Source organism: Catelliglobosispora koreensis DSM 44566 (assembly GCF_000379685.1).
Lineage (GTDB): Bacteria > Actinomycetota > Actinomycetes > Mycobacteriales > Micromonosporaceae > Catelliglobosispora > Catelliglobosispora koreensis.
On sequence record NZ_KB903257.1, the window covers coordinates 1 to 56812 of the forward strand.

The following is a 56812-nucleotide window of genomic DNA, read 5'->3' on the forward strand; positions in this document are numbered from 1 at the left end:
CGCCGGTATCCAGCGTCGCGTCCTGAACTTTCTGTGCGGTGACGTCGTAGGGTGCGGTGATGACGATTTGTGTTTTGGTTCCGCTGTTGGCGGGTAGGTCGTCTGTTTTGAGCGCGAGGTCTATCAGTTCTAGCAGGGCGTCGTGGCGGCGTTGTGCTGGTGTGTGTGGGTCGCGGAATGCTTGTGGTAGCGGCTGCCCGGCCATATCACGCACTGTGCTGTCAACGTCGTCGCTTTCGCTGCACCGGTTGCTGCATGCCCGGCCGCTGGCGCCGGTGGTGCATTGGCATGCGGGGGGCGCGGGACTGGTGTTGCAGGTGTCTAAAGGCGACGGTTTGGACCGGGCTGGGTTGCATAGGGGGTTCGAGGGCGGCTTTCAATATGGCGGCGCCTTCGCCGGTGGTGTAGCCGGATAGCTGGTAGCGGCCGGTGCCATCGGCGCTGACGGTGAANGCGCGTGCTTCCCACGCNNGNCGGTCTTCGCGTTCTATCTGTTTACGTTCGTGTTCTTCAGCCTTGTCNGGGTCGACGTGACGCAGGATCCGCCGGCCTGCGATACGCAGCTCTTCCGGTTTCAACGATGCCGCCTGGCCGAGCAGGACGGCTGCTGCTTCTTCGCGCACACATGCGGGAACGGTGTCGGCCGCCTGTGCGATCTCGGCCGCCTGCGCCTCAGAAAACGAACCGGCGGCGAAGGCTTCAGCCACAGCGGGAACAGTGGGCAGGAGTTTGATCAGTTTGGCCATCTTCGCCGCGGCGTTGACCCCGACGCGGTGGGTGGCGTTCAGCCACGCCGGAACTGACGCATAGCCCTGCTGGTAGGGAATGTTACGCCCAGCCTGCTCGGCGGCCACCGTGATCAGTTCGGCTTGCAGGACCCGGATGCTGTCACGGATATCGACTGCCGCGGANGCGAGTTCNNTGTCGGACAAGGCAAATACTGCCCGTCCCGCTAGAACACCCCGCTGCCTCACAAACCCAACCCTACGAGCCGGGTCTGACAGAAACAGGCCGCCCCAGATTGCGGATATCAGCAACACCAAACCCTTGCCCCACAACAGATCTTGCCGCTTAACGAGCCTCAGGTTTCGCCGCAGAAAACAATCCAAACAGGATGGTAGGTGCGACGCAGCCTGGTGCTCCTCTGACCAACGCGGTACTCGCGAGGGCAACGGCGGCGGTCGGCACACACGGCGAACTCGGCCGAAGGGATTACGGCGGACGGGATTTACCGTTCGAGGGAACTAGGGCGCAGCGACGGCGACCTGGCCGGGCAACGATGCGGTGGAGCAGGCGACTAGAGGTGTAGCACCGTCGGTCAGGAATGGGTACCGGGCGATTGTCGGGGGGATCGTGCCGGGACAGAGGTGGCTGCGGCGGCGAGCAAGCGCGGACAATCGCGTCTATCACTCCGGCAGGGATGGGAAATGACCATCAGGTTTACCGATCACGGGCCAGGTTCAAAGCGCCTCCAGCCGCTAACGCGGTTGCTGACACGGACAGCCGGCGTTGGGCTGATGTTAGTAGCCGTCGTAACGTCGATTCCCGCGGTGTGGCTGGGGTTTGCGGGGCTCGTTGAGCTTGTGTACCAGGTGTTTGGCGGTGAGCCGGTGCCAGGTGATCCCTATTCCGGCGATCCGTTTGACTTCATTCCCGTTAGCTGGTGGCCGTTCATTGCGGGGGCGTGGATTGTCAGTGTCGTGGCGTTCTTCGCTTCGCGAACATTTGGGCTCAAGCTGCTGCGGGCCAACCGGCATCAAGTGCTGTTTCTGCGCAGGTTTGGCTATGCTCCAGCCACTCACGTGGTCACCACGGCGGTAACGCAAGTCGGCACGGAGTGGCGACTGGTCACTTTGGACGATCACCGGATTGCTGCTGTCGGCGTCGGTGAAGGGCCGAAACTGGCCGCGCGGGGCTGGCAGTTGTTCTCCAAGCTGGGTGATCTGTCGATCCTGGGCAAGATGGCCGCCGCGACCGTGGTGTCCGTCCTCATTGGAATCGCGGCTTGGTGGTCGGGCGTGGAGTTCCTCGCGCAGCTGAGTAATCCCATCGCGGTGATGGTGGGAACGCTTCTCGTCGGGCCGGGCCTTGTCGTCATCGGGTCGGCGATGACCTCGATCAGCGAAGCGGACAAGGGCAGGACGATCACGATCGAGCGGGAGGAGGAGCTGAAGTACGCACCGTGGACGGTCCGCAAAGCGGTCCGCGGCACTTATGCGGCCAGGCTTCTGGTGGTGCGGGTGGTCCTGGACGCGCTTTGGCAGCGTGCCGTCACCCGGTTCGCCGTGGACGCGAGTGTCGCGCTAATTGACATATCCGAACCAACGGAGAACGTGCTTTGGGAGATTGAGCTTTTGGCGCTGCGAGTGCCGCGTCCTTGTGTGTATGTCGCCGAGCGAACGTGGGCGGGGAAGTTCGCCAGAAACGAGGCGCCCGATGACATCGAGCGTCGCCTGCACGGTCTGCTAAACGGACAGCAAGTTCTAACGTATGGCACCGACACCGAGGCGGTGAAGCAATTCACCCGCGCGCTGCGAGCGTGCTTGGAACACGAGACCGGCAAGCCAAGGCGGCCGTTCAGCCCGCCGTTTGAGCAGGTGCTTACCGCTCCGGCGAAGGGCGATCCGCCGTCGTTGACCCACATCGTGCGGCGAGGAGAACATGCCGAGCCAACCGATTGGAACATTCCGTGGATTGATGCCGACGGCAATCCCGAACTCGCTCCCGGGGAGGTGATCCTGCACAGCTTCAACACCAATCTAATTGTGGAGGAACTCAGAGTCGATCCGGTGTGGCACATCAGGTCTGGGTTCCGGGTGTTCGTCACGAGCCAGCGGGTCATGTGGGTTGCTGAAGACAGAGAACGCCAGCCGCTCCTCGTCGCGGGGCAAGTTCGGCATATCTGGATCTCGTCGATGGTGTGCCGTCGCCCCAAGCGGTTCCGCGACCGGGACAGCTCGATGGGCCTGCTGGCGCTGTCAATGGCCCGGCCGCGCCACATAGGGCATTGCATCCGGATCGACATTCCGCCTCGCCAGCTCAAAGCCCAGGCCAAGAAAATACTTTCCATGGTGTACTCGGCGGCCTCGGCCGAGCGCGCCCGCGTCTTGCCCAACGGGCACGCCTACGCGATCCGCCGCTCCGATGAGGGAAAGGTGCGCTGGAAAGGCGTCATCGGGTCTGGAAAGACTGGCCTGCCAGCGTTTATCGGCAGGCACATGGAACCGCTGGAGGAGGGCGCTCCCGACCGGCTGCGCGAGCAGTACATGACGTTGGGCTCTCCCGCTGGCTATCGGTCCGGCTAAGGCGTGCGGGTGTGGATGAACGTCGCGATGTCCAATTCAGACGGTGTGCCGTCGGGAGCCCGGCGAACCCGGAGAACTTCGCCGTCGTTGGCGCCTGTGTGACAGCGCCAGACGTCAGCGCCCTCTTGGGCGAAACGCCAAGGCGTGGCGGCGATGCGGGGCACGAAGACCAGTTCGTCGCCGTCGGTGTGGACGACGACTTCGCGGCCCATCCACCACCATGAACCGGCGAGTTCGTGTGGTGAGCGGTCCGTGGGGGGAGTCCACGCCGGGGGAGCGGGTGGGTCGAGATCGAGCACCATGGACAGCAGTTCGGTGTTCAGGTCGGTGATGCGCTCGTCGTGCAGGGTGTAGGCACTGGCGAACATGAGGGTGGCCGTGCGCGACGGGCGGTGCACGAGCACATGAGCCAGGTAACCGGGCATCGAGCCGCCGTGTCCAATGTAGATTCGCTCGCCCGAGCGGATGAGTTCGAGACCGAGTCCGTGGCCGGACGTCCACGCGTCCAGATCGGAAATGACGACCGGGGCGCACATCTCGGTGAGCGTCTCGGGTTTGAGCACCGCTGGATCGGGGTCGGCGAGGAACGCCGCCCACTTGGCCAAGTCCTCCGCCGTGGACCACAGCTGCCCCGCGGGGGCCATCGCTTTGGTGTCCGGGCGCGGTTCTTCGTTCAGCGTACCGTACCAAGGATGCACGACGTAGCCGCGCGCGAACGGCTCGGCTTCCAGATGCGTGGTGCGCCGCATGCCGAGCGGGCCGAGCAGCCGCTTGCTCAGCAGGTCGGTCCAGTCCGTGCCGGTGACCTTGTTGAGCACGGCGCCCAGGAGCCCGTACGCCAGATTGGAATAGTGGTAAGCCCGATGTGGCGGATAGGCCATCTTGTCCGGGGTGAGGGCGTTGAGGAAGGTCTCCAAGTCGGTGCCTTCGGCGCGTTCCCACCACGGGCCGTCAGGCTCGCGTTGCAGTCCGCTCACGTGACCGAGGAGCTGCCGGAGATTAATTGCCGACCCCACGGGTGTACCGGGCAAGTGCCGGTAAAGCAGATCGTCTAACGCGAGCAGACCCTCGTCGCGCAGCTGCATGAGCATCACGGCGGTCATGGTTTTGGTGATGGAGCCGATGCGAAACTGCGTGTCAGGCGTCGGGGTGACACTGGTCGCCGGGTCGCGCCCTGCGGAGGCGAAGTGTGCCATCGTGCCGTTGCGCACCACGGCGGCGACCACCGCGGGTGCCTTGCCGTGCGCTTGCGCCCGCGCGACGAGGTCGTTGACCCCTAGCGCCGCGTGTGCCGAAAGTGTCATCACAGCTCCTCGAAAGATCTCACCAGGGGAACGGCTGGCCACAGGGCTTGGTTATCCGCGCAGTCTAAGTGGCCAGCCGGGACTGTCCGTTCGGCCCACCCATGGTGATCGGAATCAGGGGGAGTGAAGCGCGCGAATGTGGCGCGGACGTGACACGATCAGAGCGTGGAGGAATGGATCGGATGGCTGATTGCCGCAGCGGCACTTATCATCCTTGAGCTTTTCACTGGGACGTTCGTCCTGCTGATGATCGGTGCGGGTGCCCTTGCGGGTGCGCTCGTCGCCATCGCCGGCGGAGAGCTCTGGCTGCAGGTGCTGGTCTTCGGCATCGTTTCGGCACTCGCCCTTTGGCTGGTGCGGCCTTGGATCAACCGTCGCCTGGAGCGCGGGAGGACCGAGCTCGGTCTCGCCGTGACCGAAGGAGCGGATGCCGTCGTGGTTGAGCGAATTGACCGCGATCACGGTATGGTCAAGATCGAGGGTGAACTCTGGCGGGCCCGCCCCTATGATGCCGAGAAAATTTACGAGCCTGGGGACCGGGTTCGCGTAGTCAAAGTGGACGGCGCAACCGCGCTGGTGTGGAGGGATTGATGGGCCAGTTCGCGCTGATTATCGCTGGGGCTATCGCTCTGGTTCTGATAATCACTCTGGTCAAGATGGTGAAAATTGTGCCGCAGCAACGCAATGACGTTGTTGAACGGCTCGGAAAGTACAACCGGACGCTGACTCCGGGCCTCAACATTCTGGTCCCGTTCATCGATCAGGTTCGCACCAAAGTGGACCTTCGGGAACAGGTGCAGAGCTTCCCGCCGCAACCCGTTATCACGTCTGACAACCTTGTCGTGTCCATCGACACAGTCCTCTACTACAAGGTTGTCGAGCCAGTACGGGCCACGTATGAAATCGCCAACTTCATTCAGGCGATCGAGCAGCTGACCGTTACCACTTTGCGTAACGTCATCGGTTCGATGGACCTGGAGCGGTCTCTCACGAGCCGTGATGTCGTTAACAGCCAGCTGGCCTCGGTGCTCGATGAGAACACCGGCCGCTGGGGCATCAAGGTGACCCGTGTGGAGATCAAGGCGATTGAGCCACCGCCGAGCATTCGCGACGCGATGGAAAAGCAGATGCGTGCCGAGCGTGACCGGCGTGCCGCGATTCTAAACGCCGAAGGCGTGAAGCAGTCGCAGATTCTCACCGCTGAAGGTGAGAAGCAGGCGGCGGTGCTGCGCGCTGACGGCGACCGGCAGGCCCGCATTCTGCAGGCTGAGGGTCAGGCCAAGGCGATCAAGCTGGTCGTCGACGCCATTCACGTGGCGGAGCCCGACAACAAGGTGATGGCCTGGCAATACTTGCAGGCCCTGCCACAGATCGCCGCTGGTGCGTCGAACAAACTGTGGATCATCCCGGCCGAGGTCACGAAGCTGCTCGAAGGCATCTCAAGCCGGTTCGGCGATCTCGTTGAGTCGCCGGGTGCGGCCGAAGCGGCGAAGACCGCGGGCGACGAAGCCGAGCGCGAGGTCGCGCGCATGTCGGCTGAGGCCGAGGCAGCGGTGCGGCAAATCGAGAACGACACGCGCCCCTAACCGTCTACAAACGATGGTCAAGCGCAACACGTGCCCGGCATCTAGGTGCCGGGCACGTCGCTGTCTAACGGCAAACGGCCCGAAGCGCCGAACCGAAGCGCGGCATCGGAGCGCGGCACCGGAGCGCGGCACCGAAGCGCCGAACCGAAGCACAGCACCGAAAGCGCCGAACCGAAGCGCGGCACCGAAAGCGCCGAACCGAAGCGCGGCACCGAAGCACAGCACCGAAAGCGCCGAACCGAAGTACAGCACCGAAAGCGTGCGAGTGGCGGCGGTCCTAGACAGAGGCAGGAACGCGCGAAGGCGCGGTGCCAAAGGGTGCGGGAGCGAAGGAGGTCAGCTCGTCGGTGGAACGCGGCGCGGGCGATTCGTCGAGATAGAACCACGTGACTTTGATGCGGCCCTCGCCCAGCAGGCCTAAGCGGGCGAACGCCTCGCGGCTCAGGTCGATGCTGCCGTGCCGGCATCCCGCGCAACGGTCTGTGACGGTGACGATGACGGAACGGTCACCACGCCAGACAGCCGCTTGCTTGCCGCAGTGGTGCCGGGCGAACATCGGCGCTGGGATCGCCGCCACGAGGTCGGTGGGCTCGCTGGTGATGCCGCACGCGCTGCCTCCCGGGACATACCAGGTCGCGTCGCCTTCGTATACAGCACTGGTCAGGGTCATTGCCGCGCTCATCACAGCGGCGCCTAAGGTCACGGTGTCCACACTTCGATCAACGCTTAGGCTGGGAAAATGGAGCTGATCACCGATCCTTCGGATGAACGGATCGCCGATTACCGCGCGCTGACCGATGTGGAGCTGCGCACTCGGTGGGAACCGCCGCACGGGCTGTTCATCGCCGAAGGCGAACTGGTTCTGCGGCGGGCGCTGCGGGCTGGGTACCAACCCCGCTCCTTTTTGATTGAGGAGAAACGAGCCGCACAGATCGCGGATCTGGACCAGGCGCCCACCTATGCGGCTTCGCCCCAGGTGCTTGAGGCGATCACCGGGTTTCACGTCCACCGCGGTGTGCTCGCGAGTTTTCACCGGCTAGCGCTGCCAACGATTTCCGAGGTGCTGATGTCGGCGCGCCGGGTGGTGATCCTCGAAGACATCAATAACCACACCAATATTGGGGCCATCTTCCGCGTGGTGGCCGGGCTCGGCGTGGACGCCGTGCTGCTGTCGCCGACGTGTGCCGATCCGCTTTACCGTCGTAGCGTGCGGGTCTCGATGGGCGAGGTTTTCGCCATTCCTTACGCCACTTTCCCTTCGTGGCCTTCAGGCCTGCAGCTGGTACGCGATGCGGGTTATCAGATTTTGGCGATGACGCCGGATGAGGCGGCGGTGTCACTACAGTCCCTTTCGGACAGTCAAAGGCTGCGGCCGGCTCTGCTGATGGGCGCGGAAGGACCCGGTCTTTCGCAGGAAGCGCTCAATGCCAGTGACGTGAGGGTACGCATTCCGATGCGCCGTGGCGTCGATTCGTTAAACGTCGCTGCCGCGACGGCGGTGGCGTGCTGGGAACTCACGCGCGCGGAAGCCTAGCGAGCACCCCGGCCAATGCGCTGACTGTTCCCAGCGACGGAAAGCGGGTGCTGAGCATCGCTTGCCGAAGCTCCGTGGCCTCTTCGCCGGCATCCCCGCCGGGCAGCAGATCGCGCGAGAGTGGCCCGGCAAGCAGGCTCAGAGCCACGCCACTGCCCGCGAAGCCGGCGACGTAGACGATCCGCGGGCTGGCGGCGCTAGCGCGGATCACGGGCGTCTCCGTGCCGGTGGTGTGGATCGGCCCGCCCCAGCGGTAGCCGGCGGTCAGTGGTTGCGGCACTCGCCGTCGCAGCTCGCGGTCCAGCTTGTCCTGTGCGTGAGGGTCGTCTTTGGAGCTGCCGAGCGCACCGAAGAGGAGCCGTCCCTCGTGGAGTCTGCGGTAGGACATGCCAAGGCTGGGCGTGGCCACGTAACTGTCTGAGCCACCGAGGTTGTGCTGAACGTCAAGCGGCAGTGGCGTTGTCGCGAGCATGTACGTGTGCTGCACCTTGGCCGCGGGCGGATCGGGCAGGGCGACGGAACCGGTGTAGGCGTTAGTGCACACGACGGCATAAGCAGCCGTGACAATGCGTCCGTCGGTGAGCGTCAGCGTCACGTGATCGCGGCTCGGCGACACAGCACGCACGGGGGAGCGCTCGTGAATCGAGCCGCCAGCGGCACGGACCGCGCGAGCGAGCGACAGCGCTAGCTTGGCGGGATGCATTGTCCAGCCTTGCAGGGCCATGCTGCGACGTGACGCCGTCACGGGAACGCCGGTGGAAGCCAAGGCATCGGCGACCCAGGACAGCCCAGCGGAGACAATGCGGTTGGGTGCTCGCAAGTGGACGGTCACTGGACGCATCTGCGCCGACGGGTGCCGCCCGGCGAGCGATGAAGCCTGAGCGCAAGCCCGGTCGTGCAACCGTTTCAAAGCCTGCCGTGCGCTGGATCGGCCGGCAGCGCCTGGAATGAGCCAGGGAAGCACGGCAACGGGAAGCAGCAGTCCCGAGTTGCGCCCGCTGGCACCGAAGCCGACGTGTTCTGCCTCGAAGACATCTACCCGGTGACGGGGGAGCAGGTCCAGGGCGACGGACAGTCCGGCGTATCCGGCGCCGATCACGGCGACATCGGTGTGCGACACGGGTTCTGGCGCCGTGGCAGGAACAGAGAGACCCGCCCACCAATAGTTCATGTCCCGATCCCGTTACGCAGCACCGAAGCCGCTAACGCGGGCGCTTCTTTCGCGCCCACTTCGCCGGCCGCCTGAGCTTCCCAAGCGGTGGTGATCGCGGCCAGAATGAGGCGGACCTGATAGGACGCGGGAAGGTCGAGGCGCAGGCTGCCGTCGGACCGTCCTTTCGCGACAAGTTTCGCCAGCGTCCCCTCGATCTCGGTCAGCTGCCGCGCGACCGCTGGCACGTCGTCGAGCCAGGCGCCTTCGCGGAGTACGAAAGCGAATGTCGCCCCGATGGGGACGAGAGCGTGCACCACCCGGTCGAGCGCGACCCCGGCGTTGCCTTGCGTGGGTTTGGCGGCGCGAAGGGCGGCGCCAGCGGTGGAAACGGCCTCCTGGGCGAGCTCCGACAGGAGGTCCGCCCGCGACGGGAACCGCCGGTGCAGTGTTGCCCGGCTGATTCCCGCCACGGCGGCCACTTCCGCCATCGTGGCCCCTGGCCGCGCGTTGAGTGCCGCGGCCAGCTTGCCAAGGTCGACTGTCATGAGACATTCTTGTCTCATGTGACACGCCTATGTCAAGTGGGCTACTTGAAGTTGAATAGCGGAGGGAAGACCAGCACGACAGCCCAGGCCCAAGCGGCATAGACAACTACGTATCTGGTCTGCCACCGTTCGAGAGCGGCGAACGGCAGCTGGCGACGGATGAATCCCAGGAGGAGCCAAGCCGACCAAGCCAAGTTTGTTAGCAGGACGACGTTCTCACCGAGAGCGGCGACCTTGTTAGGCGTCGATCCCCACTCCGCGATTCGCCCGGTGATCGCGATGAGCACGAGCACATCGATCGCCAGCGCGCTGACGACAAGAGCTAGCTGAAGCTTGTCGAAAAGCCCGGGCGGGCTTAGCGGATCGCGAGCTGAGATGGAGTAGAGCAACAGCCCTAGTACCACGACGAGCAGCAGATCGAACAAGATGAGCACATCGCGCTGTACGTCGATTCCGGTGCTGCTGATCCCGATCCCGGCTAGCAAAGCCAGCAGGACGGCGGTGAATAGCGGCGTGAAAACGCGAGTCAGCACCGGCGCGATGTTCTCGATGACGCTCTGCTTGGCTTCGACAAGCCAGGCCGCGACGACCACGGCGGCTACCGCGCCGCACGGTATAAGCCAGAGCTGGACGAAGTCTTCCGCGTTCAGGCCGATCGCCTCAAACGTGCCAACGGTGAAGCCAGTGAGGACTCCGCCGCCGAGCGCTATGAGCACGAAGTAGACGAACCATTCGCCGGTGAAGCGGATGAAGTCCATTCGCTTGCGATCTGAGCGCCAATCGCCGCCGGTGTACGCGACGCCGGCCGCGAGCCAAAGGGCGAGCGGCAAGTGTATGGCTGTCAGGATGACCGACTGAGAGTTCTGGCTGAGCTGATAAACGTTGGCGCCGATGGCACCCGCCGCGAAAAGCAACGCCACGATGCCCAGGTAAAGCGGGCTGAGTTTGCGGCGGATCGCGAAGTAGGCGGCTAAGGGCACGAACGCGAACAGCGAGATGTTACGCGCGTAGAACTCGCCATCGTTGTCGAAGTCCACCCCGAAAAGTGCCGGGAGCTTGATGGCGATCGCTGCCCCGGCCGCGCAGCCAATCATGGTCCATAGATCGGGCCGGTTGGTGGCCGCTTGGGCTTCTGGTGTGCCAGCGAGCACAAGCTGTTTCCACAACCGTCCCGAGTGCTCCCGGGCGAACTCGCGTGACACGTCGTCGACGCTGCCCATGCGCTTCACCGCGACCAGGAACGCCTCGTCGGGCTGGAGCCCGCCCTCGGTGAGATCGGTGATGGTGCTGCGCAGATGGTCTTCCAGCTCCTCGGCGTCGGTGCCGACCGCTTGGCGGCGCTGCATGTAAGTGCGCCACTCGCCGATCTGACGTTCGAGGTCGTATTCACTATCCGTCGCCACGGTCACCCCTCCACGAGTCGTGCGGGAGTCATATTCCAGATCCCTTTGAGAGCGTCGACAACAGCCGTCCACTGCCGGTGGTGCTCGGCTAGCTCGGTGCGGCCCTGGTCGGTGATGCGGTAATACTTCCGGCGGCGGCCGCCCTCGGGGGTCTGCCAGAACGATTCGATGTGCCCGACCCGCTCCAACCGGTGCAGCAGCGGATAGAGCAGCCCATCGGTCCACTCGAGCTGCCCACCGGACAGCTCACTGATCTGCTTGATGATCGCGTAGCCATAGCTGTCTTGCTGGGACAGGATGCCCAGCACCAGCGGCGTCGCTGAGGCTGCGACCAGGTCTTTAGGGATGTGCATAGGCGCCACCGTCCATTTTCATACCTAGAACTGCTAGGGATAGTAGTTCTAGGTATGGCCGGTTCGCTAGAGGGTAGTCGCCCAATAGTCCCGGCTGGGCAAACGCGCCCAAAGACCGGGCTCATAGGCGAAGGGCCGGTTGTCCTGCGGGGCCAAGCCGGCCGCGGCACAGCAATAGGCGAGCGCATGACCGCGATAGAGATACATGCGCAGGATCTCGCTGGCGTCATCGCCTTCGCGAGACCAGCCACCGCCCGGGTGCAGATCCCAGCCCACGATGGCGCCGTCGCGCACGAGACTGCCCTGGTTTCCGCTCTTCGGGTTGGCATACATGGCATAGCAATGCGTGCCGGCGGACAGCAGCAACGACACGACAGGCCTCGAAGCCCCGAAAGCCCAGGGCTGGCAAACGAGCGTGCCGCCAGGAACCGTGGTAATTCCTAAGACCTCCAACGATCCGTCGTCGATGTCATATCCGTACTCGTCGTCGATCTCACCTTCCTCGGGTACGAAAACGGTCGCCTGGAGGCGGCGCACCGCCTCTTGCGCATCGATTCCGCTGACACAGCACACACTCAGGCCCTCGCCGTAGATGTCACTGACCGCCTCGATCAGGCGGGGCGCTTCGGTGACGGCGGCGCGCTCCTCGGCGGTCAGCAAAGACGCGGGCGCGTCGAATAGATCCGGTGTTTTGGTGACAAGGCTCAGCCGGGCGGGAGACCAGCCGTCCATCATGGACAGCCACGGATCGGCTCCCGCGCGCAGCAGCACGCGAGCGTTGTCGGCACGGTCAGCCTGAACCGCGTTCCATAAAGCGGTCCGGCCATCGTAGAAAGCATCCACATTAGACGTTAGCCGCGCGAGTTCGGCCACGACTTCTGGAGTTCCACGCTCGGCGGCATCGTGCAGGGGAGTCCACTCGCCTGGCTCACCATTCGGGTTGGCGCCGGCGTCAAGGCGGGCGCGAACGGCTGATAGGTCGGTCCAGGAGTGCCAGCCCATGTTGGCCCAGCCACTAGCAATCGACATGCCAGGAGGATAGGTCAGCTCGTGAGAATCAGCGGTCCCTCGCTGGTGATCGCGACCGTGTGCTCGAAGTGCGCCGCGCGCTTTCCGTCAGCGGTCAGGATCGTCCAGCCGTCCATCGCGGTGCGGTTGCGATCGCTTCCGCCTTCGGTGAGCATGGGCTCCAGGGCCAGGACAAGTCCTTCGCGCAGAACGAATCCGCGGTTGGGGCGGCCTGTGTTGGGTACATCCGGGTCTTGATGCATTTGAGTGCCGATGCCATGGCCGCCCATCCCGAAGGCCAAGCCATAACCTGCTTGCCGGGCAACGGTTTCGATCGCGAAGGAGATATCACCGATCCGGTTGCCGGGTCGGGCCTGGGCTATCCCGGCAGCCAACGCCAGACGGGTCGTCTCCATGAGCCTTTCGCCGGAGGCATCGGTCTGTCCAATCGCGACGGTGATGGCCGCGTCGCCGTGGTAGCCGTCGACGCTGGCGCCGCAATCGATCGAGAGCACGTCACCGTGCCGCAGCTTCGTGCCGTCGGGGATGCCGTGCACGATCGCGTTGTTCACCGACAGGCACACCACGCCAGGAAACGGCGTTGGTGCCCAGCTGGGGTGGTAGCCAAGGAACGATGGCTTGGCACCATGGCTCGCGATGACTTGCGCGGCCAGCTCGTCCAATGCGGACAGGGTGACGCCTTCGTGCGCGGCCGCGGCGGTGGCGGCCAGCGCCGCGGCCACCACCCGGCCAGCCTCGCGCATGATCTCAATTTCGGACGGGGACTTCAGCTCAACCATGGGTGGTATTTTAATACCAGTATTATCATCGTGGGTATGGTCCGGACCCCGTTAACGGAAGAAGAGCGCCTTCGAGGCTTCGCCCTAGGCCGCACCCTTCAGCGTGCCCGCCAAAACCGCAGCGCGGCTGAGGTGGCGCAGGAAGCCGGCATCTCGCTGGACACCCTTCGCAAGATCGAGCAGGGCGTCATCGCGACCCCCGCTTTCTTCACCGTCGCCGCCCTGGCCCGGGTGCTCGGCCTGGACCTCAACGCCCTCGCTGCCCAACTCGAGCCGGTCCCTTAGGCTCAGATCATGTTCCCGACCGTGCGCGAGGTGCTGGCTCTGGACTCCATGCGCGCTGGTGAGCCCCGGCTCGTGGCCGGGGAAGCGGGACTCGACCGGCGCGTGCGGTGGGTGCATTCGGCTGACGTGCATGACATCGCGAGCCTGCTGCGCGGTGGGGAACTGATGCTGACCACCGGGATCGGCCTTCCCGCTGACGATGAAGGGATTCGCGGTTACCTGCGCGAGCTGTCCGAGGCCGGAGTCGTGGGACTCGTGGTGGAGCTCGGCCGGCGTTACACCGGATCGGTGCCCAAGGTCATGGCCGCGGCCGCGCAGAAGCTGAACCTGCCGCTGGTCGAGCTAAGAAGGCCGACCCCGTTCGTGCCCATCACGCAAGCCGTGCACTCGATGATCGTGGACGCTCAGCTCAGTGAACTGCGGGCGGCAGAAGAAGTGCACCAGCGCTTCACGGACTTGAGTGTCGAGGGGGCCGACCCGGCCGAGGTCGTGCACCAGGCGGCCGAGCTGAGTGGCTGCCCGGTGGTGCTGGAGAACCTGGCCCGCCAGGTGCTGGCCTTTGACACCGCGGGCGAACGGGCGTCGCTCGTGCTCGATGGCTGGGAGCAACACTCCCGCCGGGTGCAAACCACGGGCAGGACGGGCTATGACGCCGACTCGGGCTGGCTCGTCACCATGGTGGGCGCGCGTGGGCAGGACTGGGGACGGCTGCTGCTGCGTTTTGACGCCCACGAGGGCGAACCGCCCACGAGACTCATCATCGTCCTGGAACGGGCCGCCACGACCCTCGCGTTAGGACGGCTCATCGAGCGCGACGCTGAAGGCCTGGCCCGCCAGCTACACGGCACGCTCCTGTCAGCACTGCTCGAACACAGTCTTCCCGTTGACGAGGTCGCTCTGCGCGCACGTGCCCTGGGCGTGACTCTGGAACGCAGAAAGCTTGCGGGCGTGGCGATCCGGACCCGCTCCGACGAACTGCCCGCCCCGGAACAGATGCGCGAGTTGACGGAGTCTGTCGGGCAAGCGATCCGTGAGTCCGCCTTGGACGGTCTGGTGAGCCCGGTCGACGACATGGCGGTGGGCGCCCTGATCGCCCTGCGCCAAGGGTCCGATCCGCATGCGGCCCTTGAGGGTTTCGCCTCCGCTTTGCGCCGGCACACGAAAGAGAAGCTGATCGTCGCCGCTGGGTCCGATGTGGACAATCTGCGGCAGGCCCGCCGCTCCTTGATTGAGGCCAGGCAGGTCGCCGACGCCGCGAGGCACGACCCGGACTCGGCCATCACCGTGCACCGGTTGCCGCACGTGGGGCTCGCTGGACTGCTTTTCCTCCTGCGTGACGAACCGCGGCTGCAAACGTTCGTGGAGCGGCAATTGGGCGCGCTGCTGACCTATGACGCGGAGCACGCCAAGGAACCATTGCTGCCAGCGTTGCGCGCCTATCTTGACCACGGCCGCAACAAGTCGGCGGCAGCCGCCGCGGCGCATCTGTCCCGGCCCGCGTTCTACGAACGGCTCGCCCGCATCGGCAAGGTGCTCAACGCCGACCTCGAATCAGTGCCGGTTTGCCTGTCCCTGCACGTGGCTTTGCTCGCGCTGGACGCGCTTCGGCATCAATAGGCGGCGTGGGGCTGTGTGCCAGCGCCAAGAACCGAACGGCGGCCACCCGGTTGCAGGTAGAAAAGGTTGCCACCGTTGGAAACCACAAGCCTGCCGTCCCCGAGCGGTGCCGGGCACGAGTCACCGTCTATGCCGACCTGACGGCCGCTGCGCTTCTCGCGGTCAAACTCGATGATTTGCAACGGTCCTGCGCTGAGCAGTCCTGTTTGCTGCGTGAAATACAGGTAACGCGAGTCGGGGCTAAACGCCGGAGTCGTGGCATAGCCTGACAGTTCAATACCACCACCGCCATAGGAAGCGGCGGTCCGTTCCTTGCCGCTCCTCAGGTCGAGAACGGTCAGGCAATCGTCATTGATAGAGCCACAAATCCCGCCTGGGTACGCCACGAAGCGCCCGTCCGCCGACCACGCGACCGACGTCGCTGTTTCCAGTGGCGACCAATTCTCACTGTTCCACAAGCGTTCGTTGCTTCCGTCCGCCGGCACTATGTGCAGCGTTCCCGTTTGCGCGTCACCGGAACGGTAGGCGATTGAAGTCCCGTCGGGGCTCCACGCCGGGCCGCCAGCCTTGGCGCCGGCAGTCAGCCGGCGCATCGCTAAGGCGGCCACGGGAGCCGTGGACACCTCAGCGATCCAGATGTCTCCATCGTGGACGAAAGCGATCTCGCGATTGCCGGGCGATAGGCGAGGCCAGCTCGCGGAACCGCTTTCGGTGATCTGGTGTGCCACACCGCCCGTGGTGAGCCAGACGTCGCCGTCGCGAATGAACGTCACCGGCACGTCCGGATACGCGGCGCTCACGGGGGAGGAAAGCCCCGCGATCGCCAGCGTGGCAGCGAGAATGGTCGCCAGGAATCGCATGGCGGCAGCATAAAGCCGACCGTTACATGAGCGGCGTAACGCGGCATCGCGCGTACAGGTGAATCTGCTCCGGTGCGTCGTCGGTTCCCTTGTGGGACCTTTCGGCGATCAGCTCCGTGACCGTGAAACCGTGATGGGCCAACAGATCGCCAAGTTCTTGCCGGGGGTACGCCGTGAGCGGCACCGGAACACCAAGAAACTTCCGCATGAGAAAGTCCGTGTCCCCTTCGACCATCCCGATCGCGAAGACACCGCTGGGGGCGAGCACATCGCGGATCGCGTCGAGCGTCTTGCCGATTTCGGTGCGGCGCAACATGAGCAGTGAGAAGAAGGCGGCCGCGCCGTCGAAGCGCTCTTGCCGTGGATGCAGCCCGGCTAGGTCGTGCATTTCCCGTTCCACGAAAATGCCCTTGGGCACGGCTTTGCGTGCCAGCTCCAGCATCACGGGAGAGGTGTCGACGCCGACCACTTCAAGGCCACCTTCGGCGAGCTGCCGGGCGGTCGGGATGCCACTGCCGCAACCGACATCGAGCACGGTGTCGCCAGCACTAAGTTGTCCGATGAGCCACGCGGTGGCGGCGACCTGCCCCGGCTTATCAGCGAAGGCCTCGCTGTAGTGCGCGCCGATAGCGTCGAACGCTCTGCTCATATCTCTATCGTCGTCCAAGTCGCGGGCGCGTGCGGTCGCTTCGTCGTGATCCACATCCCTAACGCAGATCGACATCCCGTGGGACGTGATCAACAGGCCATTCGATCACGTCGCACGGGATGTCGATCACGGACGGCGGCTCGGGTGCACACGGCCACGCACGGACGGCGGCTCGGTGCACACGGCCACGCACGGACGGCGGCTCGGGTGCACACGGCCATGCACGGACGGCGGCTCGCAACCGTCACGCTGTGGCTGTCAGACCGGGACGTCACAATGTCGTCGTGACGGTGGTGGCGGTGGCTGGACGAATGCTTCAGCACCTGGATGAGGCGGGAAGGCCGGTGGCTGAGCCGGTGGAGATTTCCGCCTGGCCGGCGCAGGCTGCCGAGATCGAAGAGCGCGACAGCCCACGGTGGTTGTGGGCCAACACCGAAGAGGCATACACGCCGCTGCTCAAAGCCGGGGTCCGGCTCAAGCGCTGCCATGACGTCGAGTTAGCCGAGGCGCTGCTGCTCGCTCACGAAGGCCGTTACGGCGAGCCACGGTCCGTCAACGCCGCCTATGCCCGGCTCACGGGAGCGCCCGTGCCCGCGGATCAGCCGCTGCGCCAAGCCGACCCACCTGGCTACGGGCAAGACACCCTCTTTGGCGATCTGTCGCCCGAGGCCAGTGTGCACGAACTCGTGCGCGTCTATCAGGGCCAGCTCGCCCGGGTGAAAGCCGCCAACGATCCTGGAAGGTTCCGTTTGCTGACCGCCGCCGAGTCGGCCAGCGGGCTGATCGCGGTGGAGATGGGACATGAAGGGCTGCCGTGGCACGCCCAAGCCCACGACGAGCTGCTCATGCAACTGCTCGGGCCGCCGATCGGCGGTGTGCCCAAGAAGCTCGCCACGTTGGCCGCTGAGATCGCCAAAGCCCTTGACGCGCCTGGATTGCACGCCGATTCGCCCGCAGAGCTCAAGCGCGCACTGCGACGGGCTGGTGTTGAGGTGCCCAACACGCGTTCCTGGACGCTCAAGCACATTCAGCATCCGGTGATCGCGCCGCTGTTGGAGTATCGCGAGTTGTACCGCATCTGGACCGCTCACGGATGGTCCTGGCGCGAGCAGTGGGTCCGCGATGGACGGTTCTACCCGGCTTACATCCCGGGTGGTGTCGTGTCGGGCCGTTGGGCCACCCGTGGTGGGGGAGCGTTACAGATCCCCAAAGCGGTCCGTGGTGCCGTGAAAGCCGATCCGGGCTGGAAGCTGGTCGTGGCCGACGCTGGCCAGCTGGAGCCCCGGATCCTGGCGGCGGTGTCGCGTGACGATGGTCTTGGCCGGGCTGCCGCTGGCGGCGATCTGTATGCGGCGCTGGCGAAGGAGTCGTTCAACGATGACCGGGCACGGGCCAAGCTGGCGTTGCTGGGCGCGATGTATGGCCAGACCGGCGGTGCGGCGGCTCCCGCCTTGGCGGCGTTGAAGAACAGCTATCCCAGGGCCTGGGCCTATGTCGAGGCGGCGGCGCGCACAGGGGAGACCGGTGGGCTCGTGCGCAGCTGGCTCGGGCGCACTTGCCCACCGTCCACATTGGAGTCGAGCTGGGCTGACGAGGGTGCATCGGGCCGGGCGCGAGGACGGTTCACCCGCAACTTCGTTATCCAGGCGACGGCGGCGGAGTGGGCGGCCACTTTGCTGGCTCTGCTGCGCGACAGCTTATGGAGTACCAGCGCGAAAATGGTGTTCTTCCAGCACGATGAGGTCATCGTGCATTGCCCGGACGGGGAGGCCGGGCGGGTGACCGAGGCACTTCACGATGCCGCGACGAAAACCGGGAAGCTGCTGTTCGGCAACTCCCCGGTGCGTTTTCCGCTCAATGTCTCAGCGGTGACGTCCTATGCGGACGCTAAAGGTTGAGATTCTTCCACCGCTCCATCAGGGCTGGCGTGAGCAGCCCGGCCCCGGCGGCCAGTGAGATCAGGGTGAAGCCGACGCTGAGCACCCGCGTTTCAATCTTGCTCCCGGCCTCGATGGAGATGGTGTCGGGCAGGCCGATCATGCGCCACATCCGTTTGCCTGTAGGAATAGGCCACAGAATGGGCACTCCGGCACGGGTGATGATGTCGCCCATGAGGTGCACGAAACAGCCGACACCCACGGCTATCCCGATCATTTCGTAACCACGATGTTCCGTGGGCAGGAAGGTGTAGGCGAAGTAAGCCGCTCCGGCGGAGGAAATCGTGACCAGGATCCAGCCCGCACGCTTGGCCCAGTTGTGGAACAGCCCGCGCAGGGCCAGGCCGAACATGAAGAACAGGATGCTCATCACGGCCCAGCGGCCGTAGTTGGAACACAGCCACGTCGCTCCCGCTCCCATGAGGAGGCAGAACGGGATCGTGTGTGTCAGGGTGCGGTGGCCGTTCTCGCGATCAGGGTCCTTGCTGAGTTTTGTCGCATGGTAGACACCAAGCGATATCTTCTCGATGACTTCGGCCAGGAACAGCGAAATCACGCCAAAACTACGGGAAACCGTTGAGCCACCCTTGTTCTGAGTGACCTTTCCGGACATGTCCAAATCGGGGAGCAGAGCGCCACCCGCGCAGACGGCCGCACCGATGGCGATGGTGGTCGCGGACTGACCGTAGTCAAAAAACTCTTTGGCGACCCAGGATCCGGCCAGCCACACCGCCGCGCCGGATAGCGCGTGCGACGGACCCATCATGTGTGTTTCCTCCCCATAAGACAGTCACAATTTGCGCATGCACTCTGTCAAACCTGGCTTGATAGTGCAATCGGCTGTCCCTCCACTACAGACAGTTGAACTGTCGTAATAGCGGCGAGTAGAGTACCGCGAGTGATGCAACATGATTGACCAACATCGCGACAACATAAATGCGATAGTTATCAATCTCGCCAGGCGCAGCCAGCTATTGGTGGAGCAGCAGCAACGTCTTCTCACTGAGATGGAGCGCCAGGAGCGTGATCCGGGCCGGCTGGCCGAGCTCTTTCGGCTGGATCTTCTCGCGGCCAGAATGCGGCGTAACGACGAGAACATTCTGGTGCTCGCGGGAGGGCAGGCCCGGCGGCGCGTGGCTGGTGGCACTTCCCTTGGTGCCCTGGTCCTGGCGGCATCCGCGGAAATCGAGCAGTACCAGCGAATCCACCGCGATATCACCCACGATCCGCTGATCGCGGGAAACGCCGTTGGTGACCTGACGCACCTGCTAGCCGAGCTGTTCGAGAACGCGACAGCGTTCTCGGCGCCGGGCTCGCCGGTGCGCGTCGTGTCCAGAGTGGATGACGAAGGCCAGCTGCTGCTCGAGATCACCGATGCTGGGTTTGGGCTGAGCCCGGCCGCGTTGGCCGACGCCAATGCCGTCCTGGCCGAACCGCCCGAACTTGGCGGCACCACAAGCGAACGGATGGGGTTAGTGGTGGTCAGTCATCTGTCCGCCCGCCACCAGGTGCGAGTCCGGTTGCGTTCCAGTCCATCCGGCACATGCGCTTGCGTCGCGCTTCCGGGCGATCTGCTAACCCACGAGGGGGCAAAATGACCATGGTACTAAGCAAACCTGCACAGGACTTGAGCTGGCTGATCACCGCGTTCGCCAGCCGGGTTCCCGAGGTGCAGCACGCGATGGTCGCATCCTCTGACGGCATGCCCATTGCCGTCTCCGAAGGCGTTTCCCGCACTGTCGCGGACCAACTCGCCGCCGTCACTTCAGGCCTGCTCGGCGTCGCCGCCGTCGTGGCCAACCTCGCCGACGCGGACGAGGTGCGACAGGCGGTCATCGAGATGGGCCGCGGCTATTTCATCGCCATGACCGTCCGGGACGGATCGGTCTTCGCCGTCTTGGCTGGCGCTCAAGCCGATCTCGGCGTCATCGGTTTCGAAATGGCACGGCTGGTCAAACAGGCCGGTGAGATCCTGACTCCGGCGCTGCGGGCTGAGCTGCAGCAAGTCCTACCGCGTTAACCGCAGATCGGCCAAGTGGGCGTAGCGCTTGACCAAATCCGCGTTGGCCTCATCACTGCGCATGACCCATTCCCTTGCGGCGTCAGGGGTGAGGCCTTTTTCGCGCTGCCGGGCGATGAGCCCGGCGATCCGCTGCTCCTGGGACGCCACATCAATGTGGACGGTCAGATCGAGCAGGGCTCTGGCGTCAGCCCAGTAGAGCAAGTAGTTGCCTTCGGTGATGATGAGCCGCGCGTCTGGGAACACCGGAATCGATCCGGCGATCGGCTCATTCATCACGTGATCGAAACTGGGCGCGTAGATGACCTCGTCAGGCTGTTGCCTGATGCGCCTGAGCAAGGCGACATAACCCTTGTCGTCAAAGGTGTCCGGGGCACCCTTGCGATCGCTTCGGCCCAGGCGGCGCAACTCTTCATTGGCGAGATGAAAACCATCCATGGGTACGCAGACAGCACGCTCGTAGCTGTGCTGCAGTTCCCGGGCGAGGGTCGACTTGCCCGCTCCCGGAGGCCCGGCGATCCCGACGACGACCCGTCCGCCTTGTGCCAGACGTTCCGTGACGGCGTCATATAGCGCTGTGAACAAGCCGCCCCCTGGCGTACGTCTGCAGAACGCTGGTGTGCTTGAGTTCCTCCACCGGCAAAGGGAACGGATCGCGGTCGATGACCGCCAGGTCGGCCACGAAACCGGGGCGGATCGTTCCCGTGTCAGCGAACCCGTTGGCGAGCGCAGACCCCCGAGTGTAGGCGGTCAGGACGGTTGCCAGATCGAGCTTCTGGTGCGGCAGCAGCGGTTCAGTATCCACATAGGAGCGATTGACCGCCACGTGGATCGCGTCCCACGGGTTAGCTGAGCTGACCGGCCAGTCGCTCCCGCAGGCCAGCGGCGCACCCGCGCGCGCGAAGTCCCCAAACGGGTAGAACCATTGCGCGCGTTCGGGTCCCAGCATCGGGATGACGAGCGTGTCGAGCTGGTCGTCGTGACTGCCCCAGAGCGCCTGCATGTTCGCGATCACGCCCAGCTCGCCAAACCGCCTGATATCACTCGGTTTCACCACTTGCAGGTGTGCGATCTGATGCCGTGTGTTTCGCCGCATGCCAGAAGCCATTTGCGGCGCGGAGAAAGCGGCCGGCGGTGCGCTTGGGGGAAACGCGGCGGGCGCTGCAGGCACGGGCGCGAGGTGGGAGGGTAAGGCGCTGATGGCGTCGAGGGCGGCGGTGACGGAGGCGTCGCCGATCGCGTGGTAGTGCACGCCGAAACCGGCCTCCGCCAAGGCTTTCACGATGCCGGGCAGCTCGGCGAAGTCGATGAACGGCAGGCCGCTGCCGTGACCTTCGCCGAGGTAGGGCGAGGACATGGCGGCGGTGAAGTTCTCACACACGCCGTCGAGCATGATTTTGACGTGCGGTGTCGTGAAGTTGGGCAGCTCGGTGCGCCTGTCCACAAGCGACGCGATCTGCTCCACACCCCGCGTGCGGTCCCACCACAGGGCGCCGCAGACACGGGCCGTCAAAAGACCTGACGTGGCAAAGGAACGGTAGGCCGGGAGGGGATCGGCGTAGCCGCCGTAGTCGCCGACGATGGCGTCCTGCCAGCCGGCTATGCCGAAGGCGTGCAGGTGTGCCTGAGCTTGCCTGAGGGCTTCGATGTAAACGGAGGCGTCCGTGGGCGGCAGCAACCGCGACACGAGCGTGACAGCGCCCTCATGCAGCATGCCGGTCGGGATGCCGTCATCGTCGCGTTCGATGCGCCCGTCGGGTGGATCCGGGGTGTGTTTCGTGATCCCGGCGATGGTCAGGGCTGCCGTGTTGACCCAGGCGCCATGGTGATCGGCGTTGTGCAGCAGCACGGGGCGATCGGGGACGATGTCGTCTAGGTCGCGGGCTCTTGGAGTACCAGCTGGGAATGCTGACATGGCCCAGCCACCGCCTGTCACCCAGGCGCGGTCCGGATGGGCGCGGGCATAGCCGGCTATCGCGGCACGGTATTCCGCTTTGCCCGGTAAGCCGGACAAGTTACATCGCATGAGTTCCAGGCCACCCCACACCGGATGGACGTGGGCGTCATGAAACGCCGGAATGACCATCCGCCCCGTGGTATCGACCACTTCCGTCGCCGGTCCGACCAGCTCATCGACCTCGCCCACGGAGAGCACACGCCCGTCGCCTACAGCAACCGGGGCGACACTGACCTGGCCCTCGCTAAACAGGGCCCCACCTCTGAAGACAATCTCCGCAAACACCGTGGGATACGGTAGTACACGATGTCCGCGTTCACCCCCGCGATGAAGCTTGGCGATCGCTACCACTTGCAGGAGCGCATCGGCACTGGTGGCATGGCTGAAGTCTGGCGTGCGCTCGACACCGTGCTGGGCCGCACCGTCGCTATCAAGGCCCTCGATGGCCGCCTGGCCGCTGATGCCAGCCTGCGTGAAAGCGCGCGGCAAGAGGCTCGTGCCGCCGCACGGCTGAGCCACCCGAATATCACCGCGATCCACGACTTCGCTGAGCACGTGCTCGCTGATGGCCGTGTCGTGCCTTATTTGGTGCTGGAGCTGCTCGCTGGTGAGACGCTCGCGCAGCGCCTGGCTAAAGGACCGCTGCCGTGGGCTGAAGCGAGCGCTGTGCTGACCCAAATTGGTTCCGCGCTGGCCGCCGCGCACGCGCATGGTGTGGTGCACCAAGACATCAAGCCGTCGAACATCATGCTCACGCCTTCAGGGGCGAAGATTCTCGACTTCGGCATCGCGGCGATCCGTGGCCGCGATAGCACGCCGGGCTGGACGAGTGGCACACCCGCTTATGCCGCCCCGGAACGCTTGCGGACCGTGCCGCCGCATCCGGCCGCTGATGTTTACAGCCTTGGCGTGGTGGCCTTTGAGATGGCGACCGGTTCGCTGCCGTGGGAGATCAGCACGTGGGAAGACGCGCGGGAAGTCCACGATGGACGGACCGAGTCTCCTGTCCCGCAAGGGATTCCGGCTTCGACAGCGGGCCTGGTGCAGCAGGCGCTGAGCGCTGACCCGGCCGCGCGCCCGATGGCGACCGCTTTCGGTAAATCTCTCGCCGCGCCTGGCGCGAGCGAGGAGTCGACGGCGACACTGACGCCCACGCTCGTGCACCGCGTGAGCGGGCCGATCGCGGCTTCGGCGAAGGTTCCCGTGCGGCCAACGACACTGGCACCAACACCCGCGCCGCCGCCTCTGCGCCGCCCACGCCGCTCGCCGGGACTCGCGGCCGCCTTCGCGGTCATCGTGCTCCTGCTGACGTTAGGCGCGGTCTTCTTGAGCGCGGCACTGCTGCAGTCCAACGCGGACAGCAACGGCAAAGCGCCGGTCACACAGACACCCATCGTCACCAAGTCACCGACGCCGTCGCCAACGTCCAAAGGCGACAGTGTCGTGCAGGTTCTTTCCTCACTGCGGCAGGTGATCGCCACAGCGGTGGCCACCGGGCAGCTGGAAGACGAGCGGGGCGAAGAGCTCAGCGACCGCGCAGACGACCTGGTCAAGCGCTGGCAAGAAGGCAAGACCCGAGACTTCATCAAGCGTGTCGAGGATCTGCGCAAAGACATTGACGATAAAGCCGACGACGGTGAGATTTCCCGGCCGGTCGCGATCGCGCTGGACCAGCTGCTCAAGGAACTTATCGAGCGGGCTAAGAAGTCGAGCTGACCTTTACGCGCTTGGCAGCGGGAACGGGGTGGCGCAGCCCGGGGTGACCCGGCGGGAGCGTCCGCTTGATGACGAACCACGCTCCGGCGAGCACGAGGACGATCAGCGGCCAGGTCAGCACGATATTGCTCAGGGTCAGCGCGGCGGTGTTTCCGGCGAGCCAGAACGGAATGAAGACGACCAGCCGCACCAGATATTGCATCGACCACAGCAGACTCGCGCGGCTGTAAGCCTTGAGGAGGTCTGGATCGTGGCGCCAGGCGCCCTTCTGGCCGAGCAGGCCACCGACGATCACCCCGAGCAGGGGCCAGCGGATCGCCACGCTGACAACGAAGGCGAGGAAACTGGCCGCGTTGCTGACGATGCGAATCAGGTAGAAGTCTTCGGCTTTGCCGGTGTAGAGCGCGACCAGAGCGGCCAGCACGACGCCGAATAGTCCAATCAGGACAGCGCGCGGCTTGTCGCCCTTGCCCAGGCGCCAGATGCCCAGTGCCGCCGTCACCACGACAGCAGCGAGCGCACCCCAGCCAATCGAAGACGTCGCGAGATATCCCACGCCGAAAGCGACCGGGCCCAGCGTCGCGTCCAGAGCGGCACGCTTGCCACCGAGGAGATGCGCAAGGCTTTCCTCGGCTAAGTCTTGCCGGGCGGGCTGGGTCATCGGTGTGGCTCCGGAGCGCAGGGGATGCGGTTAGGTTAGGCAAGCCTAGCCTGCGGCCCGTTACCAGCGGAAGGGAGCCTCTGGTAGGAAGATCTCATGGGCGCAGTTGCTGAAGAGGAAGTTATCGGTCTTTGCCGTGATTTGATCCGCATCGACACGACTAACACCGGGGATCCGGCGACGAGTGCGGGGGAACGGCTAGCCGCTGAATACGTCGCGGAGAAGCTCAGTGAGGTGGGGATCGAGCCCACGGTGCTGGAGAGTGCCTCTAAGCGAGCCAATGTCGTGGCGCGCATACCCGGGTCAGACCCCAGCCGTGGCGCGCTTTTGGTGCATGGGCACCTCGACGTAGTACCAGCCGATGCTTCTGAATGGTCTGTCGATCCCTTCGCGGGCGAGATCAAAGACGGCTACCTGTGGGGCCGCGGCGCGATCGACATGAAGGACTTCGACGCGATGGCTCTGGCCGTCGTACGGGACTGGAAGCGCACAGGTTATGTGCCGCCGCGCGACATCGTGCTGTGCTACACCGCCGATGAGGAAGCAGGCAGCGACTACGGCGCCAAGTTCCTCACCGAGGAGCACCCTGACCTGCTCGAAGGCTGCACTGAAGCGATCGGTGAGGTTGGCGGCTTCTCCTACACCGTGACCAATGACCTTCGCCTATATCTCATTCAGACCGCCGAAAAGGGCATCGACTGGCTGCGCGTGAACACCACCGGCCGCCCCGGCCACGGATCGTTCGTGCACGACGACAACGCGGTGACCGCGCTGTGTGAAGCCGTGGCCCGTGTGGGACGTCACAAGTTCCCGATCGTGATGACCCCGACGGTGCGGTCCTTTTTGGAGGCCGTGGGCGAGGCACTGGGCATTGACCTCGACCCCGATGAGCCGGAGCTGGCCGTGGCCAAGCTCGGGCCGATCGCGGCCCTGGTCGGCGCGACGATCCGCAACACGGCCAACCCGACCGGGCTGACCGCTGGCTACAAACACAACGTGATCCCGAGCCGCGCCAGCGCCACGATCGACTGCCGTACCCTGCCCGGACAGTTCGATCTGTTCCGTGAGCAGCTCGCCGAGGTGCTAGGCCCCGACGTCGAGCTGGAGCAGGTGCACCGCCAGCCGGCCTTGGAGACGACCTTCGACGGCCCTCTGGTCGACGCGATGGCGCGGGCACTGCGTGCCGAGGATCCAGGTGCCCGGGCCGTGCCATATATGCTGTCCGGCGGCACCGACGCCAAGCAGTTTTCGAGGCTGGGTATTCGCTGCTTCGGTTTCTCACCGCTGAAGCTGCCCGCCGACCTGAACTTCTCCGCGTTGTTCCACGGCATTGACGAGCGGGTCCCGACCGATGCACTACAGTTCGGCGTGCGCGTTTTGGACCGATTCTTGAGGGGTTCCTGAAACTATGAGCGACAACTACACCGCCGTTGAGGCCGCGCTGGAGCACATGATTTCCGCTGCCCGCGCCCACCTCGCCGCCGTGCGCGACGCGAAGGGCGAAGTGGACAGTGACGAGGTGTGGCGGGCCTATGTGGACTTCAACAACGCGGCCGTCTCCTACGACGAGGCACTGTCCGAAACCTACGGTGAACCGCTGCCGTGGGAAGTCGAGCCCATCGACCCGGATAAGGCCGACAAGTTCGTCAGCGAGCTGGTTCAGGATCAGGTTCAGGCCGACGATCCCTTCCCGCGCGTGGTGTCGGTGCGCCAGCGCCGTGACTACCACGTCCCGAGCGTCTCGGCCCTGATCAAGGCGGCGGAGCAGGCACGCCGCGAGGTCGCGCTGCCCGGTCCGGAAGAGCCGATCACGTCGGTGGCAGACGCGCTTTTGGAGCTATTGCAGTCTTCGGATGGTTCGCTCGCCGCGCTGGACATCCCGGAGCTGGAGCCGCTCGACGGAATCGTGACGGTGGCCGAGGTCGATGAGGCGATTCAGCCCGACGACTTCCCGGAGACCGACGCCAACGGCCCGTTCCAGCTGACGGCCACGGACAAGCTGGTGGCGCGCCTTGACGAGCACCTCACCGGGGACCTCTTCGAGGACGAAGACTAAATATCTACGTTGAAAGACCCGGCAGTAACGTGTTGCGCCGCAACCGGCGCAGCACCACCTGCCGGGTCCCATCGCGCAGGAGCCTGACTTTCGCCAGCTCCCAGCCGCCGAATTCGGCCTGAAGCGACAGCCGCACCGCGGCGGTCACGCGATCTACCTCCGGTGGTAACCGCAGCGGCGCATATTCGTAGTCCATGCGTTTTATGCTGCACCTTTCGGGGCTACAGCTCAACCTTCGAGTTCCGGGTAACTCAGCCCTACGGCTGAAACGTCATCGAGGGCTTGCGCGATTTCGGCGGGCAGGACCACCTCTTCGGTCTGCAAAGCCGTCATGAGCTGGGCCACCGTGCGGGCACCCAGGATCGGTGCGGTAACGCCGGGGCGGTCCCGCACCCACGCCAGCGCGATCTCCGTGGGCGTGACGCAGAGCCCACTTGCCGCTGTAGCAAGGGATTCCACGATCGCCGAGCAGTGCGGCCGCAGATAGGGCAGCACGAACCGCTCGAAATGTGGCTGTGCCGCACGGGAGTCAGCGGGACGGTCATGGCGGTACTTGCCGGTTAGCACCCCGCGGCCCAGCGGCGACCATGGCAAGACGCCGATGCCCAGTGCCTCGCAAGCCGGGATCACCTCACGCTCAATCCCGCGCTGCAGCAACGAATATTCCATTTGAGAAGCCACCAGGGGTACGCGTTGCGGCCACGCTTGTTGCCAAGTGGCGGCGCGAGCGGTCTGCCAGCCGGAGTAGTTGGACACCCCGGCATAGCGCACGCGCCCGGAGCTGACCGCGAAGTCAAGGGCCGCAAGGGTTTCCTCCATCGGGGTGAAGGGATCCCAGCCGTGGGCGAGCCAGATGTCCACATAGGACGTGCCGAGCTTCTTGAGCGTGCTGTCGAGCGCTTTGAGAAGGTGCCCTCGCGACCCGTCATGCCGGCGCCCCTCCCGCGCTCGCAACCCCGCTTTGGCGACGATGATGAGGTCGTCGCGGGGGACCATCGCGTCCAGCAAAGTGCCCAGGACGGCCTCGGCTTCCCCTGCCGCGTAGACATCCGCGGTGTCCACGAGCGTGCCGCCGGCGTCGGCGAACGCCTTGAGCTGGGCTCCGGCGTCGTCCGGGTCGGTGTCCAGGCCCCAGGTCATGGTGCCTAAACCGAGCCGTGACACCATCAGCCCGCTGCGGCCGAGGGGTCGTTGCTGCATGTGCGTAGAGTAGCTGCGCTGTGCCGCCACGGCTTCTCGGTGTGCTTGGCGATGGGCCACTTCCGGCACAACTTACTCTCGGGTAACGTGGCGGCATGCAGCTTGGTCTCAATCTTGGCTATCAAACGCCCTGGTCAACGCCGGCCGACCATCTCGCGCTCGCGCAGGAGGCGGACCGCCTTGGATACTCCTCTGTCTGGGCCGCGGAGGCCTATGGCTCCGATTCGCCGAGCATCCTCGCCTGGATCGCCGGGCAGACCGAGCGCATCGATGTAGGTAGCGCGGTTATGCAGATCCCGGCCCGTACGCCGGCGGCCACCGCGATGACGGCCGCCACGATCGACGCCATCTCTGGCGGCCGGTTCCGGCTCGGGCTCGGTGTCTCCGGGCCTCAGGTCTCCGAGGGCTGGCACGGCGTGCGCTACGCCAAGCCGCTGGCCCGCACACGCGAATACATCGAGATCGTGCGCATGGCCTTGGCCCGCGAGACGGTCCGTTACGAGGGCTCTCACTATGTGCTGCCACTGCCCGATGGACCGGGCAAGGCGCTCAAGCTGTCGTTTCGCCCACCCCGGCCGGACATCCCGATCTACCTTGCCGCCGTTGGCCCGAAGAACCTGGAGCTGGCTGGCGAGCTGACCGACGGCTGGCTGGCCGTCTTCTATGACCCGTCGATGGGCAGCGAATACACCGTTCCGCTGGCCAAAGGCCGGGCCAAGGCGGGCAAGGACATGACCGGGTTCGACATCGTGCCCAGCGTGCCTGTCGTGATCGGTGACGACCCGCAGATGTGTGGCGAGCTGGTGCGCTGGTATGCCGCCCTCTACATCGGAGGGATGGGCAGCCGGGAGAAGAACTTCTACAACGAGCTGGCGACCCGCATGGGATATGGCGAGGCGGCCCGCGAAGTGCAGGACCTCTACCTAAGTGGACGCCAGCGCGACGCTGCCGCCGCCGTGCCGTTCGAGTTCATTGACCGGACGTCGCTGCTAGGGCCGGTCGACCGCATCGCTTCACGGATGCGCGAGTTCGCCGCGTCAGGTGTGACAACGCTCGCCGTCGCCCTGTTTACGGGGGACGCTGAAAGCGGCCAGGAGACACTGCGTAGTGTGGCGGAGGCACACAAGCTTTCCGGCACAGGAGACTAACTTCGTGGAAATCTGGCAGGCCATTGTCCTTGGCATCGTTGAGGGGATCACGGAATTCCTTCCGATCTCCTCAACCGGTCACCTCACCATCGTCGAAAACCTGATGGGTCTCAAGATTGATGACCCAGCGGTCACCGCGTTCACGGCGGTGATCCAGGTCGGTGCCATCGCGGCGGTGCTGGTCTATTTCGCCAAGGACATTGGCCGCCTGGGCGCCGCCTGGTTCAAGGGACTGTTCTCCGCAGGTGCCCGCACCGCACCGGATTACAAGATGGCGTGGTACGTCGTCGCCGGTTCGCTGCCGATCGGCATCGTGGGGTTCTTGGCGCAGGACCTGATCAAAGGACCGCTGCGCAGCATGTGGGTCGTGGCCATCGCCTTGATCGGGTGGAGCGCCGTCATGGCGTTCGCCGAGCGGGCAGCCACGCAGCTGCGGTCCGAAAAGGACCTTCGCCTGCGAGACACGGTCGTCATCGGACTCATGCAGTGCCTTGCCCTCATCCCCGGCGTTTCCCGCTCCGGTGCCACCATCACGACCGGCCTGTTGCGCGATCTCGACCGCGTCACGGCGACCCGCCTGTCGTTCTTCCTTGGCGTGCCAGCGCTCGTGGCGGCCGGGGTTTACGAGCTGCCCGACGCGCTCAAGAGCGACAACGTGTCGATCTCGGTGCTCGCCGTGGGCACGGTCGTCAGCTTCATCGTCGCCTACGCCTCCATCGCCTGGCTGCTCAAGTTCGTCGCCCATCACACCTTGATGAGCTTCGTCTGGTACCGGGTGGGCCTGGGCGTGCTCATCATCGTCTTGCTGTCCACCGGCGTTTTGTCGGCGACCTGATGACGACCGTCATTCTGCTCAGGCATGGACGCACGAGCGCCAACACCGAAGGTGTCCTCGCGGGCGACGCTCCGGTCCAGCTCGACGAAACCGGTGTGCAGCAAGCGTCCGCGGCCGGCACACGGCTAGCCGGGCTGCCCCTGCGTGCCGTGATCACGAGCCCGCTGTTGCGGTGCCGCGAAACGCTTGGCATCGCCCTTCCTAACGTCAACCCGGCCGTTGAGCCTGGGCTGACCGAATGCGGCTATGGCGAGTGGGCCGGGCGCAAGCTCTCGGAGCTTTCCACCGAACTGTTGTGGAGCACCGTGCAGCACCATCCGTCGGCGGTGACGTTCCCCGGCGGGGAAGCCATGGCGGCGATGTCGGCCCGTGCCATCGCGGCGGTGCGAAGGTGGAACGCCATCGTGGCCGACGAACACGGTCCCGAGGCGGCCTGGCTCGCGTGCACTCACGGCGACGTCATCAAGGCCATCGTGGCCGACGCGCTTGGCGTTCACCTAGACGGGTTCCAACGCATCCATGTCGCGCCGGGGTCATTGACGGTCATCAAGTACACCCAGGACCGTCCGTTCGTGCTGCGTTTGTCTGACGACAGCAACCCTCTGCTGCCCGGCGGAACGTCGTCTGACGCCGCTGTGGGCGGGGGAGCGGTCTAGCTAGATCGGCGGCCACGGGATCGCGTGGCGGTTGGCTGGCGGCAGCGGATACAGATCGAGTTTCTTGATGCGATCCGCCACGGCGTCAGCCTCCTGTGTGGACAGAAGGTCGTCGAGCAGCCCGAGATCCAGCCCGCGCAGTGCGGCCAGATCGAGGGCGGCGGCGGGACGGCCCGCGAATCCCCATAGGACAGTGCGCAGCTTGTCATCGGTGTGGAAGCACAACCCGTGATCGACCCCGCGCACACCACCGTCAGGAGCGGCCAGCACGTGCCCGCCCTTGCGGTCAGCGTTGTTGACGACGGCGTCGAAGAGAGCGAGCCGCGCTAGCGCCGGATCGTCGGCGTGAGCGAGCACATAAGGGTGGCCCTCATCGTCTTGTGCCGCGGCGACGGGCAGCCAGTCCGGTGGCAGCTCACCTGCCGGGATGAAGCCCACCGGGGCTTCGCCCGCCTCATCGAGCCACAGCTGGCATGAGCCCGGGCCAAACGGGCCGTCGCGCATCACCGTCATGGGCACGAGATCCCAGCCGAGAGCGGAACTGAGTTCGTAGGCGGCCACTTCACGCGCGGCGAGCGTACCTTCTGGGAAATCCCATAGTGGGCGCTCACCTCGCACCGGCTTGTAAACCGCGCGGACCGTGTCGCTGAGCTGAACCCGCAAGGTGATGTTGGAGGCCTCGGTTAGACGGCCTTCAATTTCCATGTCGCCCGAGCGCAGCAGGCTGAGCAAACTAGCGTCGGTGGTAGCCATTGTGCCTGGGGCAAAGGTGGCCGGAACTATCGAGCGGCTGGCCACACAGTGGGCAAGGGGGACGCCCAGCGGCGATCACGCGGCGGGCCCGGTCGATGAAGTCGCGCACGCCCGCCGGGGTCAGCCGGACCCGCAAGCGGTCGAGGTCGTCAGAGATGGTTGGCGCCTCGTCTTCGCCCAACTCGGCGCCGTCATCGGTCTCCGTGTCGAACTCGGCCGTGTCATCGGTCGCGATGGCTTCGATGATGACGGAGTTGTCCTCCACGTCGAAGGCGAGCCCGAGGGTGCCGACGCGAAATTCCTCGTCCACCGGGCTTTCCAGCGGTTCGTTATCCGGTGGGTCAGCCGAGGGCGCGGGCAGCTCCAGCGCGAAACGCTGATGCGCCTCGGCGAGCAGCTCCTCCAGCTTTTCGGCGAGCAAGCTCACCTGAACCTTTTCCAGCACAACGCTGATCAGCCGGCCGCCACCGCGAGCCTGCAGATAGAACGTGCGCTCACCGGGCGGCCCTACGGTTCCGGCAACGAACCGTTCCGGTGGCTCAAACGCGAAGACCTGATGGGCCATATGACGACCCTATCTTTCCAGAGAATCAGCCGACACCCGGGATCATAGTGACGAGTGAGTGCGTGGGGGTGACGATTTGGACAGTAGTGCCCGTAACGCTTCTCGTGCCGTGTAACGACCTCCGGGACCTGGCCGTGCGCCCGGCTACGCTGGCGGGATGGATTCATGGTCTCCTCCCGCTCAGGCAGGCACCCCGCTGCCGGGGCAGCCAGTACCACTGGCGCTCTACGACTCAGCCCGTCGCGGAGTTTTCCCGACGAACCCGCCCGCTTCCGGTGCCCGGATGTACGTGTGCGGCATCACTCCTTACGACGCCGCCCACTTGGGGCACGCCGCGACGATGATCACGTTCGACCTGGTGTACCGGATGTGGCGTGACTCCGGGCACGAGGTGCACTACGTCCAGAACGTCACCGACGTCGATGACCCGTTGCTGGAGCGGGCCGAGCGTGACGGTGAGGACTGGAAGGTGCTGGCAATGCGGGAGACCGCGTTGTTCCGTGAGGACATGGAAGCCCTGCGCATCCTGCCGCCGCAGCATTACATTGGCGCCGTTGAATCCATTCCGGCGATCGCGGCCAAGGTGACCGAGTTGATGGACCGCGGTGTGGCCTACCGCCTGGCCGACGGCACCAACGACGTCTACTTCGACATCTCGCAGGCACCATCGTTTGGCTATGAGTCCAATCTGGACCGTGAAGAAATGCTGGCGCTGTTCGCCGAGCGCGGGGGAGACCCCAACCGCGACGGCAAACGTGACGCCCTGGATCCCTTGCTGTGGCGCGGAATCCGGCCAGACGAGCCCGCCTGGGACGGTGGCGCGCTTGGGCCCGGGCGTCCCGGCTGGCACATCGAGTGCACCGTTATCGCGCAGGGCTTGCTCGGTGACACCCTCGACGTACAGGGCGGTGGCAACGATTTGCTGTTCCCGCACCACGAGTGCTCGGCCGCGCACGGCGAGGTGCTCACGGGCGCGGCACCGTTTTCCGCGCACTACGTGCACGCCGGCATGATTGGCCTCAACGGCGAGAAGATGAGCAAGTCGCGCGGCAACCTCGTGTTCGCGTCCCGGCTGCGGGCCGACGGCGTTGACCCGATGGCGGTGCGGCTGGCGCTGATGGCCGAGCACTACCGGGCCGACCGACCGTGGACCGACGACTTGCTCAAGACGGCAGAAGAGCGCCTTGCCCGTTGGCGTGCGGCCGCGCAGGCGGCCTACGGCCCGTCCGGTCAAGAACTTCTGTCGGGGGTACGCGAAAGGCTCGCCGACGACCTCGACACCACCTCGGCGCTGATTGCCGTCGACCGCTGGGCCGACGAGACACTAAGCGGGCGGGGCGACGATTCCGCCGCTCCCGCCCTGATGGTGTCCTTAGTGGACAGTTTGCTCGGAGTGAAGCTTTAGCCCTGCGACATCGCAGCCAGCAGTGCTGGCGGCATCTCCACGACGTCACTGGCCGGTGGCGCGGTAACCGTCACCGGCTGGCCGAACGCCGAGTAGGTCGTCTTCATCGTGCCCAGGCCGGCCTGGATCGAATTCATGTCCAGGCTCATGCCGGTCAGGTAACCCTCGGCGTTGATCGTGGCCGTGAACGGAACGCTCTTGGCCTTGTCGCCGAGTTGCTTGACCGCGTCGGCGCCGACATTCGGGTTCTTGGTGGCGTCGATGGTGCCCTTGAACGCGTTGTCGCCGTCCCACTCGATCGTGACGACCGAGTCGAGCGTGCGGCTGGGGTCGCTAGCGGACTTTAGGTCCAGCGAGGAGCCGGCCTTGATCTGGTCGGCCTTTACCTTCATCCATTGCTGCGGCATGCCTGGTACGCCAGTCATCTTGAAGTAGACATCGCCACCGAGCGAGACGCACGACATCTTCAAGGTGCCCGCACCCGGCACGGTCATGTCCATTTCCATGCTCAGCTTCTGAGCGGTGGGATCATTCGCGCCGGTCGCCGACATGGTCGCGACGCCCTGCATCGACAGCTCCTGCTTGCTGGTGGTGCTGTTGGTCTTCTTGACCGCGGCGGTGAACGCCTCTTTCGCCGCTGCCTTGACGGGGGCTTGCGAAGAAACTGGGGTCGAAGGGGTGCCTGTTCCCGTGACCCCGCAGCCGGTTACCGCGAAGGCGGCAGCCGCGAGGAGGGCGACGCCCAAAACTCGTGTCTTCAAATCGTTCCTCCCAATTTGTTGCTTTCGGGGAGAACGGTAGTAAACGCGAGCAACCCTCGGACCGGTGGGTGCGTGATCGCTAACGCGTGCGCGATCCCGGCCGGGTCGCGGGGCGGGGGCGGGGCTTGGGCGCACGGGCGACGGGTGGTGGCTTGGGTGCGGCGACAGCAGGCGCTGGCTCACGCTTCATGGTCCTGGAGAGCACGATAAGCCGGGCTGCCAAGGCGAACACCCCAACGGTGAGTGCACCCAGCAGCAGGGCGCCCGAACCGGCCACGCCAGCCACTAGGCCAGCGACGAGCACGGCTAGCAGGGCCAGCCCGACGAACAGGAAAACCAGGGCGGCAAGGAGAGCGATCTGTGCCTGTGTCCGGCGGTTCATGCTAAGTATCCTTCCGTCCCGAATGGACGAAAGTAGGCGCAAAACATGTCGTGCATCCGACATCTACTCCAAGTACAGCTCCGGGTCGGAATCGGGGCGGGGAGCCGGAACCGGGTATTCCTCGACAAGTGTCGTCATTGGACCCGGCCACGTGGCCAAAGCTGCCTCGATCGGCCTGTGGTCCTGGTCGTAGGCCACATGCAGCAAATGCAGGACCGGGGTGTCCGGCCGGATCTGCAACAGCTCGGCTTCCTCTCGGGTGGGTAAACGAGCGCTGAGCGTGTCGGTGGCGGTCACATAGCGGCGCCCGGTCACTTCTTCGATTTCTTGATACAGCGGGCGCCCGAACGCCTCGAACCGTTCCAGCGCGGTGCCGCTCGCGTCGGAGGGCAGCAGCCAGGACGAACCCATCTCGACGGCGGCATCCTGAGTGCGAACGAGATAGCGGCGCACGATCAGCTCGGTGGAGTCTGGTACGCCGAATACGTCGGCGATCTCGGCCGGCGGCGTGGCCCGTCCCACCTCGGTCAGATGCTGGCGATAGCGGGCCGCCAAGTCGGCGTGATAGCCACGGTGCGCGCCATAACGCCCGCGCGAGAGCCGGTTTAGCCGCCGGCGTGTGCCGCGAACGTAGGTGCCCGAGCCGGGCTTCGTGATGAGAAGCCCCTCGATGCGCAGCTGGTCGACTGTCCGCTGGATCGTCTGCTTCGCCACCCCGAACATCGCCGCCATCGCGGGAATCGAGGGCAGCTGCTCGCCCGCGGCCCATTCACCGCGCCGGATCTTGCCACGAAGCACGGTCGCGATCTGCCGGTGCGGATGCTCGGTCGCACCGGGATTCACGAAACTCATCCCCGAGTCGGTCATAGGGCGTATCTTGCCGTACCTATGTCCGAATACCTAGCGTCCTAGGACTACTTAGCGAGTGTGTCCCGCTCCGCAGTGGGCACAAAAATGCCGCCGTGCGGGAAGCGGGACCTCAGATCGAGGCTGACGGACCGGTTGAGCCACCGCGGCGGCGCAGATACTTCTCGAACGCGGTCGCGATCTCGTCGCCGGTAGGGGGCTGGACGGCATCGCCCGCGCGCTCTTCTAGCTCGCGCAGGTATTCGGCGAGTTCAGCGTCCTGGCTCGCGGCCGTCTTGACGCGCTCTTCCCAGGCGGCCGATTCCTCAGCCAGGTCAGCGACCGGCACCGGGAGGTCGAGGACTTCCTCAATGCGGTGCAGGAGGGCGAGCGTGGCCTTCGGGCAGGGCGGGTTGTTGGCGTAGTGCGGCACGTGAACCCAGAAGGACATGGCATCGACCTCGGCGCGGCGGGCCGCGTCGTGCAGGACGCCGACGATGCCGGTGGGGCCTTCGTAGCGGGTCGGGGTGATCTTCAGTTCTTCGGGATCGGTCTCGTTGTCGGCATCCCGACTCACGCTGCCACTGATGGGTAGTGGGCGGTTGTAGGGGACGTCGGCGAGCAGCGCTCCGAGCAGGACAAGGCGGGTGACGCCGAGGCTGTGGCAGACCTCGAGCACGGATTCGCAGAAGGTGCGCCAGCGCATGCTGGGCTCGGTGCCGCGGATGAGCACCACGTCGTGTTTCGCGCCTGCCGGGGTGGCCGAAAGAATGGTGGTGCCAGGCCATTCGATGCGGCGTGTGTCGCCATCCACCAGCGTGATTTGCGGGCGGTTGACCTGGAAGTCGTAGAACTCTTCGGGGTCGATCGCGGTGATCTCCCGGGCATCCCACAGCTGCTCAAGGTGCTCTATCGCGGACGTCGCGGCGTCGGCCGCATCGTTCCAGCCTTCGAAGGCGGCGATGGCAACGGGCGAACGCAGGATGGGAAGGCCGTCGAACTCGGTCACACGCCCAGACTACGGCGTCCTGGCCGGGGCGGCGCGGCGTGACAGGCGTTACATGGCGTCTGGCCGTTTTCTGGCCGTGCGCCTCATGAGGCTGCGGAGGTAACCGACTAGCCTTGTGGCGTGGCAGACAGGGACTTCCGAAGTGCGCTGGCCGGTCGCGTCCTCATCGCAGATGGCGCTATGGGCACGATGCTGCACGCAGCAGATCCGAGCCTGGACGACTTCGACGGCCTAGAGGGCTGCGTCGATATCCTCAACGTCACCCGGCCTGACATTGTCAGCGGTGTGCACGAGGCATACCTGGCGGCGGGTGCTGATTGTGTTGAGACGAACACGTTCGGGGTGAACCTTTCTGCTCTGGGCGAATATGGGATTCCACAAAGGATCTTTGAGATTTCTGAGGCGGGGGCCAGGATCGCGCGGGCCAGCGCCGACAGGTTCAGCACGGCCGAGCGGCCGCGGTTCGTCTTGGGCAGCATTGGCCCAGGCACGAAGCTGCCGACGCTGGGGCACGTGGATTTCGCGTCGTTGCGCGATGGGTATTACGAGAACAGCGCGGGCCTGATCGCTGGTGGCGCGGACGCGCTGATCGTGGAGACGAGCCAGGATCTACTGCAGACGAAGGCAGCCGTCATCGGGGCTAAGCGGGCGATCGCTGACGCTGGCCGGGACGTGATGCTGGTGTGCCAGGTGGCGATGGAGACCACGGGCACGATGCTGGTGGGCAGTGAGATCGGTGCCGCGCTGACATCGCTTGAGGCGCTGGGTGTCGACATCATCGGGCTGAATTGTTCGACGGGCCCGGCCGAGATGAGCGAGCACCTGCGTTACCTGTCGAAGCATTCGCGGATTCCGGTGTCGGTGATGCCGAACGCGGGGTTGCCGGTGCTGACTTCCGATGGGGCGTTCTTCCCGTTGACGCCGCCGGAGTTCACCGAGGCGATGCAGCGGTTCGTGGCTGACTATGGGGTGGCGCTGATCGGCGGATGCTGCGGCACGACGCCTGAGCACATCCGGCAGTTGGTGCAGGCCGCTGGTGCTGTGCCGACGCCGGTGCGCGTGCCGGAGCCGGATCCGGGGTTGTCGTCGGTTTATCACCACGTGCCGTTCGTGCAGGACGCTAGCGTGCTGATGATCGGTGAGCGGACGAATGCCAATGGTTCCAAGGCTTTCCGCGAGGCGATGCTGTCGGGTGACTATCCAAAGTGCATCGAGATCGCGCGCGAGCAGGCCCGGGATGGGTCGCATCTGCTTGACCTGTGCATCGATTACGTGGGCCGCGATGGTGCCGAGGACATGCGGCAGCTGGCGGGCCGCTTCGCCACGGCGTCGACTTTGCCGGTGATGCTGGACTCGACCGAGCCGGCTGTGATCCAGGCCGGGCTGGAGATGCTTGGTGGCCGGTGTGTGGTGAACTCGGTGAACTACGAGGACGGCGACGGGCCGGAGTCGCGGTTCGCGCGGATGATGCCGCTGGTCAAAGAGCATGGCGCGGCGGTGGTGGCGCTGACCATCGACGAGGAGGGCCAAGCCCGCACGGCCGAATGGAAGGTGCGGGTCGCCTCGCGGCTCATCGATGATCTGACCGGCAACTGGGGCATGCGGGTTGAGGACATCCTGATCGACGCGCTGACGTTCCCGATCTCGACCGGGCAGGAGGAGACTCGCCGCGACGGGATCGAAACCATTGCGGCGATTAAGGAAATCGCCCGGCTCTACCCGGGGGTTAACTTCACGCTTGGCATTTCCAACATCTCGTTCGGGCTGAACCCGGCGTCGCGGCAGGTGCTCAACTCGGTGTTCTTGCACGAGTGCCAGAAGGCTGGGCTGACGAGTGCGATCGTGCACGCGAGCAAGATCTTGCCGATGAACCGGATTCCGGAGGAGCAGCGGCAGGTCGCGCTGGACATGGTCTATGACCGCCGCAGTGAGGGTTACGACCCGTTGTCGCGGTTCATTGAGCTGTTCGAAGGTGTCGACGCCACGAGTGCGCGGGCGTCGCGGGCCGAGGAGCTTTTGGCGCTGCCGCTGGATGAGCGGTTGCAGCGGCGGATCGTCGACGGGGAGCGCAATGGCCTTGAGGCCGATCTCGACGAGGCGCTCAAGACGCGCAGCGCGCTGGTCGTCATCAATGACACGCTGCTTGAGGGCATGAAGACCGTTGGCGACCTGTTCGGGTCGGGTCAGATGCAGTTGCCGTTCGTGTTGCAGTCGGCCGAGGTCATGAAGCAGGCCGTCGCCTACCTTGAGCCGCACATGGAAAAGGCTGACACCGCGGGCAAGGGCACGATCGTGCTGGCCACGGTCAAGGGCGATGTGCACGACATCGGCAAGAATCTGGTGGACATCATCTTGTCCAACAACGGTTACACGGTCGTCAACATCGGCATCAAGCAGCCGATCAACGCGATTCTGGATGCCGCGGAACAGCACAACGCCGATGTGATCGGCATGTCCGGGCTGCTGGTCAAGAGCACGGTCATCATGAAGGAGAACCTGGCCGAGATGCTGGCGCGCGGGTTGCACGGCCGCTGGCCGGTGCTCCTGGGTGGGGCGGCGCTGACTAGGTCCTATGTGGAGGATGATCTGCGGGATCTGTTCCCCGGTGGCGAGGTTCATTACGCGCGGGACGCGTTTGAGGGCCTGTCGCTGATGGGACAGGTGATGGCGGTCAAACGCGGCGGTGCGGTGCTTTCTGACCCGGCGCGGGAGGCTCAGCTCGCCGAGCGCAAGGCCCGGCGGGAGCGCCAGCGCACGATGGTGGCCGATTCGCTGCCGCCGCTTGATGACGCTTCGGTGCGCTCAGATGTGGCTGTGGATGCCGACGTTCCGGCGGCGCCGTTCTTTGGCACGCGGGTGATCAAGGGCATTCCGCTGAGTGACTATGCGTCGATGCTCGATGAGCGGGCGCTTTTCCTGGGGCAGTGGGGACTGCGGGGAACGCGTGGCGGTAACGGTCCGTCCTATGAAGAGCTTGTCGAAACGGAGGGTACGCCGAGGCTGCGCTACTGGCTCGACCGGATGGCGACCGAGCATTTGCTGGAAGCGGCTGTCGTGTATGGCTTCTTCCCGGCTTATTCGGAAGGCAACGACGTTGTCGTGCTCGACGAGAACGGTCATTCGGAGCGGGCCCGGTTTACGTTCCCGCGGCAGCGTTCGGAACGGCGGCTGTGTCTGGCTGACTTCTTCCGGCCTAAGGGTGAGCAGCTTGATGTGATCGGTTTGCAGCTGGTCACAATGGGGCACCCGGTGAGTGAGTTCGCCTCGAAACTGTTCGCTGGCAACAACTACCGTGATTACCTTGAGGTGCATGGGCTTTCGGTTCAGCTGACGGAGGCGCTAGCGGAGTATTGGCACCGCCGGGTGCGCAGTGAGCTGGTGTTGCCCAACGGGCTGCCGATGACGTCGGAAGATCCGGCTGACCTGGCGGGGATTCTGCGGACGGACTACCGGGGCTGCCGGTATTCGTTTGGTTATCCCGCATGCCCCGAGCTGGAGGACCGCGCGAAGATCATGGCGCTGCTGGACGGGCAGCGCATCGGTGTCGAGCTCAGTGAAGAGTTCCAGTTGCACCCTGAGCAAGCCACCGATGCGATCATCGTGCACCACCCGGAAGCTTCTTATTTCAATGCTAAGTAGCCGCTAGCGGCGCCTGCCGGGGCCCATGCCTCCGGCGGGCGCTTGCCCGGCGGTGACACTGGCGATTTCCGTCGCTGAGCCGGTAAACGAGATTCCGGATCGCCTTGGGCCAGTTCATCGAGCCTGAGGAATCTGTCCGGCGGCCGTGGGCGTCCTGTGGCACGCGTATGCGCCGCCCAGCCGAACGTGAGGCGGGCCACGGCGGGACGTAGGCTGAGCGTTCGTCAGGGGAGGAACTATCCAAGGCGGACAGATGACGGAAAACGCGAATCCCGGCCAAGCCCAGCCCAAGAAGTGGTGGCAGCGCCCGATCACCTGGATCATGACGATCGTCGTCGGTGCGGTGGGCGCCTACGCGACCAACGCTCTCGTGTCGGGGCTGGAAAGTGTTGCCCCGACCGATGATCTGGTCGCCCAGATGATGGGCACCGACGCGTTCAAGATTCATTCGCTCAAGCGCCTGCACGACACGAACTCAGGCGGCCGGGAAGGCTACGTGGTGCCCGCGAACGCTGACGTGGCACCCGTCCTCGAGGGTTCCGACGAGCGTGGATTCAACGCCTGGACGGAGGCGAACAACGCCGTCGATCTCGGCTTTTCGGCGTGGGAGATGACGATCGAGGGCACGCGCGAGAGCACAGCCGAGATCGTGAACATCGTGCCGGTGCTCGAAGCGCCGTGCGGTGCGCCGCTCGGAGGCGGGCTCTTCCTGGATGGCGGGCAGGGTGCGGTAGAGAAGGTCACACTGCTGGCCGATTTCAACGCCGCCCAGCCGGTGATGAGCCGGCCTGCGGGGCCCGGTATCGAACGCATCCCCAACTTCTTCGCGACTCACAAAATCACGTTGCCGCGCAATGAAAAGAACACCCTCGTGCTGCGGGCCAAGGTCACCGGAAAGCATTGCAAATTCCGGTACCGCATCGAGTATCTGGCCGACGGCAAACAAAGCGAGTTCATGCTGGGCCGTCCCGACGGCAGGCCCTTCGAAATCAGCGGCTATCTGGGCGATCTGACGCAGTACAGCTGGGCGCGGCTAGGCGTAGGGTGCCGTGGCGGCGACCCTGCCAGGAAGCTGCAGGGTGAGGAATTGGCCGTGGCTTCCAAGACGTGCTCGCTGGCGCCTTAGGCGTGACGGTCGCCACTGCTTGCGGCGGGTGACGGGGTCGGCCTGGGAGCATCGTGGGGTGAGGCCTGCCGCAGTGCTATTCGACATGGACGGGACGTTGTTCGACAGCGAAAAGCTGTGGGACATCGCCATCAACGAGCTCGCGCTCGGCTACGGGGCCACGGTCCCTGAGGCGACCCGCATGGCGATGGTCGGCACGGCGATGTCCTCATCGATGACGCTGCTGCACGACGGGATCGGGCAGCCGTGGCGCGACCCGTCCGCTAGCTCGGAGTGGATCCACGCCCGCGTGGGGGAGCTGTTCGCCACGTCGCTGGTGTGGCGGCCGGGGGCGCAGGAGCTTTTGCATGAGGTGAAGGCTCACGGAGTACCCACCGCGTTGGTAACAGCGACCGAACGCCGGCTGGTGCAAATCGCGATCCGGACCGCCGGGCACCACAATTTTGATGTTTTGGTTTGTGGCGACGAAGTCGACTACAGCAAGCCGCACCCGGAGCCTTATCTGAAGGCGGCGCGGCTGCTGGGGGTTAAGCCACAAGACTGTGTGGCGATTGAGGATTCGCCGACCGGGGTGGCGAGTGCGGCCGCGGCTGGCGCGCATGTGCTGGCGATTCCGCATCACGTGCCACTAAAAGGTGGACCGAAGATTACTCTCCGGTCCACCTTGGACGGTGTGACGCTAGCCGATCTGGCCGCGCTTCACTCGTAGGCGATCGCGGTCAGCACGTTGGTGCGTGCCGCCTTGATGCCGGGCAGGATGGCCGCCACCACCCCGACCACCGCGCCGACGGCCAGATAGATGCCCATCTGGTTCCACGGCAGCACGATGCTCTTGAGGCCTTCGTCGGCTAGTCCCTTGACGACGACCGCGCCGAGGCCGGCTCCGACCGCGAGGCCGAGGACCGCTCCGAACACGGTGATGACAACGGCTTCCACCGTGATCATCCGCATGGTCGCCGCGCGGCTCAGGCCAATCGCCCGCAGCAGCCCCAGTTCGCGGGTGCGTTCCAGGACCGACAGGGCCAGGGTGTTGATGACACCCAGGACGGCGATCAGAATCGCTAGCCCCAGCAGCAGCTGGATCATCAGGAGGAACTGTGCCGACTCGCTGAACTGCGCGTCGAGGTACTCCTGCTTGTTTTGCACCAGCATTTCCGGGCTGTCCTTGAGCATCGCGTTGAGCGCGTCGCGGACCTGCGTTTCGTTGGCGCCGGAGCCGAGGTCGATGAACGCGATCGCCGGCAGTTGCTGGCGCATCCCTTCGATCGCAGCGGATCCGAACATGGACCCGCCATAGATCTCGCCCCGCTTGTAGATGCCCGCGAGGGTGTACGTCTGGTCGAGACCGTTGGCGTGCTTGACTTCCACCTTGTCGCCGAGTTTGAGATGGTGCTCGGTGGCCGACTGGTCGTCGATGACGAACTCGTTGGCGCCGGGCTGAGCCATCGATCCGGAGACCGTTTCCAACGTGAACATCTTCGCCGTCGCGGGCACATCGGTGACGACATTGATCCAGCTGGGTTCGCCATTGATGATCGCCTGATCGCCGTACTCGGCTGAAACCGCTGCCACGCCAGGGATGTTCTTCATTTGCGGCACGAGGGCCGGCTCGAACGACGGGTTGAACCCGGGACCACCCTGACCGGAAATGATCAGGTCGGCCTTGACCGTCTGGTCCACGGTCCCCTGAAGGCTGCGCTCAGACGACGTGATGATGGTGTTGAGCGCGGTCACCAGCGCGATACCGATCATCAGCGCGGCGGCGGTGATGGCCGTGCGGCGCGGATTGCGGCCCGAGTTGAGCCTTCCGAGCTTGCCGGGAACCGACCACGAGAACAGTCTGCCCAGCACACTCACCGCGGGACGGGCGACAACAGGGCTGAGCAAAGCCACCCCGATGAACGCGGCCAGCACGCCACCGAGCAGAGCCCACACGCTTTCCTTGATGCCGTAGAACATCAGCCCGCCACCGATCGCCAGGAACACCGCCCCGGAGATCGTCAGTTTCGTGAGCGGACGGTCCGGCGTGGCTGATTCCTGAAGCGCCGCAACAGGTGGCACCCGGCTGGCCCGCAGCGCGGGAAGCAGCGCCGCCGTCACCGTGACGAGCAGGCCGGCCGCGAACGCGGCGATAATCGCCATGGGCGGCAACCCGATCCCGGCGAGCTGCAGTTCCGACATGCTGGCCATCACGCTGGCGCCCGCGGCTCCAACGCCATACCCTGCCGCCAGACCGAGCACCGAGGCGATCAGCCCAATCACGACAGCCTCGACGAGCACCGAGCCGACCATCTGTTTGCGGCTGGCACCTAAAGCCCTGGCGAGCGCGAGTTCCTTCGTCCGCTGGGCGATGATGATGCTGAACGTGTTGATAATCAAGAACACCGCGACAAACAGCGACACCAAAGCGAAGCCGATGAGGATGTTGTTGAAGATGCTCAGGATGTCCTTGAAGCTCTTAGCCAATTCGTCGGCCAGTTCCTTGCCCGTGCGCACCTCATAGGTGCCGCCGAGCCGCGACTTGATGGCGTCACGCACCGCTGCTGGGTCGCTGCCGCTGGCCGCGTCAACGGTGATGCTCGTGAACGTGCCGGGCTTGCCGAGCATCAGCTGCTGGGCGACCGGTTCGGTGAACAGCACTTCGGTCACCGGGCCACGGCTAGTCAAACCGCCCTCGTAGCCAAAGATGCCAACAAGTTTGAACGTCTGCTTGGGCTGCATCGTCAGCACCCCAACGTCATCGCCGACCTTCAGCCCGGCCTTGGTGGCCAAAGCGGCGTTGATGACGATTTCGTTGCCGGCGGCCGGAGCGCGGCCTTCGCGAAGCTCACGCCCGCCGATTTCACCGGTCCAGTTGCCGCCAAAGCGCGGTGGCCCAAATGTGGCAACGACTTTGCCGTCCGAGCCGATGACCCGGGCGCCGTCAGCCTGCACGTCACCCGTGGCCTTAGCGACCCCTGCGACACCGGCGATTTTGGTGACGTCGGCGGCGGTCAGTGTCCCCGGAACCGACTCACCCTCCATTTCGGACACATCGATCGTTGGTTTCGCGGTAACCACAACATCTGCGTCAGCCAGCGAACTGGCGAACATATTCTCAAACGAGCGCCCCAGCGCGTCGGTCAGCACGAAGGAGCCCGACACGAACATGACGCCCAGCAGCACCGCAAGCCCGGACAGAATCAGCCGGAGCTTGCGTGCCAGCAAGCTTTTAAGCGTGGCACGCAACATCAGTGATCAGCCCCGATGCGCTTGATCGTGTCCAGCACAGCCTCGGCGGTCGGGTGACGCAGCTCGTCGACGATCTGCCCGTCGGCAAGGAAAATGACGCGGTCAGCATATGACGCGGCGTTAGCATCGTGAGTCACCATAACGATCGTCTGGCCGAAGTCCACAACGGACCGTTGCAGGAACGACAGCACCTCGTTACCAGACTTACTGTCCAGGTTTCCGGTTGGCTCATCAGCGAAGATGACCTCCGGCCGGGCGACAAGCGCACGCGCGCAGGCGACACGCTGCTGCTGACCACCGGACAGCTGCGTCGGCCGGTGCCCGAGCCGGTCCTTGAGACCGACCGTCTGGATAACCGTTTCGTACCAATCCTTGTCCGGCTTACGTCCCGCGATCGCCAGCGGCAGCAGAATGTTCTCCTCAGCCGTCAATGTTGGCAACAGGTTGAACTGCTGGAAAATGAAGCCCACCTTCTCGCGGCGCAGCTTCGTCAGCCCGGCATCGTTAAGCCCCGTAATCTGTGTGTCACCCACATGCACCTGGCCGCGGGTCGCCGAGTCCAGCCCGGCGAGGCAATGCATCAGCGTCGACTTGCCTGACCCGGAAGGTCCCATGATCGCGGTGAACTGCCCGCGCTCAAGTTCCACACTGACGTCGCGCAGCGCGACGACCTGGGCTTCGCCGGAGCCGTACACCTTCCATAGATTGGTGGCGCTGGCCGCGGCCGTGCGCACGCGTGGAGGGGCTCCAATAGTCATGATCAGTCCTTCGCCGTGGGAAAATGGACTGGCCCGACTCAGGCGGGAGCAGGCCAGTAGACAAATCATCAAGCCCACCCGCGCCGAAAACCTCAGACCGGGGGTGGACCAAGCCCCCGCTTTCACACGCGGGCGAACCCTCAGGCCCATCTCAGGGTCGACCCTGATTCCGCCCTCTTGTGGGTGGTCTTGGCCCTGGCCGCGGCGTCATTCTGGCTGGGGCTCAGGCTTTGGTTTATGCCGGTAACTGGCCGGCCGTTCTGGGGCGCGGTCCTCATTTCCGACGCCGCACATGGTTGCCACCGTCCCTCCCGCGAGGACCTCCCTGTCCGCGCTTCCCAGCCCTTTCAAACCCCACCGCCCTCCCCACCGCCCGCCCCGCTTCTTCGTGATCCACATCCGTGGGGACGTGATCAAAAGGCGGTTTGATCACGTCTGGTGGGATGTGGATCTGCGTTTGGGATGTGGATCTCGGCAGGTGCCATGCCGAGGCCGCCGCTGCACCAACGAATGCCGGAGTCGATCACTGAGGATGAACCACATCCCAAAAAGCGTGATCAAACCGCCAATCGATCATCCTTTTCGGGATGTGGATCTCGCATGAAGATCACGCTCGGGGAGGGAACGGTGAAATGAGATGCGGGAGGAGCGACGGGGGCAAGCGGCGAAGGCTGTTGCGGTGGCAGGCCTGTAGCCGCCGGCGAAAAGGGGCGTGGCCGAAGGTGCTACGGCGGCGGGCCGCAAGCGCGGTCGGCGAAGGGCCAATAGCGAAGCGAGCCAAGGGCGAGGGCTGTTGCGACGGCGGGCGAGGGGCCAGAGTCGGGGCCTGAGGCGCTGTGAGCCAAGGGGTTTGGGACCGGGGCCGGGAGCCGCGAGGGGAGCGGGGGAAGGGTGGAGATGGCGGGCCAGGGATGCACGGACAGGAAGGTCCTCGCGGGAGGGACGGTCTAGACCCACGCGGACATCGGAAATGAAGACCGCCACCCCAAACGGCCGGGCACCTGCCGGCATAAACCAAAGCCCGCGCCCAGCTATTCGTAAGAGATGGCCTGCAGCACATTGAGGCGGGCGGCGCGGATGGCTGGTAGGAGCGCGGCGACGAGGCCGGCGATGACGGCGCCGATGAGGGCGGTGATGAGGAAGCCCCACGGGATGGTGAGTTTGAGGAAGTCCCCGCCGAAGATTTTGACCAGGGCGATGCCCAGGCCGGTGCCGACGATGAGGCCGAGGAGGGCGCCGAGGAGCGAGATGAGCACGGATTCGGTGGCGACCATCCAGCCCATTTTGCTGCGGCTCATGCCGACGGCGCGCAGGAGGCCGAGCTCGCGGGTGCGTTCGAAAACAGACAGCAGCAAGGTGTTGATGACGCCGAGGACAGCCACGAGGACAGTGAGGCCCAGCAACACGTTGAGCACGTTGAGAAGCAGGTCGAGAAACGACGTACTCTGCTTGAGCTGTTCCGACGGATCGGTGACGGTGACTTCGGGATTGTCGGCCACGAGTGTTTTCATCTGAGCGCGCACAGCGTCCACTTGCGACGGATCGGCGACTTTGACGTAGCCCTGCTGGGCGACCGGCACGCGGAACCCTTGCGCGTCAGCGAAACTGACCACGGGTGAGCCGACGAGCTGGTTGGGCTGCAGGATGCCGACGACCTTTAGCGGGCTTTCGCCGCCGCGGGCGGTCACCAAAGTGGTGGAGTCACCGGGTTTGAGGCCTGTCTCGGTGGCGAAGGCGTCGTTGAGGATGACTTCGCCAGCGTTGAGGTCGCGAATGTCGCCTGACTTTGCCTTGAGCCCAAACAGGGTCTTGGACGGTTCGACGTCGAGCGCGGAGGCGAAGCCGTCTTTTCCGTTGAGGCGCACCGCGTCTGACTGGATGGCCGTCGCGGAGGTTACGCCCGGGATCGCCTTGACCTGATTGATGATCGCCGGATCGAAGCCGGCGGTGGGGCCGCTCGCGAAGTCGGCCGCTATCACCAGATCGGCGTTGAGGTCGCTGCGGAACAGGTCGGTCACGCCGGCTTTGACCGATGAGGCGAAGACGGCCGCGCCGGTGGCCAGGGTGACGCCAATCATCAGAGCGGCCGCGGTTAGGGCTGTACGCCGTGGGTTGCGGCCGGTGTTGCGCACCCCAAGGCGCCCGGGCATAGCCCAGTCAACGAGTTTGCCGATGGCCCCGGTGATCGGGCGGGTCAGCGCGGGAGCGAGCATGACGGCACCGATGAAGATGAGGAAGCTGCCGAGCCCGAGCGTGATGACGTTGTTGTCGACGGCCTTGGTGCCGCGCAAGATGAGCAGCACGATGCCGACGGCGAGGGTGATGAGCCCGGCGATAGTCATGGTACGCAACGGTTTGTCGGGCCGCGCCGCGTCGCGCATGGCCTCGATCGGGGCGACCCGTGAGGCCCGCAGCGCCGGAATCAGTGCCGCCAGCACGGTAATGAGCGTGCCCACGAGCAGCGTGCCGATGGCGACGGCCGGTTTGAGCACGACACTGCCGGAGGGCAGCCCGCTGGAGGCGAGCAGTTTGGTCATCGCCCAGCCGAGCAGCACGCCGAGTCCTAGCCCGATCAGTGAGGCGACGAGTCCTAAGAGGATGGACTCGAGGAGCACGGAGTTGAGCACCTGATTGCGGCTGGCGCCAAAGGACCGGTACAGGGCTAGCTCACGGGTGCGCTGAGCGATCAGCATCGAGAAGGTGTTGAAGATGAGGAAGGCGCCCGTGATCAGGCCGAGGATGCCGAAGACACTGAGCGCGATTTTGAACACGTTGAGGAAACTCTGGATGCCGCTGGCCTGAGCGTCAGCCGTTTCCTGACCGGTCAGCGTCTTGTACTCGGTGGTGCCAATGGCGGTCTCGACGCGCCGCTTGAGTTCGCCGTCGCTGACACCGGAGGCAGCTTTGATGTCCACGTTGGAGTACATGCCGGGTGTGCCGAGCATGAGTTCCTGTGCCACGGGAAGGGTGAAGAACACGAACGTTTCCCCGCCAAGCGAGTCACGCCCGCCTGCGTAGCCGGCGATGCCGGAAACTTTGAACTTCTGCCTGGGCTGCAACGTGATGACTTCGATAGTGTCGCCGACCTTGAATTCGCCGGTCTTGGCGAGGTTGGCGGTGATGGCGACCTCGTCAGCCGCACGTGGCGGGTTGCCCTCGCGGATCTCCACGGCCGGGTCGCCGTCGACCCAGGCTCCGCCCAGGCGCGGGGCGCCGGTGGTCGCGATGGCTTTGCCGTTCTTGTCGATGACCCGGGCGCCGTCGCTAACCACTTGCGGGGTAACGGTTTGCGCGCCGTCGACGGTTTTGAGTTTGTCCACAATGGACTGTGGAACGAGGGCGGTGACGAGCCCTTCGCCGCCGGCCGGGTTGACGGGAACGTCGCTCTTGCCGGTCACCTGAACGTCGATGTTCTCATTCACGGTCGAAAACAGGTCGGTGAAGCCGCGGGAAATGGTGTCGCCACTGACGAAAGCCGCCGACATGAACGCCGTGCCCAAGACGATGGCTAGTGCGGAAAGGATGAGCCGGAGTTTGTGCGCGAACAGCCCGCGCAGCATCGCCTTAAGCATCGGCGTCCCCACGCCGGTCGAGCTTCTTCATCCGGTCCAGCACCCCGTCGGCGGTGGGGGAGTGCAGCTCGTCGACGATTTCGCCGTCGGCCAGGAACACGACACGGTCGGCATAGGACGCGGCGTTCGGGTCGTGGGTCACCATGACGATCGTCTGGCCGTGATGGCGTACCGAGTCGCGCAGGAAGTTGAGCACATCGTTGCCGGACTTGCTGTCGAGGTTGCCCGTGGGCTCATCGGCGAAGATGACTTCCGGACGGGAGACGAGCGCACGGGCGCAGGCGACGCGCTGTTGCTGTCCGCCGGACAGTTCGGCCGGGCGATGGTGCAGCCGGTCACCGAGGCCGACCGTCTGGATCACTGTGTCGTACCAAGCTTTGTCGGGTGCGCGTCCCGCGATCGCCAGCGGCAGCTTGATGTTTTCTTCGGCGGTCAGCGTGGGCAGCAGGTTGAACTGCTGGAAGATGAAGCCAACTTTGTCGCGCCGCAGTTTCGTGAGCCCGGCGTCGCCGAGGCCGGTGACCTGAGTGTCGCCGATGAACACTTCGCCGGCGTTGACGGTGTCCAGCCCGGCCAGGCAGTGCATGAGGGTGGACTTGCCCGACCCGGAGGGGCCCATGATGGCGGTGTACTTGCCCCGCTCAAAGTCGGCTGACACGCCGCGCAAGGCCTGAACCTGTGCCTCGCCGCTGCCGTAGATCTTCCAAACCGTGACCGCCCGAGCGGCAGGTTGCATCGCCATGGAAGTGATTTTCCCGGAATACGACCTGTTTGAGGTGTATTCCGGGAAAATCAGCGATGGCTACTCGTAGGCGATCGCTTCCAGGACGTCCAGTTTGGCCGCCCGCCACGCCGGGATGATGGCTGCCACGATGCCAAAGAACATCGCCGCCCCGACGTAGGCCGCGAGGTTGCCCCACGGCAGCACGATCTCGGTGAGGAAATCGCCTTCGATCAGTGCCTGGCACAGCAGCACGCCGATGCCGACCCCGGCCGCCAGGCCGAGCAGGGCGCCGAACACGGAGATCAGGATCGATTCGACACCGATCATGCGTACGACTCCGCCGCGGCTGAGCCCGATCGCCCGTACCAGTCCCATTTCGCGGGTCCGCTCGACGATGCTCAGCAGCAACGTGTTGAGGATGCCGAGCACGGCGATGAGCAAAGCCATGCCGAGCAGGATCGTGACCGCCAGAAGCAGGAAGTCGAAGATCTGGTTGAACTGCTTGAGGAATGTCGACATGTCGCCGACGGTCACCCCGGGGTAGCCAGCCATGATCTTCTCGGTCGCCGCCACGGTCGCGGCGACGTCGGTGCCCGGTGCGACGGTGACGAACCCTTGGTAGGCAAGCTTTCCTTCAAAGTCGTCCACGGCAGGCAACCCGAACACGGGCCCCGACACCGAAGGCGTGGCTTTGTAGATGCCCACCAGCTTGTAGTCGCGTTCCGTCGTGCCGACACGAACCTTGACCGAGTCGCCGACCTTCCAGTTCAGGCTCTTGGCGGTGTTGTGGTCAGACACGAATTCACCCGCGCTCAGCGTGCGCAGCGCGCCGCCAACGGTTTCCAGCTTCCACATCTTCTGCGCGGCGGCCACATCGGTGGCCACCACGGGGATCGGCTGACCGGCGATGGAGGATTCGATGGTGAGCCACCACGGCTCGGCACCCGTCACCCCCGGCAGCGCCTCGACTTTGTCCAAAGCGGACGCCTCGAAGCCCGTCTTGCCGTTCGGCGGCGCGTAGTTCGGCCCCACGATCATGATCGCGACGTCGTACTTGCCGATGTCAGCTTGCAGGCTGTGCTTGAACGACGACACCACCGTCGCGGCCGCCCCGATCAGCGTGACGCCAATCATGAGCGCGATCGCGGTGACGGCGGTGCGGCGCGGGTTGCGCAACGAGTTGCGCACGCCGAGCTTGCCCGCCTGCCCCCACGCCACAGCCATTCCCACCACGCGCACCACGGGACGGGCCAGCAGCGGTGAGAGCAGCATCAGGCCGATGAGCGCCAGCACCAGGCCGAATCCCATGACGAAGATGCTGCCGGTGAAACTGGCATAAAGACCAAGAAGCGCAATACCTACTCCTGGTACGGCGAGAGCCGCCCCCGTGATGGAAAGACCCTTGAGCGACTTGTCCGGCCGGGCGATCTCCCGCATAGCCGCGAGCGGGGGAACGAGTGAAGCCTTGATCGCCGGCACGAAGGCTGCGATCAGCGTGACCAGGATGCCGATCACGTAGGCGGTGATGATGGCCGCGGGGGACACGACGACACCGGCACTCTTGATCTCGGCGCCAAGGGCACCGGTCAAAGCGGACTCGCCCCACATCCCCGCACCAATACCGGCCGCGAGGCCCAGCGTGGAGCCCACGACACCAACGATCAGCGCCTCCAGGATCACCGCACCGGTGACCTGGCCCCAGCTGGCACCCATCGCGCGCAGCAGCGCCAGCTCCCGGGAGCGCTGCGCCACAACGATATTGAACGTGTTGTAGATCAGGAAGATGCCGACGAACGCGGCCACGTAGGCGAACGTGTTGAGGATGATTTTGATGAAGTCGAACTGGCCGGCCAGCTGGTTCGACTGTTCCTCGGTCACCTCGTCGCCGGTCTTGGCCTCGAATCCGGACGGCAACGCTGCCGTGATGCGCTTCTTGAGTTCTTCCTGGCTGACGCCGGAGTCGGCGCTGAAGGAGGCGCCGGCGAAGACGTCTTTCTGGCCATAGAACATCTCTTGCGCGTGGCCGAGCTCGAAGATGACCAGCGATTCACCGGCGAGCGAGTCGCGGCCGCCGGAAAATTCCACGATGCCGCTGACGGTGTAAGGCTTTGGCTCGCCGACTTGCGAGACGAAAACCTTGATGATCTCGCCGCGTTTGACGCCGGCCAGCTTGGCGGTGTTCGCCGAAAGGGCTACTTCGCTGGCGGTCTTCGGCCAGGTGCCTTCGCGCAACGAGATCAGGCCGAGCGGGTCGTCGCCTGACGCGCCAACGCCGACGAAGCCCTGAGCGGTGACCTCGTTACCGTCCTTTTTGAACGGCACTACGGCCTCGTCGCTGACGTCGCCGGACGTGCCGTTGACACCGTCCACGTTGGACAGTTGCTGCAGCTGTGCCGCGGTCAGCCGTGGGGTCTCCCCGGTGCTGACCTCCTTGGCCTGCACCTGCACGGCGACGTTCTCGTTCAGCGTCTGGAAAAGGCCGCTGAACCGTTTGTTGAGGGTGTCATTGAGCACCGTGATGGCCGACAGGAAGCCGACCGACAGCACGATGGCCACGATCGCGAGCGTCAGCCGCAGCTTGCGGTGCAGCAGCCCACGCAGACTCGCCTTAATCATTCCGCTGCCGCCTGCACCGACAGGTCGAGGCGCTTGATCCGGTCGAGCACCGCGTCGGCACTCGGATCGGTGAGCTCATCGACGATCTGGCCATCGGCCAGGAACACGACACGGTCGGCATAGGAGGCCGCGTTGGCATCGTGCGTCACCATGACGATCGTCTGGCCGTACTCGGTAACGCTGCGGCGCAAGAAGTTCAGGATGTCCGCGCCGGAGCGGGAGTCCAGGTTGCCCGTGGGCTCGTCGGCGAAGATGACTTCCGGCCGGGCGGCCAGCGCACGGGCACAAGCCACGCGCTGCTGCTGTCCGCCGGACAATTCCGTTGGCCGGTGCTTGAGCCGGTCACTGAGACCGACCGTTTGAATGACCGTCTGGTACCACTCCTGGTCAGGTTTGCGGCCCGCGATCGCCAGCGGCAGCAGGATGTTCTCCTCGGCGGTCAGCGTTGGCAACAGGTTGAACTGCTGGAAGATGAAGCCCACCTTCTCGCGGCGCAGCTTGGTCAGGCCGCTGTCGCCCAGGCCCGTCACCACCGTGTCGCCGATGATCACCTGGCCCCGGGTAACCGAGTCAAGGCCAGCAAGGCAGTGCATCAGCGTCGACTTGCCCGACCCGGACGGTCCCATGATGGCGGTGAATTTGCCCCGCTCAATCTCCAGGCTCACCCCGCGCAGCGCGATGACCTGCGCCTCCCCGGAGCCGTAAACCTTCCACACATCCGCCGCACGGGCGGCGGCGCTAATAGGCGAACTCATGTCACTTAGAGTCGCAGTGCTCTGCCAGCTAACCCTCAGACCGCAGCACGGTCTTGGTCTAGATCCTGTGGGGGAAGGTGTCCTCCCTAAGGAGGAGAAGAGTCTGCCGGGCTAGGCGCTGCCAGGGCGGACGAGCCCGGTTTCGTAAGCCAGGACAACGGCTTGCACCCGGTCACGCAGCCCGAGTTTGGTGAGCATATGCCCGACATGTGTCTTCACTGTCGTTTCACTGACAGTAAGCGCGGCGGCAATCTCCGCATTGGACAGTCCTTTGGCGACCTGAATGAGGACTTCGCGTTCCCGGTCGGTCAGCGATGCCAGCTGATTGGGGAACTCGGCCGCCGGATCGGGCAGCAGCGTGGCGAACCGGTCCAGCAGGCGCTTAAGAATCCTCGGCCCAACAACGGCCTCACCCGCGGCCACCGTGCGGATCGCGGCGACCAGTTCCTCGGCCGGCACGTCCTTGGCCAGGAACCCACTCGCCCCCGCGCGCAGCGCCCCGACGACGTAATCGTCCAAATCGAAAGTCGTGAGAATGAGCACTCGCACGGGCAGTTTCTGCGCCACGATGTCGCGGGTCGCGGTCACCCCGTCGCGGCGCGGCATCCGCACATCCATCAGCACCACGTCGGGCAGCAGGCGGCGGGCCATCTCGACCGCTTCGGCACCGTCGGTGGCCTCACCCACGATGTCGAGATCTGGTTCGGTGCCCAGCACGAGTTTGAACCCGGTGCGCAGTAGCTGCTGATCGTCGGCGAGCAGCACCCTGATCGGCCTCAAGCGACCGCCTCCACTTCTGCCGGAGTGCTTTCTACGGGAATCTTCGCGTATACCCGGAAACCGCCCCCAGGCCGGGGTCCGGTACGCAGCGTTCCGCCATAGACGGCAACACGTTCCCGCATCCCGAGCAGACCGTGCCCCGGGGTGCTCGTGGTCGCCGGGCCGTTGCCGGTGTCGAAGATTTCGATCGTGAACTCGGCGGCCGAGAACCCCATCCGCACCTCGGCCGTGGCCTGCCCGCCGGCGTGCTTGAGCGCGTTGGTCAGGGCCTCCTGCACGATGCGGTAGGCCGTCAGCGAGACACCCGGATCCAGCGGATACGGCTCACCAGAGATGCGCAAATGAGCGGGCAGCCCCGCCTCGCGAACCTGATCGACAAGGGTGCGGATGCCATCCATGCCGGGCTGTGGGGTCAGCTCAGACTCGGTTTCGGCCTCGATGCGCAGCAGGAACAACAGCCGGCGCAATTCGCGCAGCGTCGTGCGGCTCGTCTGCTCGATCGTCGACAGTGCCTGCTCGGCGGCGTCGTAGTCGTGTTTGAGGACGCGTCTTGCCCCGGTCGCCATCACCGAGATGACGCTGACGTGGTGGGCGACGACGTCGTGCAGTTCGCGGGCGATGCGCCGGCGCTCTTCGGCCACGGCCTGCTCGGCGTGTGCCTGCTGGCCCGCCTCGGCCGCGGCGGCCCGGTCCTTAAGCGCTTGGGCCACTTCGCGGCGGGCCCGCACGGTCCGTCCAATGAGGAATATCACCACCGCGGACACACCGTTGATCATTAGCCCGGCGGCCACGGTAATGACCTGCTCGCCGCCGTGAGCATCGAGGTAGCCCCGCTGGTCGGCGATGATGAGCGAAATCAGGGCTGGCACCCACAGCAGCAGCGAGCCGACGACGGCACGTCCCCAGGACTCGTAGGCGGCGAACGTGTAGGCCAGCACCAGCACCGCGTAGCCCAGGCTCGCCCACGAGGTCTCCTCGGCGGCCGAACCCAGCGTCATGATGGCGCACAACACGCCCATCGGCCACAGGTAGATCCGGCGGAACACGACCGGGATCAGGCCCACCGCGGCCAGGAACGCCGCGTACCAGCCGCTGCCCACCCCCCAGCCCGGTGGGGCGATCAGCATCAGCAGATAGACCACGCCCAGAATCGACGCGGCGAGTGCGGCGTCGGCGCGCAGCGGCGTCGACCACCACGCTTGACGCAGCATCGGCTGGAGCCAGGAGGGGACAGGCACCCACGAAGAGTAACTAAGGCGTGCTAACTCACGGTTGCTGCGAGGCGTCCAGGCGCAGCTGCCTGCTGTCGACCGTGGTGACCGTCACCTGTTGCGGGAACGGGGGGATCTGCCCGCCGAACTCGGGACAGCGGGCCTGATGGCTGCACCACGCGCACAGCCGGCTCGGCTTGGGCCGGAAATCCTGGGCTTCCGTCGAGGCCTGGATCGCACGCCACAGTGCCAGCAAAGTCTTCTCAAACCGTTGCAGCTCTTCGGCATCGGGCACGTGCTCACAGATCTCGGCGTCTTTGAGATAGACCAGGCGCAGCACCCGTGGCACGACGCCGCGCGTGCGCATGAGCACCAGGGCGTAGAACTTCATCTGAAACAGGGCCCTGGCTTCGAAGTCGGCCCGTGGCGCACCGCCGGTCTTATAGTCCACTACGCGCAAATCGCCCGTGGGCGAAACGTCAAGGCGGTCAACGTATCCGCGGATGAGCAGCTGATCGTCGATAACGGCCTCGATCAATGTCTCTCGCTCGGCGGGCTCAAGCCGGCGTGGGTCTTCGACGCTGAAATAGCCGTGCAGCAACCCTTTTGCCGACTCGAGAAACGCCGCCAGCTCCGCGTCTTGGCCCGGCTCAAACAATCCGGCGAGCTCGGGCTGCTCGGCCAGAAGCCGCTCCCATTGCGGGGCGACGAGGTCTCCGGCGGCCTGCTCGGTGCGCTCGGCCGCTGAGTTGTCGAACAGCCGCTCCAGCACCGCGTGCACCAGCGTGCCACGGGCTTGCTCGGCCGAGGGCTGCTCGGGAAGGCGGTCGATGGTGCGGAACCGGTAGAGCAGCGGGCACGTTTTGAAGTCAGCCGCCCGCGAAGGGGACAGTGAGGGAAGAACTGCGCTCGCTACCCCAGAAGCCTCGGTCATGGACACAGGCTAGGGCAGAGGTACGACAGCCTGCCCGTAGCATTGTCCCGTATGGAGCGAGTTTCGTGAGCGCCGGCGACGACTACCGGCCCAGCGGCTTTCAGGTCGGGAAAGTGTTCGGGTTCCCTCTGCGGCTCACGGGCTCATGGGTCTTCTTGGCCCTGTTCGTGGTGATCTTCTATGGCAGCAGCCTGGGCAGTTCACTCGGGTTGACCGGTGCGCCGGCGTTTCTGGCCGGTCTGGGGTTCGTGGCCGGACTGCTGCTTTCGGTGCTGTTGCACGAGCTAGGCCACGCCTTCACGGCACGCCGTTTCAACGTGGGAGTACGCGGCATCACGCTGGACCTGCTGGGCGGCTACACCGAGTTCGACCGCGATTCACCCCGCCCCGGCGTGGAACTGGCCACGGCGCTGGCCGGCCCGGCCGTCTCAGCACTGCTGGGGCTGGCCTGCATGGCCGGTGCCGCTGTCCTGCCCGACGGCTCCATCGCTGACAAGATCATGGCCCAGCTGGCGCTGGCAAACATCATCGTGGCGGTTTACAACGCGCTGCCGGGCTGGCCTCTTGATGGCGGCCGGGCGCTGCGGGCGGCGGTGTGGGCCGCCAAAGGTGACCGTGACAGTGGCCTGATGGTCGCGGGCTGGTCTGGGCGGGTCGTCGCCCTGCTGACCGCCGGTGTCGCGGTCTGGCTCTTCCTGGCCGAGCAACGCATTCTCACCCTCGTCATTGGAGTGTGGATCGCGTACAGCATCTGGCGTGGCGCGACCGTGGCGCTGCTGACGGCGCGGGTCCGCGCGCGTTACCCGATGGTCGACCCGTTGCAGCTGGCCCGGCCGATCTTCCCGGTGCCGGCCGGGACGTCGCTGGCCGAGGCGTCGCGCCGGGCCGAGGAGGCTGGCGTTCCGCACGCGGTGCTCGGGGTGACCGGGCCAGACGGAAAGCTGACCGCGCTCGTCAACTCGGTGAGTGCCGCGGCGGTGCCCGATCAGCGCCGCCCGTGGATCACCGTGGAGACAGTGGCGCGCGGCATTGACGGCGTGTCCTCGATTCCATCGACGGCCCGCGGTGCCGACGTGATCAAGCTCCTGCGCGGGGACCCGGATAGGCCTTACCTTGTGATGGCCGGGGATGATGTCGTCGGAGTACTGACCATCATG

General features: G+C 65.2%; 53 protein-coding genes (1 of these 53 cut by a window edge). 20 read left to right on the forward strand and 33 right to left on the reverse strand.

Going from position 1 to position 56812, the window contains the following annotated elements:
• Both A3E1_RS40765 and A3E1_RS0117495 read right to left on the reverse strand, forming a co-directional pair.
• Positions 1 to 205, reverse strand: a 205-nt coding sequence (locus A3E1_RS40765; protein ID WP_040391094.1) for a DUF222 domain-containing protein, incomplete at its 3' end; no start/stop codon positions are given.
• A 16-nt stretch (positions 206 to 221) separates the two neighbouring features.
• A complete protein-coding gene (locus A3E1_RS0117495; RefSeq protein ID WP_456064339.1) occupies positions 222 to 1190 on the reverse strand; it encodes a DUF222 domain-containing protein in 969 nt (322 codons plus the stop codon).
• Positions 1191 to 1517: 327 nt separating this feature from the next.
• On the opposite strand from A3E1_RS0117495, the gene A3E1_RS0117500 reads away from it, so the two are divergent.
• On the forward strand, positions 1518 to 3305 hold the full coding sequence (locus tag A3E1_RS0117500) for a hypothetical protein (protein ID WP_157631580.1): 1788 nt from the start codon (positions 1518 to 1520) through the stop codon (positions 3303 to 3305).
• On the opposite strand, the gene A3E1_RS0117505 is transcribed toward A3E1_RS0117500, so the two are convergent.
• Positions 3302 to 4609 carry a serine hydrolase domain-containing protein gene (locus tag A3E1_RS0117505; RefSeq protein ID WP_020522092.1) on the reverse strand — a complete coding sequence of 436 codons (1308 nt, stop codon included), beginning with the start codon at positions 4607 to 4609 and terminating at the stop codon, positions 3302 to 3304. The two genes, A3E1_RS0117500 and A3E1_RS0117505, sit on opposite strands and share 4 nt — an antisense overlap.
• A gap of 165 nt (positions 4610 to 4774) precedes the next feature.
• On the opposite strand from A3E1_RS0117505, the gene A3E1_RS0117510 reads away from it, so the two are divergent.
• Complete coding sequence (locus A3E1_RS0117510; RefSeq protein ID WP_020522093.1) at positions 4775 to 5200, forward strand: NfeD family protein; 426 nt, start codon at positions 4775 to 4777, stop codon at positions 5198 to 5200.
• A complete protein-coding gene (locus tag A3E1_RS0117515) occupies positions 5200 to 6195 on the forward strand; it encodes an SPFH domain-containing protein (RefSeq protein WP_020522094.1) in 996 nt (331 codons plus the stop codon). The genes A3E1_RS0117510 and A3E1_RS0117515 overlap by 1 nt, the downstream gene beginning before the upstream one ends.
• Positions 6196 to 6472: 277 nt before the next feature.
• Here A3E1_RS0117515 and A3E1_RS44850 read toward each other — a convergent pair whose 3' ends face one another.
• Entirely contained in the window at positions 6473 to 6898 is a 426-nt protein-coding gene (locus A3E1_RS44850) for an RlpA-like double-psi beta-barrel domain-containing protein (protein ID WP_157631581.1), read from the reverse strand.
• A 36-nt stretch (positions 6899 to 6934) separates the two neighbouring features.
• Between A3E1_RS44850 and A3E1_RS0117530 the strand changes: the two genes are divergently transcribed.
• A complete protein-coding gene (locus A3E1_RS0117530) occupies positions 6935 to 7729 on the forward strand; it encodes a TrmH family RNA methyltransferase (RefSeq protein WP_020522097.1) in 795 nt (264 codons plus the stop codon).
• Here A3E1_RS0117530 and A3E1_RS0117535 read toward each other — a convergent pair.
• From A3E1_RS0117535 to map, 6 genes are all read right to left on the reverse strand, one after another.
• Positions 7710 to 8900 (reverse strand): NAD(P)/FAD-dependent oxidoreductase, encoded by a 1191-nt coding sequence (locus A3E1_RS0117535; RefSeq protein ID WP_020522098.1) that lies wholly within the window; start codon positions 8898 to 8900, stop codon positions 7710 to 7712. The two genes, A3E1_RS0117530 and A3E1_RS0117535, sit on opposite strands and share 20 nt — an antisense overlap.
• Complete coding sequence (locus A3E1_RS44855; protein WP_020522099.1) at positions 8897 to 9427, reverse strand: TetR/AcrR family transcriptional regulator; 531 nt, start codon at positions 9425 to 9427, stop codon at positions 8897 to 8899. The genes A3E1_RS0117535 and A3E1_RS44855 overlap by 4 nt, the downstream gene beginning before the upstream one ends.
• A gap of 41 nt (positions 9428 to 9468) precedes the next feature.
• Entirely contained in the window at positions 9469 to 10830 is a 1362-nt protein-coding gene (locus A3E1_RS0117545; RefSeq protein WP_157631582.1) for a permease prefix domain 1-containing protein, read from the reverse strand.
• 2 nt (positions 10831 to 10832) lie between these two features.
• Positions 10833 to 11183, reverse strand: coding sequence for a PadR family transcriptional regulator (locus tag A3E1_RS0117550; protein WP_020522101.1), 351 nt, complete (start codon positions 11181 to 11183; stop codon positions 10833 to 10835).
• 66 nt (positions 11184 to 11249) lie between these two features.
• Complete coding sequence (locus tag A3E1_RS0117555) at positions 11250 to 12212, reverse strand: ankyrin repeat domain-containing protein (RefSeq protein WP_026208536.1); 963 nt, start codon at positions 12210 to 12212, stop codon at positions 11250 to 11252.
• 14 nt (positions 12213 to 12226) lie between these two features.
• Positions 12227 to 12991: a type I methionyl aminopeptidase gene (gene map, locus A3E1_RS0117560; RefSeq protein WP_020522103.1), complete on the reverse strand. Its 765-nt coding sequence runs from the start codon at positions 12989 to 12991 to the stop codon at positions 12227 to 12229.
• A 36-nt stretch (positions 12992 to 13027) separates the two neighbouring features.
• On the opposite strand from map, the gene A3E1_RS0117565 reads away from it, so the two are divergent.
• Positions 13028 to 13276 carry a helix-turn-helix domain-containing protein gene (locus A3E1_RS0117565; protein ID WP_020522104.1) on the forward strand — a complete coding sequence of 83 codons (249 nt, stop codon included), beginning with the start codon at positions 13028 to 13030 and terminating at the stop codon, positions 13274 to 13276.
• A 9-nt stretch (positions 13277 to 13285) separates the two neighbouring features.
• On the forward strand, positions 13286 to 14893 hold the full coding sequence (locus A3E1_RS0117570) for a PucR family transcriptional regulator (protein WP_020522105.1): 1608 nt from the start codon (positions 13286 to 13288) through the stop codon (positions 14891 to 14893).
• Here the strand turns inward: A3E1_RS0117570 and A3E1_RS0117575 are convergent.
• Both A3E1_RS0117575 and A3E1_RS0117580 read right to left on the reverse strand, forming a co-directional pair.
• Positions 14887 to 15753, reverse strand: coding sequence for a DPP IV N-terminal domain-containing protein (locus A3E1_RS0117575; protein ID WP_020522106.1), 867 nt, complete (start codon positions 15751 to 15753; stop codon positions 14887 to 14889). The genes A3E1_RS0117570 and A3E1_RS0117575 overlap by 7 nt on opposite strands.
• 22 nt (positions 15754 to 15775) lie before the next feature.
• Positions 15776 to 16402, reverse strand: coding sequence for a class I SAM-dependent DNA methyltransferase (locus A3E1_RS0117580; RefSeq protein WP_157631583.1), 627 nt, complete (start codon positions 16400 to 16402; stop codon positions 15776 to 15778).
• 311 nt (positions 16403 to 16713) lie between these two features.
• Between A3E1_RS0117580 and A3E1_RS0117585 the strand changes: the two genes are divergently transcribed.
• Entirely contained in the window at positions 16714 to 18300 is a 1587-nt protein-coding gene (locus A3E1_RS0117585) for a bifunctional 3'-5' exonuclease/DNA polymerase (RefSeq protein ID WP_245571251.1), read from the forward strand.
• Here the strand turns inward: A3E1_RS0117585 and A3E1_RS0117590 are convergent.
• On the reverse strand, positions 18290 to 19105 hold the full coding sequence (locus A3E1_RS0117590; RefSeq protein WP_020522110.1) for a metal-dependent hydrolase: 816 nt from the start codon (positions 19103 to 19105) through the stop codon (positions 18290 to 18292). The two genes, A3E1_RS0117585 and A3E1_RS0117590, sit on opposite strands and share 11 nt — an antisense overlap.
• Positions 19106 to 19247: 142 nt before the next feature.
• On the opposite strand from A3E1_RS0117590, the gene A3E1_RS0117595 reads away from it, so the two are divergent.
• Together A3E1_RS0117595 and A3E1_RS0117600 are read left to right on the forward strand one after the other, a co-directional pair.
• Positions 19248 to 19937 (forward strand): ATP-binding protein, encoded by a 690-nt coding sequence (locus tag A3E1_RS0117595; RefSeq protein ID WP_083929535.1) that lies wholly within the window; start codon positions 19248 to 19250, stop codon positions 19935 to 19937.
• A complete protein-coding gene (locus tag A3E1_RS0117600) occupies positions 19934 to 20359 on the forward strand; it encodes a roadblock/LC7 domain-containing protein (RefSeq protein WP_026208539.1) in 426 nt (141 codons plus the stop codon). The genes A3E1_RS0117595 and A3E1_RS0117600 overlap by 4 nt, the downstream gene beginning before the upstream one ends.
• Here the strand turns inward: A3E1_RS0117600 and A3E1_RS0117605 are convergent.
• Positions 20348 to 20944: a nucleoside/nucleotide kinase family protein gene (locus A3E1_RS0117605; protein ID WP_020522113.1), complete on the reverse strand. Its 597-nt coding sequence runs from the start codon at positions 20942 to 20944 to the stop codon at positions 20348 to 20350. The two genes, A3E1_RS0117600 and A3E1_RS0117605, sit on opposite strands and share 12 nt — an antisense overlap.
• Positions 20925 to 22601, reverse strand: a complete 1677-nt coding sequence (locus A3E1_RS0117610; protein ID WP_020522114.1) for an amidohydrolase — start codon at positions 22599 to 22601, stop codon at positions 20925 to 20927. The genes A3E1_RS0117605 and A3E1_RS0117610 overlap by 20 nt, the downstream gene beginning before the upstream one ends.
• 21 nt (positions 22602 to 22622) lie before the next feature.
• Here A3E1_RS0117610 and A3E1_RS44860 point away from each other — a divergent pair, with 21 nt between their 5' ends.
• Entirely contained in the window at positions 22623 to 24032 is a 1410-nt protein-coding gene (locus tag A3E1_RS44860; RefSeq protein ID WP_020522115.1) for a serine/threonine-protein kinase, read from the forward strand.
• Here A3E1_RS44860 and A3E1_RS0117620 read toward each other — a convergent pair.
• Entirely contained in the window at positions 24016 to 24693 is a 678-nt protein-coding gene (locus A3E1_RS0117620; protein ID WP_020522116.1) for a DUF3159 domain-containing protein, read from the reverse strand. The genes A3E1_RS44860 and A3E1_RS0117620 overlap by 17 nt on opposite strands.
• 96 nt (positions 24694 to 24789) lie before the next feature.
• On the opposite strand from A3E1_RS0117620, the gene A3E1_RS0117625 reads away from it, so the two are divergent.
• The gene (locus A3E1_RS0117625; protein WP_020522117.1) at positions 24790 to 26097 is read left to right on the forward strand and encodes a M20/M25/M40 family metallo-hydrolase; all 1308 of its coding nucleotides are present in this window, start codon (positions 24790 to 24792) and stop codon (positions 26095 to 26097) included.
• A gap of 4 nt (positions 26098 to 26101) precedes the next feature.
• A complete protein-coding gene (locus A3E1_RS0117630) occupies positions 26102 to 26749 on the forward strand; it encodes a hypothetical protein (protein ID WP_020522118.1) in 648 nt (215 codons plus the stop codon).
• 4 nt (positions 26750 to 26753) lie between these two features.
• On the opposite strand, the gene A3E1_RS0117635 is transcribed toward A3E1_RS0117630, so the two are convergent.
• A complete protein-coding gene (locus A3E1_RS0117635) occupies positions 26754 to 26945 on the reverse strand; it encodes a DUF5703 family protein (RefSeq protein WP_020522119.1) in 192 nt (63 codons plus the stop codon).
• A gap of 32 nt (positions 26946 to 26977) precedes the next feature.
• Positions 26978 to 27949, reverse strand: a complete 972-nt coding sequence (locus A3E1_RS0117640) for an aldo/keto reductase (protein WP_020522120.1) — start codon at positions 27947 to 27949, stop codon at positions 26978 to 26980.
• Between the two features lie 95 nt (positions 27950 to 28044).
• Between A3E1_RS0117640 and A3E1_RS0117645 the strand changes: the two genes are divergently transcribed.
• The 3 genes from A3E1_RS0117645 to A3E1_RS0117655 are packed head-to-tail and all read left to right on the forward strand — an operon-like array spanning position 28045 to position 30588.
• Positions 28045 to 29097, forward strand: a complete 1053-nt coding sequence (locus A3E1_RS0117645; protein WP_020522121.1) for an LLM class F420-dependent oxidoreductase — start codon at positions 28045 to 28047, stop codon at positions 29095 to 29097.
• A 4-nt stretch (positions 29098 to 29101) separates the two neighbouring features.
• A complete protein-coding gene (locus A3E1_RS0117650) occupies positions 29102 to 29932 on the forward strand; it encodes an undecaprenyl-diphosphate phosphatase (RefSeq protein ID WP_020522122.1) in 831 nt (276 codons plus the stop codon).
• Positions 29932 to 30588 carry an MSMEG_4193 family putative phosphomutase gene (locus A3E1_RS0117655; protein WP_020522123.1) on the forward strand — a complete coding sequence of 219 codons (657 nt, stop codon included), beginning with the start codon at positions 29932 to 29934 and terminating at the stop codon, positions 30586 to 30588. Before A3E1_RS0117650 ends, A3E1_RS0117655 begins: the two co-directional genes overlap by 1 nt.
• Here A3E1_RS0117655 and A3E1_RS0117660 read toward each other — a convergent pair whose 3' ends face one another.
• Both A3E1_RS0117660 and A3E1_RS0117665 read right to left on the reverse strand, forming a co-directional pair.
• Positions 30589 to 31341: an SCO1664 family protein gene (locus A3E1_RS0117660; protein ID WP_020522124.1), complete on the reverse strand. Its 753-nt coding sequence runs from the start codon at positions 31339 to 31341 to the stop codon at positions 30589 to 30591.
• Positions 31322 to 31906: a DUF3090 family protein gene (locus tag A3E1_RS0117665; protein WP_020522125.1), complete on the reverse strand. Its 585-nt coding sequence runs from the start codon at positions 31904 to 31906 to the stop codon at positions 31322 to 31324. Before A3E1_RS0117665 ends, A3E1_RS0117660 begins: the two co-directional genes overlap by 20 nt.
• A gap of 157 nt (positions 31907 to 32063) precedes the next feature.
• Between A3E1_RS0117665 and mshC the strand changes: the two genes are divergently transcribed.
• Positions 32064 to 33311: a cysteine--1-D-myo-inosityl 2-amino-2-deoxy-alpha-D-glucopyranoside ligase gene (mshC, locus tag A3E1_RS0117670; protein ID WP_026208540.1), complete on the forward strand. Its 1248-nt coding sequence runs from the start codon at positions 32064 to 32066 to the stop codon at positions 33309 to 33311.
• Here mshC and A3E1_RS0117675 read toward each other — a convergent pair.
• The 4 genes from A3E1_RS0117675 to A3E1_RS0117690 form a co-directional block, all read right to left on the reverse strand.
• Complete coding sequence (locus A3E1_RS0117675; RefSeq protein ID WP_157631584.1) at positions 33308 to 34072, reverse strand: hypothetical protein; 765 nt, start codon at positions 34070 to 34072, stop codon at positions 33308 to 33310. The genes mshC and A3E1_RS0117675 overlap by 4 nt on opposite strands.
• Positions 34073 to 34151: 79 nt before the next feature.
• Positions 34152 to 34454: a hypothetical protein gene (locus A3E1_RS0117680; protein ID WP_020522128.1), complete on the reverse strand. Its 303-nt coding sequence runs from the start codon at positions 34452 to 34454 to the stop codon at positions 34152 to 34154.
• Positions 34455 to 34517: 63 nt separating this feature from the next.
• The gene (locus tag A3E1_RS0117685) at positions 34518 to 35321 is read right to left on the reverse strand and encodes a GntR family transcriptional regulator (RefSeq protein ID WP_020522129.1); all 804 of its coding nucleotides are present in this window, start codon (positions 35319 to 35321) and stop codon (positions 34518 to 34520) included.
• Positions 35322 to 35433: 112 nt separating this feature from the next.
• The gene (locus tag A3E1_RS0117690; protein ID WP_020522130.1) at positions 35434 to 36309 is read right to left on the reverse strand and encodes a PAC2 family protein; all 876 of its coding nucleotides are present in this window, start codon (positions 36307 to 36309) and stop codon (positions 35434 to 35436) included.
• Between the two features lie 120 nt (positions 36310 to 36429).
• Here A3E1_RS0117690 and metH point away from each other — a divergent pair, with 120 nt between their 5' ends.
• From metH to A3E1_RS40785, 3 genes are all read left to right on the forward strand, one after another.
• Positions 36430 to 39948, forward strand: a complete 3519-nt coding sequence (gene metH, locus A3E1_RS0117695; RefSeq protein WP_040391097.1) for a methionine synthase — start codon at positions 36430 to 36432, stop codon at positions 39946 to 39948.
• Between the two features lie 253 nt (positions 39949 to 40201).
• Positions 40202 to 41074: a hypothetical protein gene (locus A3E1_RS0117700; protein WP_020522132.1), complete on the forward strand. Its 873-nt coding sequence runs from the start codon at positions 40202 to 40204 to the stop codon at positions 41072 to 41074.
• Between the two features lie 73 nt (positions 41075 to 41147).
• The gene (locus A3E1_RS40785) at positions 41148 to 41783 is read left to right on the forward strand and encodes an HAD family hydrolase (RefSeq protein ID WP_020522133.1); all 636 of its coding nucleotides are present in this window, start codon (positions 41148 to 41150) and stop codon (positions 41781 to 41783) included.
• Here the strand turns inward: A3E1_RS40785 and A3E1_RS0117710 are convergent.
• The 9 genes from A3E1_RS0117710 to A3E1_RS0117750 all read right to left on the reverse strand — a co-directional run bounded on the left by A3E1_RS0117710 (position 41774) and on the right by A3E1_RS0117750 (position 55655).
• Positions 41774 to 44305, reverse strand: a complete 2532-nt coding sequence (locus tag A3E1_RS0117710; protein WP_020522134.1) for an ABC transporter permease — start codon at positions 44303 to 44305, stop codon at positions 41774 to 41776. The two genes, A3E1_RS40785 and A3E1_RS0117710, sit on opposite strands and share 10 nt — an antisense overlap.
• A complete protein-coding gene (locus A3E1_RS0117715) occupies positions 44305 to 45063 on the reverse strand; it encodes an ABC transporter ATP-binding protein (RefSeq protein WP_040391099.1) in 759 nt (252 codons plus the stop codon). Before A3E1_RS0117715 ends, A3E1_RS0117710 begins: the two co-directional genes overlap by 1 nt.
• A 1031-nt stretch (positions 45064 to 46094) precedes the next feature.
• Positions 46095 to 48647, reverse strand: a complete 2553-nt coding sequence (locus A3E1_RS0117720) for an ABC transporter permease (protein WP_020522136.1) — start codon at positions 48645 to 48647, stop codon at positions 46095 to 46097.
• Entirely contained in the window at positions 48628 to 49377 is a 750-nt protein-coding gene (locus A3E1_RS0117725; RefSeq protein ID WP_020522137.1) for an ABC transporter ATP-binding protein, read from the reverse strand. Before A3E1_RS0117725 ends, A3E1_RS0117720 begins: the two co-directional genes overlap by 20 nt.
• Before the next feature lie 60 nt (positions 49378 to 49437).
• Positions 49438 to 51975: an ABC transporter permease gene (locus A3E1_RS0117730; RefSeq protein WP_020522138.1), complete on the reverse strand. Its 2538-nt coding sequence runs from the start codon at positions 51973 to 51975 to the stop codon at positions 49438 to 49440.
• Positions 51972 to 52730, reverse strand: coding sequence for an ABC transporter ATP-binding protein (locus tag A3E1_RS0117735; protein WP_040391101.1), 759 nt, complete (start codon positions 52728 to 52730; stop codon positions 51972 to 51974). The genes A3E1_RS0117730 and A3E1_RS0117735 overlap by 4 nt, the downstream gene beginning before the upstream one ends.
• A 111-nt stretch (positions 52731 to 52841) precedes the next feature.
• Positions 52842 to 53510 carry a response regulator gene (locus tag A3E1_RS0117740; RefSeq protein WP_026208544.1) on the reverse strand — a complete coding sequence of 223 codons (669 nt, stop codon included), beginning with the start codon at positions 53508 to 53510 and terminating at the stop codon, positions 52842 to 52844.
• Positions 53507 to 54748 (reverse strand): sensor histidine kinase, encoded by a 1242-nt coding sequence (locus A3E1_RS40790; RefSeq protein ID WP_245571247.1) that lies wholly within the window; start codon positions 54746 to 54748, stop codon positions 53507 to 53509. Before A3E1_RS40790 ends, A3E1_RS0117740 begins: the two co-directional genes overlap by 4 nt.
• A 28-nt stretch (positions 54749 to 54776) precedes the next feature.
• A complete protein-coding gene (locus A3E1_RS0117750; RefSeq protein WP_020522142.1) occupies positions 54777 to 55655 on the reverse strand; it encodes a RecB family exonuclease in 879 nt (292 codons plus the stop codon).
• 65 nt (positions 55656 to 55720) lie between these two features.
• Between A3E1_RS0117750 and A3E1_RS0117755 the strand changes: the two genes are divergently transcribed.
• A protein-coding gene (locus A3E1_RS0117755) for a site-2 protease family protein (protein ID WP_020522143.1) crosses the window boundary here: on the forward strand, positions 55721 to 56812 show its 5' portion. 42 nt of this gene lie beyond the right edge of the window; 1092 of the gene's 1134 nt are visible here — the first part of the coding sequence; the start codon lies at positions 55721 to 55723; its stop codon lies beyond the right edge, outside the window.

Excerpts from the sequence above, each read along its gene's own strand:
- A3E1_RS0117565 (WP_020522104.1), top strand. The coding sequence starts at position 13,028 with ATGGTCCGGACCCCGTTAACGGAAGAAGAGCGCCTTCGAGGCTTCGCC.
- A3E1_RS0117555 (WP_026208536.1), bottom strand. The coding sequence starts at position 12,212 with ATGTCGATTGCTAGTGGCTGGGCCAACATGGGCTGGCACTCCTGGACC.
- A3E1_RS0117530 (WP_020522097.1), top strand. The coding sequence starts at position 6,935 with ATGGAGCTGATCACCGATCCTTCGGATGAACGGATCGCCGATTACCGC.
- A3E1_RS0117685 (WP_020522129.1), bottom strand. The coding sequence starts at position 35,321 with ATGACCGACTCGGGGATGAGTTTCGTGAATCCCGGTGCGACCGAGCAT.
- A3E1_RS0117585 (WP_245571251.1), top strand. The coding sequence starts at position 16,714 with ATGCTTCAGCACCTGGATGAGGCGGGAAGGCCGGTGGCTGAGCCGGTG.
- A3E1_RS0117735 (WP_040391101.1), bottom strand. The coding sequence starts at position 52,730 with ATGAGTTCGCCTATTAGCGCCGCCGCCCGTGCGGCGGATGTGTGGAAG.
- A3E1_RS0117580 (WP_157631583.1), bottom strand. The coding sequence starts at position 16,402 with ATGAGCAGAGCGTTCGACGCTATCGGCGCGCACTACAGCGAGGCCTTC.
- A3E1_RS0117710 (WP_020522134.1), bottom strand. The coding sequence starts at position 44,305 with ATGTTGCGTGCCACGCTTAAAAGCTTGCTGGCACGCAAGCTCCGGCTG.
- A3E1_RS44860 (WP_020522115.1), top strand. The coding sequence starts at position 22,623 with ATGTCCGCGTTCACCCCCGCGATGAAGCTTGGCGATCGCTACCACTTG.
- A3E1_RS0117635 (WP_020522119.1), bottom strand. The coding sequence starts at position 26,945 with ATGGACTACGAATATGCGCCGCTGCGGTTACCACCGGAGGTAGATCGC.
- A3E1_RS0117505 (WP_020522092.1), bottom strand. The coding sequence starts at position 4,609 with ATGACACTTTCGGCACACGCGGCGCTAGGGGTCAACGACCTCGTCGCG.
- A3E1_RS0117500 (WP_157631580.1), top strand. The coding sequence starts at position 1,518 with ATGTTAGTAGCCGTCGTAACGTCGATTCCCGCGGTGTGGCTGGGGTTT.
- A3E1_RS0117630 (WP_020522118.1), top strand. The coding sequence starts at position 26,102 with ATGAGCGACAACTACACCGCCGTTGAGGCCGCGCTGGAGCACATGATT.
- A3E1_RS44855 (WP_020522099.1), bottom strand. The coding sequence starts at position 9,427 with ATGACAGTCGACCTTGGCAAGCTGGCCGCGGCACTCAACGCGCGGCCA.
- A3E1_RS0117660 (WP_020522124.1), bottom strand. The coding sequence starts at position 31,341 with ATGGCTACCACCGACGCTAGTTTGCTCAGCCTGCTGCGCTCGGGCGAC.
- mshC (WP_026208540.1), top strand. The coding sequence starts at position 32,064 with ATGGATTCATGGTCTCCTCCCGCTCAGGCAGGCACCCCGCTGCCGGGG.
- A3E1_RS0117535 (WP_020522098.1), bottom strand. The coding sequence starts at position 8,900 with ATGAACTATTGGTGGGCGGGTCTCTCTGTTCCTGCCACGGCGCCAGAA.
- A3E1_RS0117640 (WP_020522120.1), bottom strand. The coding sequence starts at position 27,949 with ATGCAGCAACGACCCCTCGGCCGCAGCGGGCTGATGGTGTCACGGCTC.
- A3E1_RS0117725 (WP_020522137.1), bottom strand. The coding sequence starts at position 49,377 with ATGGCGATGCAACCTGCCGCTCGGGCGGTCACGGTTTGGAAGATCTAC.
- A3E1_RS0117715 (WP_040391099.1), bottom strand. The coding sequence starts at position 45,063 with ATGACTATTGGAGCCCCTCCACGCGTGCGCACGGCCGCGGCCAGCGCC.
- A3E1_RS0117595 (WP_083929535.1), top strand. The coding sequence starts at position 19,248 with ATGATTGACCAACATCGCGACAACATAAATGCGATAGTTATCAATCTC.
- A3E1_RS0117645 (WP_020522121.1), top strand. The coding sequence starts at position 28,045 with ATGCAGCTTGGTCTCAATCTTGGCTATCAAACGCCCTGGTCAACGCCG.
- A3E1_RS0117700 (WP_020522132.1), top strand. The coding sequence starts at position 40,202 with ATGACGGAAAACGCGAATCCCGGCCAAGCCCAGCCCAAGAAGTGGTGG.
- A3E1_RS0117620 (WP_020522116.1), bottom strand. The coding sequence starts at position 24,693 with ATGACCCAGCCCGCCCGGCAAGACTTAGCCGAGGAAAGCCTTGCGCAT.
- A3E1_RS0117600 (WP_026208539.1), top strand. The coding sequence starts at position 19,934 with ATGACCATGGTACTAAGCAAACCTGCACAGGACTTGAGCTGGCTGATC.
- map (WP_020522103.1), bottom strand. The coding sequence starts at position 12,991 with ATGGTTGAGCTGAAGTCCCCGTCCGAAATTGAGATCATGCGCGAGGCT.
- A3E1_RS0117625 (WP_020522117.1), top strand. The coding sequence starts at position 24,790 with ATGGGCGCAGTTGCTGAAGAGGAAGTTATCGGTCTTTGCCGTGATTTG.
- A3E1_RS0117750 (WP_020522142.1), bottom strand. The coding sequence starts at position 55,655 with ATGACCGAGGCTTCTGGGGTAGCGAGCGCAGTTCTTCCCTCACTGTCC.
- A3E1_RS0117665 (WP_020522125.1), bottom strand. The coding sequence starts at position 31,906 with ATGGCCCATCAGGTCTTCGCGTTTGAGCCACCGGAACGGTTCGTTGCC.
- A3E1_RS0117570 (WP_020522105.1), top strand. The coding sequence starts at position 13,286 with ATGTTCCCGACCGTGCGCGAGGTGCTGGCTCTGGACTCCATGCGCGCT.
- A3E1_RS0117575 (WP_020522106.1), bottom strand. The coding sequence starts at position 15,753 with ATGCGATTCCTGGCGACCATTCTCGCTGCCACGCTGGCGATCGCGGGG.
- A3E1_RS0117590 (WP_020522110.1), bottom strand. The coding sequence starts at position 19,105 with ATGATGGGTCCGTCGCACGCGCTATCCGGCGCGGCGGTGTGGCTGGCC.
- A3E1_RS0117655 (WP_020522123.1), top strand. The coding sequence starts at position 29,932 with ATGACGACCGTCATTCTGCTCAGGCATGGACGCACGAGCGCCAACACC.
- A3E1_RS0117680 (WP_020522128.1), bottom strand. The coding sequence starts at position 34,454 with ATGAACCGCCGGACACAGGCACAGATCGCTCTCCTTGCCGCCCTGGTT.
- A3E1_RS0117515 (WP_020522094.1), top strand. The coding sequence starts at position 5,200 with ATGGGCCAGTTCGCGCTGATTATCGCTGGGGCTATCGCTCTGGTTCTG.
- A3E1_RS0117550 (WP_020522101.1), bottom strand. The coding sequence starts at position 11,183 with ATGCACATCCCTAAAGACCTGGTCGCAGCCTCAGCGACGCCGCTGGTG.
- A3E1_RS0117730 (WP_020522138.1), bottom strand. The coding sequence starts at position 51,975 with ATGATTAAGGCGAGTCTGCGTGGGCTGCTGCACCGCAAGCTGCGGCTG.